51 protein-coding genes, 2 pseudogenes and 1 riboswitch are annotated in these 43,547 nt (G+C 39.1%); of the genes and pseudogenes, 8 read left to right on the top strand and 45 right to left on the bottom strand.

The window, feature by feature from the left end:
- Positions 1-189 precede the first annotated feature (189 nt).
- The 15 genes from M3183_RS22375 to M3183_RS27200 all read right to left on the bottom strand — a co-directional run bounded on the left by M3183_RS22375 (position 190) and on the right by M3183_RS27200 (position 11,647).
- A complete protein-coding gene (locus M3183_RS22375; RefSeq protein WP_251473160.1) occupies positions 190-1,071 on the bottom strand; it encodes a DMT family transporter in 882 nt (293 codons plus the stop codon).
- Between the two features lie 93 nt (positions 1,072-1,164).
- Positions 1,165-2,328: a PucR family transcriptional regulator gene (locus M3183_RS22380; protein WP_251473162.1), complete on the bottom strand. Its 1,164-nt coding sequence runs from the start codon at positions 2,326-2,328 to the stop codon at positions 1,165-1,167.
- Between the two features lie 64 nt (positions 2,329-2,392).
- The gene (locus M3183_RS22385) at positions 2,393-3,160 is read right to left on the bottom strand and encodes a TatD family hydrolase (RefSeq protein ID WP_251473163.1); all 768 of its coding nucleotides are present in this window, start codon (positions 3,158-3,160) and stop codon (positions 2,393-2,395) included.
- Positions 3,161-3,193: 33 nt separating this feature from the next.
- Complete coding sequence (locus tag M3183_RS22390; protein WP_251473166.1) at positions 3,194-4,180, bottom strand: ketoacyl-ACP synthase III; 987 nt, start codon at positions 4,178-4,180, stop codon at positions 3,194-3,196.
- Between the two features lie 154 nt (positions 4,181-4,334).
- Positions 4,335-5,390 (bottom strand): beta-carotene 15,15'-monooxygenase, encoded by a 1,056-nt coding sequence (locus tag M3183_RS22395; RefSeq protein ID WP_251473170.1) that lies wholly within the window; start codon positions 5,388-5,390, stop codon positions 4,335-4,337.
- A 138-nt stretch (positions 5,391-5,528) separates the two neighbouring features.
- Positions 5,529-6,002 carry a coiled-coil domain-containing protein gene (locus M3183_RS22400; protein WP_251473174.1) on the bottom strand — a complete coding sequence of 158 codons (474 nt, stop codon included), beginning with the start codon at positions 6,000-6,002 and terminating at the stop codon, positions 5,529-5,531.
- A 109-nt stretch (positions 6,003-6,111) separates the two neighbouring features.
- A complete protein-coding gene (locus M3183_RS22405; RefSeq protein WP_251473176.1) occupies positions 6,112-6,747 on the bottom strand; it encodes a pentapeptide repeat-containing protein in 636 nt (211 codons plus the stop codon).
- Positions 6,748-6,844: 97 nt separating this feature from the next.
- Entirely contained in the window at positions 6,845-7,498 is a 654-nt protein-coding gene (locus M3183_RS22410; protein ID WP_251473179.1) for a hypothetical protein, read from the bottom strand.
- Between the two features lie 170 nt (positions 7,499-7,668).
- Positions 7,669-9,297: a ribosomal protection-like ABC-F family protein gene (abc-f, locus tag M3183_RS22415; protein ID WP_251473181.1), complete on the bottom strand. Its 1,629-nt coding sequence runs from the start codon at positions 9,295-9,297 to the stop codon at positions 7,669-7,671.
- A 282-nt stretch (positions 9,298-9,579) separates the two neighbouring features.
- Positions 9,580-10,509: a glutaminase A gene (gene glsA / locus M3183_RS22420; protein ID WP_251473184.1), complete on the bottom strand. Its 930-nt coding sequence runs from the start codon at positions 10,507-10,509 to the stop codon at positions 9,580-9,582.
- 316 nt (positions 10,510-10,825) lie between these two features.
- Positions 10,826-10,969 (bottom strand): hypothetical protein, encoded by a 144-nt coding sequence (locus M3183_RS22425; RefSeq protein ID WP_251473187.1) that lies wholly within the window; start codon positions 10,967-10,969, stop codon positions 10,826-10,828.
- Positions 10,966-11,103, bottom strand: a complete 138-nt coding sequence (locus M3183_RS22430) for a hypothetical protein (RefSeq protein WP_251473188.1) — start codon at positions 11,101-11,103, stop codon at positions 10,966-10,968. Before M3183_RS22430 ends, M3183_RS22425 begins: the two co-directional genes overlap by 4 nt.
- A gap of 70 nt (positions 11,104-11,173) precedes the next feature.
- A complete protein-coding gene (locus M3183_RS22435; protein WP_251473189.1) occupies positions 11,174-11,329 on the bottom strand; it encodes a hypothetical protein in 156 nt (51 codons plus the stop codon).
- Positions 11,326-11,463: a hypothetical protein gene (locus M3183_RS22440; RefSeq protein ID WP_251473190.1), complete on the bottom strand. Its 138-nt coding sequence runs from the start codon at positions 11,461-11,463 to the stop codon at positions 11,326-11,328. The genes M3183_RS22435 and M3183_RS22440 overlap by 4 nt, the downstream gene beginning before the upstream one ends.
- A 61-nt stretch (positions 11,464-11,524) precedes the next feature.
- On the bottom strand, positions 11,525-11,647 hold the full coding sequence (locus tag M3183_RS27200) for a hypothetical protein (protein ID WP_285880829.1): 123 nt from the start codon (positions 11,645-11,647) through the stop codon (positions 11,525-11,527).
- A 355-nt stretch (positions 11,648-12,002) separates the two neighbouring features.
- Between M3183_RS27200 and M3183_RS22445 the strand changes: the two genes are divergently transcribed.
- Positions 12,003-12,506: a GNAT family N-acetyltransferase gene (locus M3183_RS22445; RefSeq protein ID WP_251473191.1), complete on the top strand. Its 504-nt coding sequence runs from the start codon at positions 12,003-12,005 to the stop codon at positions 12,504-12,506.
- 52 nt (positions 12,507-12,558) lie between these two features.
- Here M3183_RS22445 and M3183_RS22450 read toward each other — a convergent pair whose 3' ends face one another.
- The gene (locus M3183_RS22450) at positions 12,559-13,587 is read right to left on the bottom strand and encodes a threonine aldolase family protein (RefSeq protein ID WP_251473192.1); all 1,029 of its coding nucleotides are present in this window, start codon (positions 13,585-13,587) and stop codon (positions 12,559-12,561) included.
- A 231-nt stretch (positions 13,588-13,818) separates the two neighbouring features.
- Between M3183_RS22450 and M3183_RS22455 the strand changes: the two genes are divergently transcribed.
- Positions 13,819-14,337, top strand: coding sequence for a J domain-containing protein (locus tag M3183_RS22455; protein ID WP_251473195.1), 519 nt, complete (start codon positions 13,819-13,821; stop codon positions 14,335-14,337).
- Between the two features lie 140 nt (positions 14,338-14,477).
- Here M3183_RS22455 and thpD read toward each other — a convergent pair whose 3' ends face one another.
- Genes thpD through ectA form a run of 4 tightly spaced genes read right to left on the bottom strand, consistent with a single transcriptional unit; the run spans position 14,478 to position 17,642 of the window.
- Positions 14,478-15,362 carry an ectoine hydroxylase gene (gene thpD, locus M3183_RS22460; protein ID WP_251473197.1) on the bottom strand — a complete coding sequence of 295 codons (885 nt, stop codon included), beginning with the start codon at positions 15,360-15,362 and terminating at the stop codon, positions 14,478-14,480.
- A 24-nt stretch (positions 15,363-15,386) separates the two neighbouring features.
- On the bottom strand, positions 15,387-15,785 hold the full coding sequence (locus tag M3183_RS22465; RefSeq protein WP_251473200.1) for an ectoine synthase: 399 nt from the start codon (positions 15,783-15,785) through the stop codon (positions 15,387-15,389).
- Positions 15,782-17,080: a diaminobutyrate--2-oxoglutarate transaminase gene (gene ectB / locus M3183_RS22470; RefSeq protein ID WP_251473203.1), complete on the bottom strand. Its 1,299-nt coding sequence runs from the start codon at positions 17,078-17,080 to the stop codon at positions 15,782-15,784. The genes M3183_RS22465 and ectB overlap by 4 nt, the downstream gene beginning before the upstream one ends.
- 49 nt (positions 17,081-17,129) lie before the next feature.
- A complete protein-coding gene (gene ectA / locus M3183_RS22475) occupies positions 17,130-17,642 on the bottom strand; it encodes a diaminobutyrate acetyltransferase (RefSeq protein WP_251473205.1) in 513 nt (170 codons plus the stop codon).
- A gap of 335 nt (positions 17,643-17,977) precedes the next feature.
- Between ectA and M3183_RS22480 the strand changes: the two genes are divergently transcribed.
- Positions 17,978-18,793: an EcsC family protein gene (locus M3183_RS22480; RefSeq protein WP_251473206.1), complete on the top strand. Its 816-nt coding sequence runs from the start codon at positions 17,978-17,980 to the stop codon at positions 18,791-18,793.
- 233 nt (positions 18,794-19,026) lie between these two features.
- Here M3183_RS22480 and cysI read toward each other — a convergent pair whose 3' ends face one another.
- The 11 genes from cysI to pepF form a co-directional block, all read right to left on the bottom strand.
- Complete coding sequence (cysI, locus tag M3183_RS22485) at positions 19,027-20,748, bottom strand: assimilatory sulfite reductase (NADPH) hemoprotein subunit (RefSeq protein ID WP_251473207.1); 1,722 nt, start codon at positions 20,746-20,748, stop codon at positions 19,027-19,029.
- A 33-nt stretch (positions 20,749-20,781) separates the two neighbouring features.
- Positions 20,782-22,593 (bottom strand): assimilatory sulfite reductase (NADPH) flavoprotein subunit, encoded by a 1,812-nt coding sequence (locus tag M3183_RS22490; RefSeq protein ID WP_251473208.1) that lies wholly within the window; start codon positions 22,591-22,593, stop codon positions 20,782-20,784.
- A 366-nt stretch (positions 22,594-22,959) separates the two neighbouring features.
- Positions 22,960-23,694 (bottom strand): sirohydrochlorin chelatase, encoded by a 735-nt coding sequence (locus M3183_RS22495; RefSeq protein ID WP_251473209.1) that lies wholly within the window; start codon positions 23,692-23,694, stop codon positions 22,960-22,962.
- A 179-nt stretch (positions 23,695-23,873) separates the two neighbouring features.
- Positions 23,874-24,650 (bottom strand): uroporphyrinogen-III C-methyltransferase, encoded by a 777-nt coding sequence (gene cobA / locus M3183_RS22500; protein WP_251473211.1) that lies wholly within the window; start codon positions 24,648-24,650, stop codon positions 23,874-23,876.
- A gap of 33 nt (positions 24,651-24,683) precedes the next feature.
- Positions 24,684-25,283 (bottom strand): adenylyl-sulfate kinase, encoded by a 600-nt coding sequence (gene cysC / locus M3183_RS22505; protein WP_251473213.1) that lies wholly within the window; start codon positions 25,281-25,283, stop codon positions 24,684-24,686.
- 13 nt (positions 25,284-25,296) lie between these two features.
- Positions 25,297-26,445 (bottom strand): sulfate adenylyltransferase, encoded by a 1,149-nt coding sequence (gene sat, locus M3183_RS22510; protein WP_251473215.1) that lies wholly within the window; start codon positions 26,443-26,445, stop codon positions 25,297-25,299.
- A 151-nt stretch (positions 26,446-26,596) separates the two neighbouring features.
- On the bottom strand, positions 26,597-27,670 hold the full coding sequence (locus tag M3183_RS22515; RefSeq protein WP_251473216.1) for an inorganic phosphate transporter: 1,074 nt from the start codon (positions 27,668-27,670) through the stop codon (positions 26,597-26,599).
- Between the two features lie 13 nt (positions 27,671-27,683).
- Positions 27,684-28,400: a phosphoadenylyl-sulfate reductase gene (locus M3183_RS22520; RefSeq protein WP_251473218.1), complete on the bottom strand. Its 717-nt coding sequence runs from the start codon at positions 28,398-28,400 to the stop codon at positions 27,684-27,686.
- Between the two features lie 102 nt (positions 28,401-28,502).
- Positions 28,503-28,634: a YezD family protein gene (locus M3183_RS27205; RefSeq protein WP_396953751.1), complete on the bottom strand. Its 132-nt coding sequence runs from the start codon at positions 28,632-28,634 to the stop codon at positions 28,503-28,505.
- Between the two features lie 92 nt (positions 28,635-28,726).
- A riboswitch (SAM riboswitch) is annotated at positions 28,727-28,827 on the bottom strand.
- 178 nt (positions 28,828-29,005) lie between these two features.
- On the bottom strand, positions 29,006-29,611 hold the full coding sequence (locus tag M3183_RS22530; protein ID WP_251473219.1) for a precorrin-2 dehydrogenase/sirohydrochlorin ferrochelatase family protein: 606 nt from the start codon (positions 29,609-29,611) through the stop codon (positions 29,006-29,008).
- 10 nt (positions 29,612-29,621) lie between these two features.
- Positions 29,622-31,409, bottom strand: coding sequence for an oligoendopeptidase F (gene pepF, locus M3183_RS22535; protein ID WP_251473220.1), 1,788 nt, complete (start codon positions 31,407-31,409; stop codon positions 29,622-29,624).
- A 185-nt stretch (positions 31,410-31,594) separates the two neighbouring features.
- On the opposite strand from pepF, the gene M3183_RS22540 reads away from it, so the two are divergent.
- Positions 31,595-32,518 (top strand): MBL fold metallo-hydrolase, encoded by a 924-nt coding sequence (locus tag M3183_RS22540; RefSeq protein ID WP_251473221.1) that lies wholly within the window; start codon positions 31,595-31,597, stop codon positions 32,516-32,518.
- A gap of 23 nt (positions 32,519-32,541) precedes the next feature.
- Here M3183_RS22540 and M3183_RS22545 read toward each other — a convergent pair whose 3' ends face one another.
- Positions 32,542-32,712, bottom strand: a complete 171-nt coding sequence (locus tag M3183_RS22545; protein WP_251473222.1) for a Fur-regulated basic protein FbpA — start codon at positions 32,710-32,712, stop codon at positions 32,542-32,544.
- Between the two features lie 207 nt (positions 32,713-32,919).
- On the bottom strand, positions 32,920-33,060 hold the full coding sequence (locus tag M3183_RS22550; RefSeq protein ID WP_251473224.1) for a hypothetical protein: 141 nt from the start codon (positions 33,058-33,060) through the stop codon (positions 32,920-32,922).
- A 120-nt stretch (positions 33,061-33,180) separates the two neighbouring features.
- Here M3183_RS22550 and M3183_RS22555 point away from each other — a divergent pair, with 120 nt between their 5' ends.
- Together M3183_RS22555 and M3183_RS22560 are read left to right on the top strand one after the other, a co-directional pair.
- The gene (locus M3183_RS22555; protein WP_251473225.1) at positions 33,181-33,372 is read left to right on the top strand and encodes a hypothetical protein; all 192 of its coding nucleotides are present in this window, start codon (positions 33,181-33,183) and stop codon (positions 33,370-33,372) included.
- 765 nt (positions 33,373-34,137) lie between these two features.
- The gene (locus tag M3183_RS22560) at positions 34,138-34,467 is read left to right on the top strand and encodes a DUF3889 domain-containing protein (RefSeq protein WP_251473227.1); all 330 of its coding nucleotides are present in this window, start codon (positions 34,138-34,140) and stop codon (positions 34,465-34,467) included.
- A gap of 188 nt (positions 34,468-34,655) precedes the next feature.
- Here the strand turns inward: M3183_RS22560 and M3183_RS22565 are convergent, their stop codons facing one another.
- The 4 genes and pseudogenes from M3183_RS22565 to M3183_RS22580 form a co-directional block, all read right to left on the bottom strand.
- Positions 34,656-34,937, bottom strand: coding sequence for a hypothetical protein (locus tag M3183_RS22565; RefSeq protein WP_251473230.1), 282 nt, complete (start codon positions 34,935-34,937; stop codon positions 34,656-34,658).
- 331 nt (positions 34,938-35,268) lie between these two features.
- Positions 35,269-35,649: pseudogene (locus M3183_RS22570) on the bottom strand (DinB family protein); the annotation flags it as partial.
- Positions 35,650-36,005: 356 nt separating this feature from the next.
- On the bottom strand, positions 36,006-36,191 hold the full coding sequence (locus M3183_RS22575; protein WP_251473234.1) for a DUF2187 family protein: 186 nt from the start codon (positions 36,189-36,191) through the stop codon (positions 36,006-36,008).
- Between the two features lie 484 nt (positions 36,192-36,675).
- On the bottom strand, positions 36,676-37,566 hold the full coding sequence (locus M3183_RS22580; RefSeq protein WP_251473236.1) for a LysR family transcriptional regulator: 891 nt from the start codon (positions 37,564-37,566) through the stop codon (positions 36,676-36,678).
- Positions 37,567-37,730: 164 nt separating this feature from the next.
- Here M3183_RS22580 and M3183_RS22585 point away from each other — a divergent pair, with 164 nt between their 5' ends.
- Positions 37,731-38,120: a nuclear transport factor 2 family protein gene (locus M3183_RS22585; RefSeq protein WP_251473237.1), complete on the top strand. Its 390-nt coding sequence runs from the start codon at positions 37,731-37,733 to the stop codon at positions 38,118-38,120.
- 133 nt (positions 38,121-38,253) lie between these two features.
- Positions 38,254-38,382: pseudogene (locus M3183_RS22590) on the top strand (HU family DNA-binding protein); the annotation flags it as partial.
- Positions 38,383-38,753: 371 nt separating this feature from the next.
- Here M3183_RS22590 and M3183_RS22595 read toward each other — a convergent pair.
- From M3183_RS22595 to M3183_RS22630, 8 genes are all read right to left on the bottom strand, one after another.
- Positions 38,754-38,957: a cold-shock protein gene (locus M3183_RS22595; protein ID WP_251473238.1), complete on the bottom strand. Its 204-nt coding sequence runs from the start codon at positions 38,955-38,957 to the stop codon at positions 38,754-38,756.
- A 168-nt stretch (positions 38,958-39,125) separates the two neighbouring features.
- Entirely contained in the window at positions 39,126-39,323 is a 198-nt protein-coding gene (locus M3183_RS22600; RefSeq protein ID WP_214711905.1) for a sporulation protein Cse60, read from the bottom strand.
- 721 nt (positions 39,324-40,044) lie between these two features.
- Complete coding sequence (locus tag M3183_RS22605) at positions 40,045-40,203, bottom strand: hypothetical protein (RefSeq protein ID WP_251473240.1); 159 nt, start codon at positions 40,201-40,203, stop codon at positions 40,045-40,047.
- A 349-nt stretch (positions 40,204-40,552) separates the two neighbouring features.
- Complete coding sequence (locus M3183_RS22610; protein WP_251473242.1) at positions 40,553-40,726, bottom strand: DUF3934 family protein; 174 nt, start codon at positions 40,724-40,726, stop codon at positions 40,553-40,555.
- Between the two features lie 372 nt (positions 40,727-41,098).
- Entirely contained in the window at positions 41,099-41,815 is a 717-nt protein-coding gene (locus M3183_RS22615) for a group II intron maturase-specific domain-containing protein (protein WP_251473244.1), read from the bottom strand.
- 108 nt (positions 41,816-41,923) lie between these two features.
- Positions 41,924-42,184 (bottom strand): DUF5348 domain-containing protein, encoded by a 261-nt coding sequence (locus tag M3183_RS22620; protein WP_251473246.1) that lies wholly within the window; start codon positions 42,182-42,184, stop codon positions 41,924-41,926.
- Positions 42,181-42,981, bottom strand: a complete 801-nt coding sequence (locus M3183_RS22625; RefSeq protein ID WP_251473248.1) for an ExeA family protein — start codon at positions 42,979-42,981, stop codon at positions 42,181-42,183. Before M3183_RS22625 ends, M3183_RS22620 begins: the two co-directional genes overlap by 4 nt.
- Positions 42,974-43,547: integrase core domain-containing protein (locus M3183_RS22630; protein ID WP_251473249.1), on the bottom strand; the 574-nt coding region annotated here is incomplete at its 5' end. The genes M3183_RS22625 and M3183_RS22630, both read right to left, overlap by 8 nt.

A 43,547-nucleotide genomic window follows, 5' to 3' on the forward strand; every position in this document is an offset into this window, starting at 1 on the left:
GCTTGAACAATCTCTATTATAGAAAAAAGTGAGTTTTTTGTTTGGTCTAACCACTTGTCACCCACCCGCATAGCAGGTGGTTTTTTGTTTCGCACGCTATCGCGAGCTCAACGGACTAAAGTCGTAACAAAAAAAGACAAATCCGCAATAACCCCCTGCGAAAATGCCTTTTATTCCAAAAATAAATGTTCAACTTACTTTCTTGAGTGCACGTTTTTTCGGGAAGGCTGGTTTTACTTCTGCAAAAAGAATGGCTGCCAAAATAAGCGCAGCGCCTAATACTATGCGGACCGTCAGTGCTTCGTGTAAAAATAAAACCGAAAACACCATCCCAAAGAATGATTCCATTGATAGAATAATAGCGGCCTTCGTGGCTGTAGTAAGTTGGTGAGCCATATTTTGTAAAAGATAAGCTATCGTTGTTGAAAAAACGGCTAAATACACCACTGAATAGATTCCTTCTTTTTCCACCGTTGTCGGGATATCCCCTTTGATCAGTACAACTACCAAACTAAAAAAGGCTGCCGACAAGAATTGGACCATAGTCAAAGATATGGCATCTTCATTTTTAACAAAACGATTGGTGTAAATGATGTCAAAGGCAAAACCAACTGCACATCCAAGGGTTAATAGATCCCCAATATTAATCGTCATTGAACCCTGCAAAGACAAAAAGCCAATACCCGCTAAGGCCATAACCGATCCGAACATTTCATACCCATCGATTTTACGCTTGAACAAAAAATAAGCAATAATGGGGACACACACAACATTGACAGCAGTAATAAAGGCATTTTTAGAAGCAGTTGTATATTCCAAGCCGACTGTTTGGAAGGCAAATGAAATATATAAAATAGCGCCTAAAACAGTGCCTTTCCATATAACTGATTTTGTGAATTTCTTGAATTTGCGTCTAAATAGGATGGTCAGTATAATAGCCCCTAAGGTAAATCTACCGGCCATCACTTGATAGGCATTCAAATATTCGAGTGCAATGGCGGTGACCACAAATCCGCTGCCCCAAACAATGGCTGTAATAAGCAGCATTCCATCCCCTAAATATTGTTTCATGTCTCTTTTCCTCCTGACTACTTTAAAAGGATATCATGAGACGAGGAACAATAGTTTGATTTTAATTCTAAAAATATACGGTTATTTTTGGATTCATTCCAAAACGTTCGTTGATTCTTTGTGAAGCAAATATAATTTAACCGCCGCAGATACATGCTCATAAAAAACAAGTTCATTTTGAGATGGGGCTATTAATTGGCGGATTTTGGTCATCCGATAACGAATCGTATTAGGGTGACAGTGCAGGGTGTCCGCCGCTTCTTTTACATTCCCTTTTCTTTTCACAAAAGTCACAGCTGTATTCAATAATTCGGGATCCCTTATAATGGGGCCTAAATAGGTTTCCACATAATGATTTGCGAATTGGGCATCTCTGCGATACAGTTCAATCAGCAATCGTTCGGAGGCCAGCTGGTCATAATAACAAATGGGATCTAATTCTATTTTTCCAAACACACAAGCATAGTAAGCTTCTCGAACAGCAAGCTGAAGTTCAGACATTGTTTTATGAACCTGACTAAAACCCATTGTGAAAGGTTCAGCTGGAATGGCGTTAAGTTTCAGCCATTCCTTTAGCATTTTTTCGAATTGGAACTGTGAATTTTTTTCGGTGTAAAATACAAAAATACTTTGTTTATATGTGCAAACCAGGCCGGATTTTAAAAATCCTTCCAATTGGAAAAAGGACTCCCTCCATTTGGAGTCTTTTTCTGGTTGTTTCAATTGGATATTGGCTGCCACGACATGCTCCTCAAATGGTGTACCCATCTGTTTTATGAAGGACTGGATTTGTTCCTCTGAAACTTCTTCATCAACAAGAGTTTGCATTATTTTTTCCAACAAACACCGTTTATCCGCTTTCTTTAATTGGCTCATCGCTTCGAAAATGATGTCTTCAAAGAATTCATCCCCGCCGAAACACAGAATTGGAAAATGCTGCTCATTTGCAACATCCAGCACTTCTTGAGGCAGATCTTTGAAAATAACCGGTTTATATGCCAGGGCACTTACCTTTAAATCTATTAGATTTCTCACCGTATTCAATAATAGTTCAGGCTTTTCTTTTGCAAATAATAAGCTGCTGAGTACAATACTATGAGGATTGAAGGCCGTTTCTCTTACCTGCTGAATCCCTGCTGCAAATTCAAAGTCCAAAATCTCCACACTTTGAATGGGTTTATTTAACGCATTGTCACCTGCTACAACAGAAAAATCTTTTGTAACTGACAACTGCAAAAAATCCTTTACAGTCATCATGCCTATCATCCTTTCAAATTACATATAGAAATGATTATATACCAGGCTGCTTTAAGAATACATATTATAGGTTGTAAAAAGATCTAGTATTTTCAAAAATTCTCTCTGCCGCTTCTTTTTGTGAGAGATTTTTTATTTTTGCAATACAGGAAATCGATTCATTCATCATGATGGGATGTGTCATTTTTTCTGAAAAAGGGCCTTCGAACGGCCATGGACCGTCCGTCTCTACCATGATTTGTTCTAATGGATATGTTTGTACCAGTTTCTGAATTTTGTCCTTATAAACGATTTCAGGTGTAACAGAAATAAAATATCCGTTTTCAATCATTCTCATAATCGTTTTGTAGTCGCCTTTAAACCAATGGAAATGTGCTTTTCGTACAGAATGTTTTTCCAAAAGTCCGCAAACAATTGGGGCATCATCATAAACAGCATGTAAAGCAATCGGTTTATCCCATTTCTTTGCTAATTGGATGAACGCCTCAAGGAGTTCAATGTATTGCTCATACTCCAAACGGGAAACTTTTTGCTCCTGTCTTAAATAATAAGGCAGCCCCACCTCGCCAACAGCGGCCATATCCTCTTTATGCAGAATCATCCAGTCTATTAACTTGTGAATTTCCTTTTCAGTTGGCAGAAGTTGTTCGGGATGAAACCCAAAGGCTGGCTTTACTTTTGGATATTTGTTTGCTAATTGAAAATTTCGTTTGCATGATTCCAGATCCGTCGAAACCGTCAGCAATGCTTCAACATCGGAATCTTCCAGTATCAATTCTATCTCTTTTTCTTTGTATTGGTCTAAATGTATATGGGCATCAATTAGTTTCATATATTTACACGCTTCTTTATTGAAATTTTCCTCTTAACCTAAATTCCATTCAATAAGCATGCCCGCATGTGCCAGGCCGCCGCCAAAACCATAAAGGAGCAATTTGTCCCCATTTTTGATGTTTCCTTCTAAAACACCCATATCCAATGATAAAGGGATGGATCCTGCTGACGTATTACCGTAATTTACTAAACTATATAGTGTTTTTTCTATCGGAAGATCCACTTTTTCACATATAGATTCAATGATTCTTAAATTTGCACTATGTGGGATAAACCAATCGACCTTATTTAATGGCAAAGACGCATTTTCCATAACGCTTTTTATCCCTTTTGGCACCGTAGTAACCGCCCACTTATATACTTCACGCCCATTTTGAACGAGTTTTCCCGTGTTGATAATCTCTTCTTCAAATATATGATGGGACAAGTTTGAGCAATATAGACTTTTTCCTTTTTCTCCTTCAGAACCTACGTTTGCCGAAAGAAAACCGGGCTGTTTTTCATCATACTCAACAAGAACGGCACCACCTCCATCCCCAAATAAAATGCAGGTAGACCGGTCTTCGAAATCCGTAATTTTCGACATGGCGTCAGCACCGATGACAAGAATTTTCTTATGCAATCCAGAAGTAATCAATCCATTGGCAACATGCAGCCCATAGGTAAAACCTGAACAAGCAGTGTTAATATCCAATGCTCCAGCATTCTTAATGTCTAACTTTGCCTGCACCAAGGAAGCGACACTCGGTGTTTTGAAATCTGGTGTCATGGTGCAGACAATCACCATATCTACATCATCCATCGATTTATTATATCGTTCCATTAGATTTAATACGGCTTTATAGCTAATATCACTGGTAGATTCGTCTGACTGCACAATTCTACGTTCTTTAATTCCAGTACGCTGCACAATCCATTCATCATTTGTATCAACTAGTTTTTCTAAATCATAATTGGTTAATTTTCTTTCTGGTACGTAGGAGCCGATAGCAGTAATACGAGCTTTAGAATTTGGCATAAAAACCACCTTATAAAAATTTGTTTCTTTATATTCTATCATCTATTATTAGTATCAGGTACTAATTTTATAAAAAACATGAAATGTCAATAAAAAGAAGCTGACCATTTGATTTTTAACAACCTATTGATCAGCCATATACAATGATTACCTACTATTTATTTTTCATCTTAAACTTCTCTTTTAAAACCGCTTTAAACTGAGCGAGCTCATCTACACGAATAGCAACCTGTTCGAATTCTTTTTTCATTCCCAAAATAAGAACGGCTTCGATTGGTCTTTTTAATTTTAGGATGACGTCTGGATGAACTTCTTCAAAATCACGAGCGATAAAATCAATCGTATTTTTTGGAAGCTTTTGTTTTAATTGTTCAGGTTCCTCAATGATTTCAGCAATATCTGACCATTTAATTTCTATCCGTTTCATTAAACCGAGAGAAAGATAGATTTTTTCGTCGGTCAATAGAGCAGGATTATGGCGGACTGCTTGAATGTCACCTAAAAGGAAAATGACAGTATAAACATTGATGATCAGCAAAATCACCGACAAAATCATGGACTTTTCATGGAATAACCAGTGCAATCCTGCGGTTTCTATGATTACTGCATGAATTAACATGATTTGCATCGCCATGTAACTCGATTTTTTATGCAAAGTAAAGACATTTGTCCATGATTGCGGACTACTTCGCCATGTTGCAAAAGCATAATAAAACATGAGCATTTCTGAACAAATAATGCGAATGACAGGATAAGACTTAATTTGGTCATCTACAGCTTTTGAAAAAGCAAAGATGACGGGAAGGGAACTATTTTTAACAGTGCGGATGATTCGAGGTAAATATTTTACTAGTGTCACAATAACTAGTATTTCTAATAAAAATAATCCGCCTTCTACGGCAAATCCAATCCATATTACAGCTTCAAATGGCTTTAAATACTCCATTGGGATTAGAAAACGTATGGTGATGAGTCCTCCAGCAATTCCAATCACAAAGTTTTTCCAGTTTAATTTTCGTTTCCATGCCATTAATAAAAGCGGTGCAATGAACGCTAAATCAAACATGGAAGCTATAACTATTATGTTTGTATTTTCGGGCAATACCTGCAATCCAAAAGGTGTATGATACAAAGAATAATTGGAAGCTAACACCAGCATCATTAAGAAAAGAAATACATGACGGTTAAGAGTTCGTTTTAGGACCATCATTGTCACCCTTCGCTTTTTCTTTTATCATACCATATTTTGCCTTTTTTGAATTTTAAAAACCCCGTCTATTTTAAAGGTTGTGAGAACGGGGTTTTTTAGTTAAATAGTGTTCAATTGTGGAATTCTCTTTGGAGCGGATTAGTTGTTTTTCAACTTGTAAATTTCTCTGGAGTGTTCGGAAATCATACGGTCATAATACTCTAGGTCCGTTTTTACGGCCATCGTATTTTTAATTTCTTTGACATCATCAATAAGTGTGTCTACTTTGATTTCGAGGCTGTCAACACGTTCGTTTGTTTCAGAAATTTTAATATTTGTGGCTGCTACTGTATTAATTAATTGATGCAGTAATTCCCCATGCCTTTTTTGTTCGCTTTCTACAGCTGTTATTCTTTCTTCCATGGCTGTCATTCTTTCTTCCATGGCTGTCATTCTTTCTTCCATGGACTTCATTCTTTCTTCCATGGACTTCATTCTTTCTTCCATGGACGTCATTCTTTCTTCCATGGACGTCATTCTTTCTTCCATGGACGTCATTCTTCTATCCAAGACGTCAATTTTTTGATCTAAGTGATCAAGTTTATCTAAAATCAGCTTAAGAATTTCTTCCATTTTTTTCACCTCCCTCAATCATTCATTATAGCAGATTCATGTTGGTTTTTGTCGATATGTTTAACTTTGTTAAACAAAATTTTTAAAAAATAAATCAGGTACGAATTAACTAATCCTTGATAATCAACCCCAATAATGATGCGAATTGAATGGCCTGATAGGATGAGACCTTGCATCCTTTTAAATCACTCATCGATACTGTTAAGGTATCAAACGTAGAGGTGCTGATATCAATCCCTTTTAAAGATGTTTGCTCAAAGTTTGCCCCGTCAAGGTTACAAACATGAAAAATAACCGTCTTCAATTTGCAGTCATAAAAATCCGTGTTTTTTAATGCCGCCTCATGAAAAATAACCTTTTCCAGCTTTGATTCTCCAAATGCTGCTAAATTTAAAACGGAATAATCAAATTGTACATTTCCCAAACTGGATTCCGAAAAATTGGTCCCTACTAATTTACAGTTTTTAAATGTAACTCGGTGCACGGATGACTTACTTAAATCAGTATTGGATAAATCACAGTTTTCAAAAACCACATCTGTTATATCAATATATTGAAAATCCGTATGATTGAACCGGCAATTCTTAATGATCATATTGGATAACCGCACTCTGCCAGGGGCTTCATTTTCAAAATTCGAATCCAAGACCATACAGTCTTCTAATTCGGAATCCTCATTTTCATAAATGTCATTAAAATTTTTTAAAGGGTATTCATTAGAAATTCGGGGGCTGTCTATTTTCATACTTGGCCTCGCTTTATTAGAATATTTTTATTGAATAGTTAATCAAAATTTTAACATAAAAAAATGATGCCTGACGAATGTCAAACACCAAATAAAGTTATTTTAAAGACCAGCCGCCTTTTTCAACATAACCGACCACTTGTAATATATTTTCTTTAGGACCCTCAGCACTTATGTAATGGAATTGCCCGTCTTCTCCTTTGAAAACCCAGGCTACAACAAAATAGGTTCCTTCTTTATAGCTTCCATAAACTTGCAGTGCATCATATTTACCAAGAGTGACTTTTGCTCCTTTTATATCCTGTCCCCCGCCGCTTTCCATATTGGCAGCTACAATATTTGCGTATGTTTCTTCATTTGCGTCTTTACCCGCATCCTTGAAAACGTTTATGGATATGATTTGAGAGCCGTCTTTACTGCTGATTTGATAACTGGTATTTGGATTAACATCCTTAAAATTAACCCAGTCTAATGGTACCTGTACATACCCAAACCCTTCTTTACCAACCTTTTTCATTTTCTCCAGGCTTATCTCGTTTTTTGTTTCTTCTGTTTTATTGGCATCTGTTTCAGTAAGATTTTCAGGAGTCTTTTGAACACTTTCTTTTTCTGCTTTTTTCTGTTGTTCATCATTATGTGCTGTCGCATTGCTTTTTGTGCTAGCCCCTTCCTGCTGATTTGAACAGGCCATTAAACCAGCAACCATTGCCAATGAAACAATCCCCTTTAAAATAAATCTGTAGTTCACCATCTTTCTCTCCTCCCCATTTTTGCTTTTATCTTTATATCAGCAATGAACCTCACGATAATACCATAATAAGGAAATTACATAAACGGATTTTTGATTTTCAGGAAAATAGTCCCATGACGTTAAGAAAAAACGGTGCCCGACACCTCAATAACAGATGTCAGGCACCAAAGCTATGATTTTAATTCCCTTAATAATCGCATGATTTCATTCAATCTTTGATCAAGCACAGTGTAGGTCTCATCTTTTTTCGTTAAAAAACTGATTTTACCTAGAATTTCCTGCTGTTCATTTTCAAGCTCGAGGCGTTTCAGTTCCAGATCGTCTTTTGAAGCGGCCTCCATTATGGGAGACCTTACCTGGTGATCTTCAATCACCCATTTTTTATTTGTAATTTTTTCAATAAAATAGCGGTCATGGGAGACAGCAAGTATTGTCCCATTATACTCCATGAGTGTCTGTTCCAGCTGTTCCCGTGATGGCAGATCTAGATGGTTCGTGGGTTCATCTAATAGGAGTAAATCCTTTTCCTCAAGAATAAATTGCATTAACTTACACTTAACCCGCTCGCCCATGCTCATATTACTTATCGGTTCAGTCCATTGCGAGGCATTAAACCCTAAGTGTTTCATTACATTTTGCACTTTTCCCCGCTCAGCAAATGTTTCTTTATAGAAAAATTGTTCAGGTGTTTGCTGTAATGGCAAATCAAAAACTTCCTGTGTCAAATAGCCGACTTTTGCAGCCGAAGAAATCCAAATGTTCCCTTCTGAGGGTTCTTTTCCCATTAAGATATTAAGAAAAGTGGTTTTTCCGCTGCCATTTGGTCCAATTAACGCAATCTTATCTCCTGTTTGGATTGTTAAGTTTACATGTTCAAATAATAACTCACTGCCGAAGTGCTTTTGAAGATCCTTTACTTCCAACAGCCGCTTGCCTTTCTTTTGATTTGGAGGCAAAGAAAATTGAACGGTGTATTCTGGAGTGAGCCGCTCTATCCTTGATTTTGCAAGCTCGTTTTCTAACTGTTTTTGTTTAGATTTTATCTGGGAATCCATTCGTTTTGCCTTCACCCGGTAAAATTCTTTCATTCCTTCTTGCTTAGTGGATTGTTTGTGGGCCTTTTCAGACCAGGAAGATAAGTTCTGCAGCTGATTTTCGACTTGTTTGATCCGCTTTTGCTGCTGGTTATATGCATTTTGCTGGGCTTTTCGGCTTTCTGTCCGAACTGCCCTATAGTGAGAATAATTCCCCTCATACTCTGTAATCTTCTTATCTTCGATTGCCCATATTTTTGTGGCAATTTGATCTAAAAAATTTCGATCATGAGAAACCGTAATGATGATGCCAGGATAGTTTCGAATAAAGTTGATAATCTGACGGGCAGCAGCTTCGTCTAGATGATTGGTAGGCTCATCTAGTAGCAGCATGTCAGCATTTGCAGCAAAACCTTTGGCTAATCTTGCCTTTAATTTTTCGCCCCCGCTCAAATGTTCATAATTCTTCATTGGTACCGAGAGCTTTGCTAGAAGATTCCGTTCATCTGCATGTACTAACTGATTCTTATAAACCGCTTGCTCCTGCCTGACAAATTCTGTCTGTATGGTGTATTTCCAATCCATACTGCCAGCTGGCATTGTTATTTCACCTGCAATGATTTGTAAAAGTGTTGATTTTCCAGCTCCGTTTTTACCAACAATGCCTATCACTTCATTGCTTTTCACATGTAAAACTTCTGCTTCGAATAAGAAAACTTCATTAATGGAAAACTGAAGGTCTTGTATCGTTATTATTTCTTTCATTTCATTCCCTGCCTTTCGGGAGGGCTGCCTTTTTGCATTGATGCGGAAAATTCTTCAACGCAAAAAATCCTCCCAATTTTAATTGGAAGGATTAGTCTACAAAGCTGTAAGCTTAATAAGCCTGTTTTTGACAGACTTTTTCATTTATATGAATTGGGCAGACTAATCCTATTTTTACTGATCGTTCTATATAGTTGATCAAGAAAATAAGATTAGTTAATCATTGGCCGCCCACATTCCCTTCTGATTTATTGTTCATATTATAACATGTTAAATACCCTTTTAGAACATACTTAAATGATAATTTTGGGATAACAGTTCTAATAATTTAATTCCTGCAATACTATTCCCTTTGTCGTCGAGCGCTGGTCCAAAAATGCCAATTCCAAACCTTCCAGGGACAGCACCCATAATGCCGCCGGATACACCGCTTTTCGAAGGAATTCCAACCTTAATGGCAAATTCCCCTGATGCATTATACATTCCACAGGTAACCATGAACGTTTTACAAATACGGGCAATATCAATCGGCATGATTCGCTTTCCTGTTTCTGGGTCAACCCCATCCATTGCAAAGACCAGCCCGATTTTTGACAAATCGTAACAATTCATTTCAATCGCACATTGTTTTGTGTATAAATCAATCAGTGGTTCAACGTCCTCATCGATGATATTATGTTGTTTTAAAAAATAGACAAGAGCCCTGTTGAGGTTGGATGTTTTGAATTCAGAACGAGCCACCTCTTCACAGAAACTGATGTTTGTATCGTTGACCAATTCTTGAACAAATGACAGAAGCCTTTGGAATCTTTCTTCTACTGAGTTTCCTTTGATCATATGGGTAACCACAAGTGCACCAGCATTAATCATCGGGTTTAATGGTTTTGCGGGAGCCATCGTCTCCAATTTTGCAATCGAATTAAAAGGATCCCCCGTCGGTTCCATCCCCACCCGCTCAAACACGTAGTCTGTGCCCCTGTCCATTAACACAAGTGCAAGACTGATTACTTTTGAAATACTTTGAAGTGTAAACTTTTTTTCAATGTCCCCTGCTTCCACACAATTACCATTAGGGTAGTGAATCGCAATAGATAAGTCTTCGGGGTTTGCTTTTCCAAGTGAAGGAATGTAATCAGCAACCTTACCCTTTTTCGTACACTTCTTTGCTTCCATAACGAATTCTTTTAGTTCATCATTTGTTTGACATAGCATCCACATCACCGCTAGTAGTATTTGCTTTATTTTGTATATTATATGGTAAGATTTTATTTATGTTTATTGTGTGGACTAGAGACTAAACAGCGGGCTATTTGGAAAACGGGCTTTTAAAAAAGGACTTTGAAGACAGAATCGGTGTACTTTGCGGTATTCTGTCTTTAATAAACAGGCTTAAATACAAAATCGGTTGAGTTTTACAAAATCTGTCTTTAATAAGACCTCTTAAAGACCGTTTCGGTTAGGTTTTACGGAATTCTGTTTTTAATACATTTTTTTGTCCATATTAATCTTGTTTTCTTAAACCAGGTAATCAAAAAAACTTCCATTGACCGCACAATCTTTTTTTCTTTTGGATTAATCCAGTTTCGTCCATCGACCATTCTAGCTTTATTTTCTTTTCACAGGCAATCCAGCACTTCTCCATTGACCCAACCAGCCTCATTTTCCTTTTCACAGGCAATCCATCACATTGCCATTGACCGCACCAACCATATTTTCTTTTTCACGGGCAATCCAGCACTTCTCCATTGACCCAACCAGCCTCATTTTCTTTTTCACAGGCAATCCAGCACTTCTCCATTGACCCAACCAGCCTCATTTTCCTTTTCACAGGCAATCCAGCACTTCTCCATTGACCCAACCAGCCTCATTTTCCTTTTCACAGGCAATCCAGCACTTCTCCATTGACCCCACCAGCCTCATTTTCCTTTTCACGGGCAATCCAGCACTTCTCCATTGACCCAACCATATTTTCCTTTTCACGGGCAATCCAGCACTTCTCCATTGACCCAACCAGCCTCATTTTCCTTTTCACGGGCAATCCAGCACATCTCGATTGACCGCACCAACCATATTTTCCTTTTCACGGGCAATCCAGCACTTCTCCATTGACCGCACCAACCATATTTTCCTTTTCACAGGCAATCCAGCACTTCTCCATTGACCCAACCAGCCTCATTTTCCTTTTCACGGGCGATCCAGCACTTCTCCATTGACCGAACCAACCTATTTATCTCCTTTCCGGGCAATCCAGCACTTCTCCATTGACCCAACCAGCCTCATTTTCCTTTTCACGGGCAATCCAGCACTTCTCCATTGACCCAACCAGCCTCATTTTCCTTTTCACAGGCAATCCAGCACTTCTCCATTGACCGCACCAACCATATTTTCCTTTTCACAGGCAATCCAGCACTTCTCCATTGACCCAACCAGCCTCATTTTCTTTTTCATGGGCGATCCAGCACTTCTCCATTGACCCAACCAGCCTCATTTTCCTTTTCACGGGCAATCCAGCACTTCTCCATTGACCCCACCAGCCTCATTTTCTTTCACAGGCAATCCATCACATCCGAAAATAACCGCAACAACCTATTTTTCTCCTTTTCGGGCTATCCACAAACAATCTTCATCAAAACTTCCCTATAAAAAAATATTAAAATCCCTCATTCTTGTTCTATAATAAAGGTATTTTAGAAAGGGGATTAAAAATGGTGTTCAGGAAAACAGTGAATCAGGATATGGATGCAATCATGCATATCATTAAACAAGCGCAGGAGTATTTTAAAAATCAGAATATCGACCAGTGGCAGAATAATTATCCGAATCCTGAAGTAATTGAAAAGGATATTCAAAATGGTTACAGCTATGTTCTCGAAATAGATGAAAAAATAGCTGGAACCGCTGCTGTTTCATTCGACGGCGAAAAGACATACCAAAAGATTTACAATGGACATTGGGTGAGCAATGGTGAATATGCGGTGATTCACAGAATGGCAGTTGATAATGAATGCAAAGGCAAGGGAATTTCATCACAAATCATAAAGCACGTAGAAGAATTATGTTTGGAAAAAGGGGTTAAAAGCATCAAAGTTGATACACATGAAGAGAACATCCCCATGCAGAAACTGCTGCAAAAAAATGAATTTACATATTGCGGAGAGATTTTCTTGGAGGACAACAGCAAAAGAATCGCTTTTGAAAAAGTTTTATAAAACGATGAGAGGCACTGCTTAAAGCCCGTCCTTCAAGCAGTGCCTCTTTAAATTACACGTTGAATTTTTTAAAATCCTCTACAAACCCCTTAACCGCCTGTTCTTTTGTGGCCCATGAGGTTACTAGACGGATGGCCGAATGATCCTGATCGACCTTTTCCCAAACATGAAAACCATAATTTTTTTGAAGCTCGCTGATTGCAGCGTTCGGCAGAATGGGGAAAATTTGATTCGAAGGCGATTCGGTAAGAAACTGAATGCCTAATTGACTGAGTTCTGTTTTTAAAAGTTCTGCCATTTTATTTGCATGGGCAGCCAAGTCAAAGAATAGATGATCCCGAAACAGTTCAAGAAACTGAATCCCTAGAACCCGTCCTTTTGCCAAAAGTCCGCCTTTTTGCTTTATATGAAAACGGAAATCCTCTTTCAGCGAATCCCGGCAAATGACCAATGCCTCACCCAGTAGTGCTCCATTTTTTGTTCCGCCAATATAAAAAGCATCCACAAGGCCTGGTAAATCACTCAATTCCAGGTCATTTTCCTTTGAACAAAGGGCAGAACCTAATCGAGCCCCATCCATGTACAAAATTAAATTTTGCCCACGGCAGAAATTACTTAAATCCTGAAGCTCTGATTTTTTATATATCGTTCCAATTTCAGTCGAATTGGATATGTAAACAAGCTTTGGTTTTACCATATGTTCATCCGTATGTTCATCAAGCACTTGTTTTATTAAGCTTGGGTTCAATTTCCCATCCCCCGTGTTCACTGCTAACACCTTATGTCCCGTAGCTTCAATTGCACCTGTTTCATGTGTGAAAATATGTCCAGTACTGGCAGCGATGGCTGCTTCATGTGGTCGAAGAAAGGCCGATATGGCGGTAAGATTTGTCTGCGTCCCGCCTGTTAAAAGATGAACTGCTGCATCGGGTTGTCCGATTTTTTCCTTAATTAGGTCGATGGCCTGCATGGAAAATCGATCTTCCCCGTAACCCTCTTCCTGCTCTAGATTTGTTTCGATTAATACCTGTAATATTCTGGGATGTGCACCCTCGGTATAATCAGTTCTAAAGTTGTACATGTTCATGCCCCCATTTTTATTTTTATCGTATCATATCATTATCAAAATAATGAAATCATGCAGACTCATTTCGCAAAGAACTTTTAATATAAATTAAATAGTTTAGTAAAACATCTGCCTATTTTTATATGGTAGATTGTTGTTAGACCCTTGGCAAAAGGAAAACTTTAATCTCTGGGTGGCTTCCTGCCAGTTAAAGCGGGATAAATTTTTCAAAAACGAGTTGGTTATATGTTGAATCTAAAAGAAGCGGCAGTACTATTAAAAACGGAAGGTATTGCACATGATGAACAGGATGTTATACGTTGGATTCTCGATGGAAAACTAAAAGCAAAACGAACGAAAAGCTTAAACATTGATTATGTCATCGAGCCAATTGATTTAGCAGCATTTATGATAGAAAAACTAATAGAGAAAAGAATTCAAAAATATGGAGTGGATTATCTGAAGTGGGAAAAAACATTTTCCGATAATAAAAGATTAAAAGAGGAAAATGAAGAATTAAAGGCCAAAATCCGGATTGAACAGACCAAAGTCCGTGGCTTAAAGAGAATGCTGCAGGCAGAATATGCACTTTCCGAAGAACCCTCTCCCCTTACATATGTCAGCTTGTTAGGTTTAGATGCGAATGCTGACAAGGAAATCATTAAAAAGGAATTTAAGAAAATACTTAAAGCCCTGCATCCTGACCGAGGCGGTGATGAGCGGCTTTTTCGTGTGTTTTATGAACATTATGACAAGGCCAAGTAATATCGAAGGAAGTCCCCTGATGGCACTTCCTTCTACTTACCTCCTTCCTTTTCCATCATCATTCCTTAGTAAAAACCCCCAAATATGTTTTTAATCAACATTGAAAAAAGAGTGCCTCACAATGAAGCACTCTCCCATGTTTAAACTTTTTCTGCTGTTTTTTGACGCGATGCAATATAAGAAGGTCTGGGCTTTTGACCTGAAAATGGATCGACCAGCCTATTTTCAACACTGTTGTATACAAAGAATACATTGCTTCTCGGATAGGGACTGATATTGCTGTTGGACCCATGTAAAATATTGCAGTCAAATAAAATGACGGAGCCAGCGGGACCTGTTGGGGCAGCAATACCGTTTTGTTCTACAAGTTTAGCAAGGCTTTCATGATCAGGAACGCCAATTTCCTGCTTTCGAAGTGATTTTTCATAATTAGCCTCCGGGGTTTCGCCAATACAGGAAACAAAGTATTTATGTGATCCCGGCACCAGCATTAGCGGCCCATTGTATGGATTATTCTCAGTCAATGTAATCGAACAGCTGACAGCCCGCATTCTTGGCATCCCATCCTCTACATGCCAGGTTTCAAAATCGGAGTGCCAATAAAATTCTTTGCCATTGAAACCTGATTTAAGATTAATTCTCGATTGATGGATATACACATCGCTCCCTAATAGCTGCTTATGGATATCAACTAATCGATGGTCATTCGATAAGGATTGAAAAAATTCCTCATGTTCATGTACAGCAAAAACGGAGCGGACTTCATCACTGTCGGGTTCATGAATCACCCTTTTATCTGTGACTGTTTTACCTTCCTCTAATACTTTTGTAAGTTCGCTGCTCATGACAAATACTTCATCTTCAGAGAAAAATTGTTCAAGAAACAAATATCCATTCTCTTCGAAAAACTTCATCTGCTGCGAGGTGAGAGGACCCGGTTGTGAAGCGGGAGAATAAATAACCGGATCCTTACGGGCATATATAATAGGATGATTCTCGACTCTTGATGGATAGTAATCAATCATTCTCTTACACTCCTTCTCTTCATCTTACAAATTGGCTTTCCCAGCCGGCAGGCTGTAAGCCCCTTCTTCATCATGGGTTTCTCTTCCAGTGCATGGAGGATTGAACGTGCAAACCATCCGCATCTGTGTTTTTGCGCGCAGACAATGCTTTTCATGACCATCCAGAGCATATAAAGTTCCAGGTTTGATGGGATAAGTTTTTCCGTTCGTTAAATCCTCAATTTCCCCTTCTCCCTCAATGCAGTAAACCGCCTCGATGTGGTACTTATACCAAAAGATAGATTCCGTGCCGGCATAAATAATCGTGTCATGCATGGAAAAGCCCACTCCATCCTTTTCTAATATGAAACGTCTGCTTTCCCACGTTTTATCTTCCACATGATCTACAGTTCCTTTAACTTCCTCTAGTGTTTTTACAATCATTTTTCTTCCTCCTTTATCATTACAATTGCTGCTTTTACACTATCTTCAATAATGGTAAACCCTTGTTTCAACTCATCCCGTTTAATGGTAAGAGGCGGCATAATTTTAAATACTTCACTATTAGGCCCAGAGGTTTCCATAATTAATCCTCGTTTAAATGCCTCTTCACAAACCTTTTCAGCTAGTCCTGGAACATCACAGGCTATGCCTCTCATCAACCCGCGTCCGCGGACTTCCCCCTGCAGTTCCGGGTAACAGGAGGCTGTTTCTTCCAAGAATTCCCCCACTATGGCACCTTTTTCTAGTATTTCTGTTTGAAATTCTTCTGTTTCCCAATAGGAAAGGGCTTCTGCTGCCGTTATAAAAGCTGGATTATGACCGCGGAAGGTTCCATTATGCTCACCAGGCTCCCATATATCATATTCTGGTTTAATTAATGTTAAAGCCATTGGCAGACCATACCCGCTTATAGATTTTGACAAACAAACAATATCGGGTTTGATTCCTGCAGGTTCAAAGCTGAAAAATGTTCCTGTCCGGCCGATGCCTGCCTGAACATCATCCACAATCAAGAGAATATCCCAGCGGCGGCAGATTTCCTCAATACGCTTGATCCATTCAAAGTCGGCAACATTTAAACCGCCTTCCCCCTGGACTGTTTCTAAAATAATTGCCGCCGGAAGTGCTACCCCGCTGCCGTTATCCTCTAGAAAGCGGTCCAAATAATCAACGGTGTCGACATCATCACCCAGATAGCGGTCAAAAGGCATAGCAACACTATTATGTAGCGGCACGCCTGCACCATGACGTTTAAAAGAGTTTCCTGTGATAGACAAGGAACCAATGGTCATTCCGTGAAAGGCATTGGTAAAGCTGATGACCAATTCGCGCCCCGTCACTTTTCGAGCCAGTTTTAATGCACTCTCCACTGTATTAGTTCCAGTCGGTCCAGGGAACATGACTTTATAATCGAGCTTCCTCGGCTCAAGAATCACCTTTTGAAACTTTTCCAGAAAAGCTGCTTTGGCCTTCGTTCCCATATCTAAACTATGGGTAATTCCGTCTTCCACAATATATCTAAGCAGGCTTTCTTTCATTTTTGGGTTATTATGACCATAATTAAGGGCCCCGGCACCGGCAAAAAAGTCAATATACTCGTTTCCGTCCATATCCCAAATCTTTGAACCCTTCGCCTTTGAAAAAACTGTCGGGAAACTGCGGATATAACCTCTAACCTCTGATTCAAGTTCCTCAAATACACGAAGTGATGAATTTATTTCTTTTACTGCTTGCATGCGACACAACCTTTCTGAATTTTCGGTTTATTAACTTGATAGAACGGCCTTATTCTTTTTCCATTTGAAATGGGCCGATTCGATAGGTTTGCTCAGCTTCATGTCCGGTTTCCGGAAATAATTTTTCAGAAAAACATTCTGAAATTTCATAGGGACAATTTAAGTTTTTCGCTAAGCCTTTAAATAGGGATTGAGATGCAATGTTCGATGGTGAGATGGTAGCTTCTAAATAGTGAATGTTTTCACAAGATTCCCTGCTCAATAGCTCTTGTAATAGTTTCTTTCCTATTCCTTTTCCTTGATGTGATGGGTGAACAGCTACTTGCCAGACAAAAATCGTATCGTCTTGTTGAGGTGGACGGAAAGCGGACACAAAGCCAATAAGTTCGTGATCTTCTTCTGCAACCACGCAAGTGTCAGAAAAGAATTCACAGAGCATTAGATAAGAATATGCGGAGTTTAAATCTAATGTCCGGGTACTTTTAATAAGTTCCCAAATGTTTGCCCCATCTTCGTTCTTTGGCTTTCGAAAATGATTTGGGCTATACGTTTTTAAAGTCATTTATAATTATTGTCTCCTCCTTTTTGTTAACTTGTTACGAGTTTTATCTTAACGTAAATCAATAAAGGGCGTCAAAGCGCGTAATATGGATTGACTCTGTTCTATTGTGGGTCACTATGAATGAGCGCAGCTTAGCTGGCTCTAATTCTAAAATCCACCCATTTCCTCCCAAATACTCGAATTCTCAAAAAATTATGATAAATCACTACCCGCTAATTCTTCTAAAAAAAGCGGTTGTTTTCTTCTATTTTTACCTACAATAACCAGTAAATGAAACTTACGATTTTCCTTTTCGTATAATAAAGAAACGAATCGTTAAAAGGAGTCGAATAATTTTGCCAATAATAGAATCAGCTGAAGTTTTGGAAAAAGAATTAAGGAAAATTGAAAAATGGGAGAAGAGTCAAAAGGGTTTATGGTTTTGGGAAAAGATTGGACGCATTCCATTCGCACTGCTTGATAAGATAACACCTAAATTTATCCAGGATAAAATTGGTGTGGTCATCGATGAACTGGGGAGCTATATTCAAACCGGCGGCCAATATTTAATCAGTGAGAGAATGATTTTTAAAAAGTTCAACCCCGAAAACGTAACAAACCTAGAGGAAGTTAGGAGGCTGCCGCTTGAGAAAATGGATCACGTGGCGGAAGAAATCAGAAATTCAAGGGAAAAAGCTGCCGCTATTCAAGGAGCAACCACCGGAATCGGCGGCATTTTTACACTTGTCATCGATATTCCTGTTTTATTGGGGTTATCGTTAAAAGTATTACAGGAAATTGCATTATCCTACGGTTTTGATCCGAAAGAAAAATCGGAAAGGGTTTTTATTGTCAAATGCCTGCAATTTACCTCTTCTGATGTGGTAGGAAAAAAAGCAATTTTAGAAGAATTGACCGATTTTAATGCAGAGAAGCGAAGCGGAAGAATCATTTCACAACTCCAAGGATGGCGAGAAGTAGTGGCTACCTATCGTGATCATTTTGGCTGGAAAAAGTTATTCCAGCTCGTGCCGATTGCTGGTATCGTTTTCGGTGCAATGATTAACCGCTCTTCCATTCAGGATGTGGCGGAGACTGGGATTATGTTGTACCGAAAACGGAGGATTCTGGAAAGGCTGCATGAAAAAGAAGAGTTGGGTGAGTTATTATAATTTAAAGAGGAGTCTGGGATTTGTTTTATTGGACAACTTCTCTTAGTTTTACTGCTCATTTGTCCTATAGATGATGCGTTTGGGTCTGGATTTCACTGCCTCCTTATCAACCTGTCCCATAGACGCTGCCAATAGGACAGGATTTCTCCCTTTCCCATTTCAAACAGTCCCATAGGCTGATGCCTATGGGACTAAATTTCTCATTTCCATATTAAACTGGCATATAGGACGTTTTAATCATGAAAATTGGTGCCATCTGTTGTAGCTTTAATAATCTCAGCACGTATAACAAAGTCTCCGAAGTGTTCTCCTTCAAGACGTTCTTTTGCATATCGGGAAAGCAGAACACGAAGTTCACTCAGGATTTCTTCCTCGCCGATATTTTCGCGGTACATTTTATTCAAACGGCTTCCATCAAAAGCCCCGCCAAGGTACATATTGTATTTCCCAACGGCTTTACCCATAAAAGCAATTTCTGACAGTGACGGGCGGGCGCATCCATTTGGGCATCCGGTCATGCGAATGGTAATCTCTTCGTCACGAAGACCATTTTCATCCAAAATATCTTCAATTTTATCAATTAAACTTGGTAAATATCGCTGACTTTCGGCCATAGCCAAACCACATGTTGGAAGTGCAACACAAGCCATGGAGTTGCGGCGCAGTGCCGAATGAAATCTGCCATCTGTTAACCCATATTGATCTAACAGCTTAGTGATGTGTTCTTTCTTTTCACTTGGAACTCTAGCAATCACCAGGTTTTGATTCGGCGTTAACCGGAAATCACCTGTATGAACTTTGGCAATTTCACGTAAAGCGGTCTTTAGCTGATAATCAGGAAAATCCTTCACTCGGCCATTTTGAACAAACAATGTGAAGTGCCAGTTTCCATCACTGCCTTCTACCCAGCCATAACGGTCACCATTATGGTCAAAATGGTATGGCTTCGCCTCTTCCAATTTCCAGCCTAGACGATTTTCCAATTCTTCTTTCACCACATCAAGTCCTAGACGGTCAATGGTATATTTGAAGCGCGCGTTTTTACGGACAGAACGGTTTCCATAATCACGCTGAATCGTAATCGTTTTTTCGGCTAATTCCACAATTTTATCAGGCGTGCAGAATCCAATCACTTTGGCAATCTGCGGATATGTCGCCTTATCTCCATGGGTAAAGCCCATACCGCCTCCTATTGCAATGTTAAAACCAATCAGCTTCCCATTTTCCTGTACTGCAATCAAACCAAGATCCTGTGAAAAAACATCCACATCATTTGAAGGCGGAACTGCAATCCCTATTTTAAACTTCCGCGGCAAATAAAGCGGACCGTACATTGGCTCTACTTCTTCTACCTCTGGTGTACCGGCTATTCTCTCCTCATCAAGCCAAATTTCATGATAAGCCCTTGTTCGTGGTAATAAATACTCACTCAATGTGCTGGCATATTCATAAACCTGGGCATGAATTTCCGATTGATATGGATTAGGATTGCACATGACATTCCGGTTCACGTCACCGCAGGCTGCAAGTGTATTTAGCAGTGTATTGTTTATAGCCTGAATGGTTGGCTTCATATTCCATTTTAAAATTCCATGCATTTGGAATGACTGACGTGTCGTCAGTTTTAATGCTCCGTGTGCATATTTTTCGGCAAGGTCTTCTAATACCAGCCATTGTTCCGATGTTACCACTCCGCCTGGTGCCCGGACACGCAGCATGAATCCATAGGCTGGCTCAAGCTTTTGTTTCTGTCTTTCATTCCTAAGGTCACGGTTATCCTGAAGGTAGCTGCCATGAAATTTCATTAACCGATTATCATCGTCATTAATTCCGGCACTAAGACGGTCCTCTATCGACTCCGCTAATGTCCCTTTTAAATACTTACTTTCCTCTTTAATCCGCTCGACATCACTCGGCGGTCCATCTGGTGCAGATAATTGTTGTTTTAAAACCATCTTGAAAAAACCCCTTCCTGTATATAGCTTTGATCAATAAACATCACGCTGGTAACGTTTTTGCTGCTGCAGATTAGATAAATAGGCCACCGCTTGTTCATGGCTTAAGCCGCCTTCATTTTCAATAATGGCAAGCAATGTTTCATGAACATCATGAGCCATGTTTTTCTCATCACCACATACGTAAAAATAGGCTCCGGCCTCCAGCCATTCAAACAATTCCTTACTGTGTTCAAGCAGGCGATGCTGGACGTATACTTTTTCTTCTTGGTCCCTTGAAAAAGCCACATCCATTTTCGTTAACACGCCGTCCTTGAGCCATTTTTGCCACTCGGTCTGATAAAGGAAGTCTGTTACGAAATGCTGGTCACCAAAAAACATCCATGATTTCCCTTCCGTGCCGATTTCTTCACGTTCTTGCATAAAAGAGCGGAACGGTGCTGCACCTGTACCAGGTCCTACCATGATAATTGGTGCATCTGGATTAGCCGGCAGCTTAAAGTTCTCATTATGTTGAACAAATATTGGCAGTGTATCCCCTGGTTCAAGGCGCTCGGCGGCAAGGATGGAACAAACACCGTTTCGCGGTCTTCCGTTAGATTCATACCGGACAGCCCCAATAGTTAAATGAACTTCGTCCGGATTGGCTGTTAGACTGCTGGCGATTGAGTAAAGCCTGGCTGGGATTTTCCGCAAAATGGAAACAAATTCTTGTGCCGATTCACCCCACACCCCAAAATCACGGACTAGATCGAGCAGATCACGACCTTTTATATATTCTTTTACTTTGTTTTCATTACCAGCTGATACCAGCTTTTTTAATTCCTGATTGCTGGATAGTTTGCTGACTTTTTCAAGAAGCGGTTTTGTTAAAATCGTAATTTCATAGTATGACAGAAGGGCCTCTCTAAGCGGGCGGACATCCCCTGTTTTCACGGTTACCGGCTCCTCTGGATTCCATTTCAATTCATATAAAAGGAGATCCACGAGTGCCGGGTCGTTCTCTGGATAGATTCCCAGGCTGTCTCCCGGTTCGAATGTTAAACCTGAACCCTCTAATGATATTTCAAGGTGGCGCGTTTCTTTATTGGAACCGCGGCCATTTAGATTAATATTTTCCAATACTTCAGCTTGAAACGGATTGGTTCTGGAATAAACCGATTCGACTGTTTGCAGAGTTTCGGCCGGTGTAACAGCAGAACTTTGAGTCTGTGATTCACTTAGGTTGTTCAGTACACCTTGAAGCCATTCGGCCGCTGGTTCATCAAAATCAACATCACAGTCGAACCTCGGGTAAAGCCGTGTACCGCCTAATTCTTCTAATCGATGATCAAAATCTTTCCCAGTTTGACAGAAGAATTCATATGAGCTGTCACCCAGCGCCAATACGGAAAAGTTCAGTTCTGGTAGTTTAGGTGCCCGTTTGCTGTGAACATATTCATAGAAAGTCAAAGCATTATCGGGCGGATCGCCTTCACCATGTGTACTCGTAATAATAAGCAGGTTTTTTACCTTTTTTAAGTTGTTCGGTTTGAAATCACTCATAGCTGATATGATTGCTTTTAAACCATTTGACTCAAGAGCAGCAGCCGCTTTTTTTGCAAGCCCCTTGGCATTTCCTGTTTGTGATCCATACAGAATCGTTATCTCTTTTGATACTGCCTGTGTTGTACCTTGTGATGATGCTTGGGCTGTTGCATTTCCTTGAATAAAAGCTGGCTGAAGGGAAGCAGCTAAATAACCGCTCAACCAAACCTTTTGTGGTTCTGTTAATGTCTGCAAAAGACGGTCGAGAAGCTCTGCCTGCTCCTGACTAAACGGACTGTTTAATACCTGTACTTGCAAAGAAATCCACCTCACATTGGAATATTTTTATAAAATTAATGTTTGTTTAGGTTCAAAGAAGCTTTCTATGAGAGCTTTAAACTGATTTTTCTATTTTAGAAGGCAGATAGAGCCTTTCTAACTGACCTATAAGGTATTTTTTTCTCTTTTAGAGGGTGGATATGGCCTCTCTTTCGGTCCTCTAATTGGGATTTCCCTCTCCAGTGGGCTGATAAAGCTTCTCTTTCGGTCCTCTAATTGGGAGTTTCCCTCTCCAGTGGGCTGATCAGGCCTCTCCATTAGTCCTCGAATCTAATTTCATTCTCTAGAGTACAGATAGAGCCTTTCACCATCAGTCATCTAAACTGCTTTTCTAACTAGACGCAGCTAGGCCGGCACACCGCTGGAAGCCATCTCCACGACAACATCCTCAATTACCTGGTGCTTGCTTAACGGTTCTGTAACGAGAATCTGTCTGCCCTGTTTTTTCCACTTAAGTACTGCTCGATTGACCTCAGCACTCAGGAGTCCGGAAAACAATAAATATGGAACAACAATGACAGTATCCGGTGCTTTTTCCAAAATGGCATTTAGTCCTGCCTGCAGCTTTGGCTCGGCGGCAGCTAAATAACAGACAGATACTTGCTCAAGGCCGAGGCGGAGGCTAAGTCCAGCCTGAATGGTTGAAAAATCCGCCTGAATTTCAGGATCGCTGCTGCCCCTGCCCACAATTAACAGACGATTTTGCGGACTCAAGTTACTGCTCACAGACCTAACCAGCTCTGCCACAGCATCCAATATTCTTCCCTGCACACCGAAAGGATCCTTTACCTCCATTTGAAGGGCGGGATATCTGTCTTGCAGTTTTGCCAGAGCTTTTGGGATATCATGTTTTATATGCCCTGCAGCTAAAAGGAACAGCGGAACAACGGTAATTTCCGTCGCCCCCCTTTCCACACAGCGCCTGAAGCCATCCTCAATCAGCGGTTCTGTCAGCTCTAGAAAGCTGATTTCTTGTATCGGGACATTGACTCGTTTGATTACCCTTTCCAGAAAATCTTTTACTTCTTTCACACCTGTTTTAGATCGCGTTCCATGACCGATGTATAGAATCGCCTTCATTGAAACGCCCCTTTCTGCACTTTAAAGAAGTGATTTTTTGTAAAATTTTCATACATATCTGCGAATTACGGCCATTTATCTGCGAGTTTGAATGTTTTATCTGCGAGTTGGACAGATTTATCTGCGGTTTTAAGCAATATATCTGCGAGTTACCTATCCCTGCAACTTATTCAAAAAGCTCATCCCTGCACAACCGGAATTTTCTGCAAAATTTCTTCCTCAAACCAATTTAATTTTTCATGAAGACGTACAACTTCGCCGATTACAATCATGCTCGGATTTGAAATCTGGGACTTTGCTGCCAATTCTTCAATGGTTTCCAACGTTCCAACTACTGTCCGCTGATCTGTTAATGTTCCCCATTGAATTAAAGCAATCGGCGTTTTCGGTGATTTACCATGGCTGATTAATTGTTTAGTAATGGTCGATAGATGGGCAACTCCCATATATACACAAATCGTATCAACCCCATTTGCCAAGCTCGCCCATTGATGTTCAGCCGCCACGTCCCCAGCTTGATGGCCGGTAATGAAGGCAAAGCTTTTGCTTAAAGTACGGTGGGTAACCGGAATTCCGGCATAAGCTGAAGCTGCGATGCCAGCTGTAATCCCCGGGACAACTTCAAACGGAACATCATGTTTGGTGCATTCTTCGGCTTCTTCACCACCACGTCCGAATACAAAGGGATCTCCTCCTTTTAAACGGACAACCTGATAGCCCTTTTTGGCATACTTCACCAGAAATCGGTTAATTGTTTCTTGTTTCATCGTGTGGTAATGAGGCAGCTTGCCACAGTAAACAAGCTGCGCCCCTTCTTTTGCATACTTAAGCAATTCCGGATTTACCAGCCGATCGTAAAGAATAACATCCGCCTGCTCGAGGCAGCGCAATCCTTTAACCGTAATCAGCTCTGGATCACCCGGTCCCGCCCCTACTAAATAAACCTTCCCGGCCATCGCCTCTCATCCTTTCTTATTAACTTTTAAAAACTAAATAATGTTTTTGAGCTGCAAATATGCTAGAACTTCCTCCACTGCCTTTTCTACTTTTAAAAGATCGGAACGGATAATTATTTCCGGATTTTCCGGCTCTTCATAGGGAGAATCAATTCCGGTAAAATCTTTAATTTCTCCTTTTCTTGCTTTTTCATAGAGCTTTTTAGGATCCCTGCGTTCACATTCGTCGATTGGGCAATCCACAAAAACCTCGATAAATTCCCCTTCCCCAAATAATGCACGAACCTGGTCACGGTCGGAGCGGAATGGGGAAATAAAGGCTGTTGTCACAATTGTGCCGCTGTCGACAAATAATTTAGCCACTTCCCCTATTCTTCTAATATTCTCTGTCCTGTCAGCATCGGAAAAACCGAGGTCATGGTTTAATCCATGCCGGATATTGTCCCCATCCAGAACAAATTCGTTAATGCCCGAACGGTATAATTCACGTGAGACTGCGTTTGCTATCGTAGATTTGCCTGAACCTGAAAGACCCGTAAACCAAAGGACACAGCTTCCATGTCCGTTTTGCAGCCGGCGGTCATGTTTTGAAACGGCAGCAGTGTGCCAGGTAATATTTGTTGCAGTTGCCAATGTTGAACACTCCTTATACCAATGTTTTTTCTTTTAAACCTTCAATTAATACTTCCACAACTTCTTTTCTGCTAAAGGTTGATGGCGGCAGTACACCGGAGCGGAGCATTTCTCTTACTTTTGTTCCAGAAAGAATGACACGGTCTTCCTTACCATGCGGGCAAGTTTTATTGGACGCCATCCCTTCGCATTTTGTGCAATAAAAACTATGTTCAAAGAATAAAGGCTTTATTCCTAACTCTTCTTCTGAAAATTGTGTAAAAATCAGCTGTGCATCATAGGTACCATAGTAATTGCCGACGCCTGCATGGTCACGGCCGACAATAAAATGGGTGCATCCATAATTTTTTCGGGCAATGGCATGGAAAATGGCTTCTCTTGGGCCGGCATAACGCATCGCTGCAGGATGCACTCCAAGCTGCACACGTTCCTCAGGGTAATAATTTTCAAGTAAAACCCGGTAGCTTTTTAAACGGACATCTGCCGGAATATCGTCAGCCTTGGTTTCACCTACAAGCGGGTTGACGAACAATCCATCCACTGTTTCCAGGGCAGCTTTTTGGATATATTCATGTGCACGGTGAATGGGGTTGCGTGTTTGGAAACCGACCACTGTTTTCCAGCCTTTTGCTTCAAATAGGGCCCGTGTTTCATTTGGTTCGAACCATACATCACTAAAGACACCTTTTTCCGGTTTTTTAACAAGAGTGATATCACCAGCTGCATACACCGGACCTCTTTGGAATAATCGTTTCACCCCTGGATGTGCTAGTTCCTCAGTTTTATAGACTTTGAGTGCTTCTCTATCTAAATCTGGCTCATACCATTCGGATACTCTAATCACGCCGTATACTTCTTTGTTATGAACAAGCTTGATTTCTTCATCCTTTTTTAAGAGAGCAGCAGTTTCATATGATACAGGCAATGTTACGGGAATTGACCAAATAGTGTTGTCAGCAAGTCTCATGTTTTCGACCACTGATTCATAATCCGCTTTTCCTAGGAACCCTGTAAGCGGACTAAACACGCCGACTCCAATCAGCTCAAGATCGCTGAGTGCAACTGCATCAATTTCAATTTCTTTTTCGATATGTGAAAAATCAAAATCCGGATTATATGCTTGAATTAGTTTTCCTCCATGAGGCTGTGGTAAAAATGACATCAAAATCAAACCTTTCGTATAGTTTTTATAAAGTTAGGAATGCCCTTGCGGCCGCCCGATACACTTATTAGCGAATTAAATGCTTATATTAGCGAATGTTGGTCCCTTATTTGCGAATTACCGGTTTATATTGGCGGAAAACAGCCTTTTATCAGCGAATGGATATCTTTTTTTCCAAAAGCTCTTCTTTATGGTGTTTCGTTCCTTTTATCAAGGACAAGATCCCAAAGACGGAGATTAGCATGCCAGCCATGGCAATGATTGGGTAGAAATTATGTTCAATTATCATTTGAATCAGTGTATATGACAGCACCATTGCCAATACCGGAGATACCAGCCAAACAGTCAACAGCTGTACAACAATATCTTTTTTCAAAACCGATTTTCCATGTTTGGCAAAGCCGATTCCAATAATCGATGACGTCGTAATTTGGGTCAGCGGAACGGGAATTCCTAACATAGAAGCAGCGGTTACAATGCCGGCTCCCGTTCCCGAGATTATGCAGCCTTCTTCCAGTTTAAGAGTGGTAATTTTTTTACCATTCGTCTCCAGAACATGCCGTCCTAAAAGGATGACTCCAAGGGCAACGAATAATCCTCCCCAGAAGATGCCATTTCCTTTTGTTAAAATTCCGGCACCGACGAGGGGGCCGACTGCATTGGCCACATTGTTCATCCCGGCTGAGAATGCTTCAAACAGTCCCATGAAAACAACCAAAATTGAAAGAAAAGGCACTGCTTTCCTGGTTGAAACCAGCCTATGCACCCATTTGCTTGTTAAAAATTTGGATGCGGCAATGGCAATTAAAAATGCCACAAATGGTGTTACCAGCCAAAACAACATAATCCAAATAAGATTCTCAGCAATTACTGACTGGTAAACCACTCCTGCACCAACTACCGCCCCTACGGCTACTTCGCTGGTGGAGAGCGGGATGCCGAAGATATTGGCCAAAAACAAGGACAATGCGGCGGCCGTCAGCACAATTAAAGCGAGTGGTACAGTGAAAGTACTTGACGGTACAATTCCGCTCCCAATGGTTTTGACAACTTCACCGCCGCCAAGCCAGGCACCGAGAAAAACGGCAATACTGCAGCAAAACAATGCAATCCCTTTTTTAATAACACCAGATCCATAAGCAATTCCCATTGAAGCAGCTGCTCCGCTTCCGCCAATATTTAGTGCGAAAAATAAACCAATGATGATTGCTATTATTGAAAGCATTGTCATGTCCTCCTTAGCGGGTGTGCAGTCCACATTCCGTCTTGCCTATCCCCGCCCACCTTCCTGCCCGTGAATCACCTTCATCAAGAACAGGCAGTGTACAAGGAAAACAGCCAATGCTAGGGTAGTTATGATCATGTAATTTGTTATATGGGAGATCTTTTTTTCGGATATAGTTCCAGACGTCATCCCATGTCCAGTGAATTAATGGGCAGATCTTAATGTTTTTGAATTTCTCATCTTTATTGATAAATTCTGTATTAGCCCTTGTCGGTGATTGCTGCCGGCGAAGTCCTGAAATCCACGCCTGTTTTGCCGTTAATGTCTCCCTTAATGGAATCACTTTTCGAATCTCACAGCATTTATTTGGATTCTTTTTCCATAACGCGGATCCGAATTGTGCGGCCTGATCTTCAAGACTGATTTCAGGCTGTTTTCGTTCAATTCGCAAGCTTGGGAAACGGGCTTCCATTTTGTCAATCACCTCGTAGGTTTCAAGAAAATGCAATCCTGTATCCAGAAATACAATATGGGCATCAGGCTTCACTTGATAAATCAGGTCAATTAGGACAATTGCTTCTGCACCAAAACTTGAGGCATAAACAATCTGTTTGTCTGAGTAGGTGCTGTAAGCCCACTCCAGTACATGCCCAGCCCCTTTCGTTTTATCCTGATCCTCAAAAGAGTCTGATATTTGTTTCCAATTTTCATATGTTACAGCATTCGTCATAGCGGTAACCTCCTTCATTTTCCTGCAGGCCTGCCTTTTTTTGTATAAAAAAAGGCAGTCTGCCACGTTTGATAACATGGAGACCGCCTCTAGTTTGTCTAGTCAGCGCTTTTTATTCGATTGAAGACGAACCTTTTCATTTTTTTCAATCTGCACAATCTTACCATCTTGAACCACTAGAGTGATGGAGCCAAATTTTAAAGATTCCAACATTTTTTCCAAATGTGCAATCAGTTCTTCGCGTTCCTCATTCTTCAGTTGATTCGCCCCCTTTTCGTAAAAAAACCTATCCATTCGGTCGGATAAGGCGAACGAATCTGGTCATCACCTTATCTCTCAAAATGATATCATTTTGCTGGATTTGGCACCTTGCATTGCAGGTTGCCGGGCTTCATTGGACCAGTCCCTCAGCCGCTCTTGATAAGAATAAATGGATATTTGATGAAATTAATCCTACCATACCCATAGGTTTTCTGCAATTATAAATTAAACAATTTTTAGAAAAAGTTTCAAATTAGTCCATTCGGCTTATTTTTTTCCGGGATTATAGAACAAAAAAAAGCCTGAAAGACAGTAAAATGCTCACTGTCATATCAGGCTTATTCTTAAACACTGCATATGCGTAATAAAAACTTATCCCTCAAACACTGGTTAGTTCTATATTGTTCATCTAAAAGCTCTTCTAAAAGATTGTTTTTATCTTCCGGTAATAGATCCAGCTCTTTTATTTTGCGGCGGCATTGGGATAAAAACGATATATACTCTTCCCATGACTGGTCAAATTGCAATTCCAAACTCTGTTTCAACCGTCGTGTCAGCTTCGGACTCGCTCCATTCGTGGTAACAGCAATTTGCAGTTCTCCCCGCTTAATCGTCGCTGGAAAGGTAACATTCCCCTCCTCTGCATTGTCAGCCACACATACCAAATGGTTCAATGAAAGCTGACAGGCAAAGGTTCGGTTTGTTTCGCGGTCATTGGTTGCAAGAATCACCAGAAATGCGTGGTTAAAGTCATCGAGTTTGGCTTTACGGCATATCAGCTCACAGCCTATTTCCTCTGAAAAAGCAATGACATCCTCGCAAAATTCCGGTGATATAAAGACAATTACAGCATGCTCTGCGTTTAGTGACCTTGCCTTTCGGGCAGCAATCTTTCCACCGCCGGCAATGACTATTTTTTTCCCCGTTAAATTAATAAACAACGGCTGCATATTCTCTCACCTATTTGGAAAACTCAGTAACCAGCTGATCAAACCGGCTTAACGCATGATCAATCGGCTCAGACGTGGTTAAATCTACGCCTGTTTTCTTGAGCAATTCCAGTGGATAGTCAGAGCCGCCGCTTTTTAAGAATTCCAAGTAAGATGTTTTGATTTCCTGATCCCCTGAAAGCAGTTTTTCGGCAATATGGATCGCAGAGGCAAATCCTGTTGCATACTTATACACATAAAACGGACGGTAGAAATGAGGAATTCTTGACCATCCATATTTTACCTCGTCATCAAATACCACAATTTCCCCATTGTATTGTCTAAATAAGGATTCATAAATTTTATTAAAAGCTTCCACATTGAGAGGCGTGCCGGCCTCTGCCATTTCATGAGTTATTTTTTCAAACTCGGCAAACATTACCTGGGTGAAAAAGGTTCCACGGAACTGATCAATGAAATGATTAAGCAGGTGTTTGCGAATCTGTTCATTTGTCTCCTTATTCAGTAAATAATGAATCAGCAGGACTTCATTTACCGTAGAAGCCACTTCAGCCACAAAAATACTATATCCGGCCGAGATCCTTGGCTGATGTTTGCTGGAATAATAAGAATGCATGGCATGGCCAAATTCATGAATCATTGTAAACATGCTGTCTAAATCATCATGGTGATTTAATAATACAAATGGGTGAACATCATATACTCCTAAGTTATAGGCGCCGGACCGCTTTCCTGGTGTTTCCCGGACATCAATGTAACGGGAGTCTTTGAATGATTTTAATGCAGCAGCATACTCCTTACCAAGCGGAGTCAATGCTTGTAAAAGGGTATCATATGCTTCATCATAGGAAATCTCTAATTTTACTCCCTTTACAAGTGGAACATTTAAATCATATTGACGCAGTTCCTCCAAACCAAGCTTTTCTTTTCTTAACTGGGTATAACGGTGAAGCGGTGCAATATTTGCCTTAGTTGCAGTAATTAAATTTTCATAGACTTCTCTAGGAACCTTATCCCCAAACAATCCTTTTTCCAATGCGGAAGGATAATTTCTCAGTCTGGCAAGGGTAACGTTCGTTTTAATGTTTGCTGCGAGTGTCGAAGCGATGGAATTTTTTAATTGAAGATAAGGCTTGTAATAGGCTTTGTAAGCCTCTTTTCGCTTATCCCGGTCCTCATCCTCAATTAATTTCGAATACATGCCGCGTGTTAGCTCAACTTTCATCCCTTCTTCATTGGTAACATCGCCAAATTTAATGTCAGCATTATTGATCATACTGTACGTATGGCTTGGGGCTGAAAGTGCTTCGCCAAGCTGGGACAGGATTTCTTCTTTTTCCTTTGTAAGAACATGTTCTTTATAACGGAACGCATCCAAAAGATCCTGTTCAAAGTATTCAAGCTTTGGCTCCTGTTTGATGTACCCCTTCAACGTATTTTCTTCTAAGCTTAATAAAAACGGCATAAAAAACGATGAAGCAGCACTCATTTTCACCGCCAGCTGTTTGGCACGATCAACTAAGGATTGTGCATTAGGATCCCTCGTATCCACATCTGCCTGGAGCATCCCATACACATATACAAGGTTAAATTTACTGGATACTTCTTCCTTTTGTGAAAGATACTGATAAAGTGACGCCCCATCATTTATGGATCCGTCAAACTGCTTTAATTTTGGCAGCATGGATTCAATATATTGATAATCCTTTTCCCAATCGGCAGCGGAAGCATATACATCCTCAAAACGCCACTTTTCTTTTTCCGGTACATCTTCACGTGATTGATAAGTAACTGTCATGTACATCCCCCTTACAAGTGTTATTCCTTTATTTTACCATTCCCGATTAAAAAATTAGAAAATATAACCTTTCTTTTTGCAGCATTCCCCAAACTTGTTATAATCAACATTAAGTGAAACAACAATCAGCAGGGGTTTTACTGCCCGTTAATTCCGGATAAATCTTTGCTATTTAGGGTGAGCATATGAGAAAAAAATATGAAAATATAGATGCCGTTAGAAGCAATAAATCAATGAAAGATATGCTGCGCTGGAATAAGGAAAGACGCAGTAAAGTAAAAGATTTAACGGTACAAATTGAGCAATCACCGGTTAAAAAAATCAATGAACTGCATCAAAACAGGAGCCTGACTTCCTATACCTGGATTGGCCATTCCACATTTTTTATCCAAATGAATGGGCTTAATATTCTAACAGATCCAGTGTGGGCCAAACGGATGGGCTATGAGAAACGCTCAACGGAACCTGGAATCGCCCTAGAAGACATGCCGGACATCGACGCGGTCTTCATTTCACATGGACACTATGATCATCTAGACTTTCCAACACTGAAAAAATTAAAAGGAAATCCGCATTATTTTGTTCCTGCCGGGTTAAAGCGGCTGTTAAATCGCAGGGGATATCAAAACGTAACCGAAATGAATTGGTGGGAACAGATGGATTATAAAGGGATCACGATTCATTTTGTCCCTGCACAGCACTGGACGAGGAGAACGCTGACTGACATGAATACTTCTCATTGGGGCGGATTCGTTTTTCAATCAGCACAAGAGACCTATTTTTTTGTCGGCGATACCGGGTATTTTGCGGGTTTTAAACAAATAGCCGAGCGCTTTAACATCGATACGGTATTTATGCCCATCGGAGCTTACGAGCCGGAATGGTTTATGGCTCCTGCCCATATCTCACCGGAGGACAGTGTGAAAGCCTTCATCGAGTTAGATGCGAAAACGTTCGTACCCATGCATTATGGTACTTATCGTTTGGCTGATGACACCGGACCTGAAGCATTACAACGTTTAGAACAGGCATGGACTGACAACAGTCTTTCAAAAGAGCAGCTGAAAGTGATGTTATTAGGGGAGACAGTATTTGAGGGCGGTGATTAACACCTGCCCTCAATGATTAAGTATTATGACGTGACCGCTTCGTAATCGCGGATTTCTTTATATAAATCTTTTAATTCCGATAAGCTTCCTTCGTAAAGGTGCTTATTTTTTATTTTGAATACACCTGATTTAATTAGCTTCTCAATCAAAATTTGTCTTTCTCTCTGGACAGCATCTTGAAGAAAATCTTTCATTCAGGATCCCTCCATTCATTTTGAACACCACTTCCGACTCCCTTAGTCATTATAAATATCCTTTTTTTCAAAGTCTGTCGAAATAACAGATGATAAAAAATTTGTTACGGTTCTTTAATGAACGCCCAATTGGACACCAAATTTTTAATCATTATGTTACAATCGTTATGTTTGAAAAATAAAAAACGAAGGAGCAAACCCCTTCGTTTACTGTCCATCCGCGCCATTTTGAGTAACTTTTCGAATATGGTTATTCTGAAAGTTATCTTCCTTAGCAGCCTCAACCTTGTCATCTAACAATTTCTTTTGGTCAACAACGATGGATTGAATATGCTTTTTCTTTGCCATACTGATCCCCCCTTTTTTCCGCACTACTATTTTGCTTATTTTTTCAAAAAATAATCATCAGTATGGTATAATAAAATTTAAAGTTACCTAATATTGGTATTTATAAAAGGAGGAACTTTTATGTGGCTGCTGATTGGCATAGGAGCATTTTTAAGCTTCGGCTTTCTTGTAGACCTATGGTATAAAAGAAAAGGCATCCGTCAAACTAACCCCGTAGAAAACTCCAAACACGTTTCAAGTTCAGAAAGAATCTATATAGAATCGTATATGCATAATATGAGGAATGACCAACATGGGAATGGCGGGATATAGATTTGGGTTTGAATAGTATTCATTATAACAATGAGACCGATATCAATTTGTATAGACTACTGCCAGGCCCGAAACACAAAATGAGCTCCTCCTTCGTGACAACAATAAATATACTTGAAGGTATTTTCGGCTTGAACAAATCTTGACTTATTACCATCTAGATCAAGATATATGTCTTTTACAAAAAATAAAACATACCCCCCAATACGTTATGTTAGCCCATAAGATAATCTTCATCTTTTTCAATAGAATCTTGTAAATTTATGAGCGTTTCTAAATATTTTCGTTATAATCTCGATTAAAAGGGCTCAAATATTTGTTTAAAATCAGCACTACTTCATCCATACCTATTGCAATCCTCTTCACAACAAATTCTCTTATTATACAATATTTTTTTGCACAAAACGGCCTCTTAGTTCAAATCATTACCACCTGTCCAACGAGTGGTTGGAATACCGCAATAAGCCTATTACCGTCCTGTGTCTATTGGCGCTGGCCTTCATTTAATTTAAGCAAAATCTTCCATCCCTTTTTAACAAAAGCACCCCTTCCTTTAAGTGTCACATCAAAGTTAGGTAGGAAAAGTAAATAAATGAACTATAATTTCTTTTCAACAAAGTATTTTCACAGTATTCGACTGAAGAAGATAAAATATCTAATATAAAAGAAAATTACATAGGTGCACACTCAATAGATCCTTTTTTAAGGAATACTTTCCTTTTTATTGTAAAAGATAATTTTGTAAATTAGTTTCGGGAGGTTAGTATGAATAAATTATCGAAGATTCTCTCACTTTCACTTTTATTATGCCTGATGATCATGACAATGAACTTTCAAAATGTTAAAGCACAGCAGCCAGACTATGCAAAATGGGGTCAAATGGCTATAGGTGAAATAAAGAAAAAATACGCAGATAGTGAAGTTACTGAATACGAATATTTGGGAAGGACGACCGTCTCTAACAGTAAATCAAGAGACACCTTTGATTTTGTCGTAAAAAAGAATACAGAAAAAAATATAGTGAGGGTATATGTTTTCTTTAACCCACAAACCAATCAATTAATAAACATCCAAACCAAATTAATACAACAGTAATGTATAAACTATTCCTGGCGCAGCCGGGAATTTTTTTGTGCCGAAAAAGGTTTTCATGAAAAAGAACAAATTTTTTCCGCCTTGCAAATCCTTCATAAAGTAACCTGTCCCTCGTTGGATAACAAAAATAGGCTGCCGCAGCAACCTTCTTTTTGGAAATTCTCATTTTTTATACATACGAATTATGACTAATATTCCCCTTCAAAAGGAGTGAACGGAATACTTAATCTATTTTCCACTGCACGAAGCCGCCGATTCACTCTTTGGAGACGGCGTTGGAGTTGATCAATTTCCTTTGCCTGCTGATCGTTTTGTCTTTCTAATTGATTCACTTTCCGTTCAAGCTGCCTCCATTGAGGTAATTGAAATAATTGAGACAGTTGCCTATTTGTGTAATGTTGATCTTGCGTTACATATGGATTGTAGTCAGACTGAATTTGTGGGATTTGATAATTTCCATACGGATACAACTGAGCATCTCTCCTTTTGGGTTTCTAAGTTTTAGATTATGCGGGCAATGGCAGTGTGAAACGGCGAATACCTAGAGAGTGCTATTAAAATATTCCCAAAACATTTGTCTGACTTCTTTTACCTGCGTAATGGTTTCCGTTAATTTCACATATTTTTTAGGATTTACCCTTATACCATTCAATGATGACAAATCTTCCAAGCATTTTATCTCGTTAATGTTCAGAAACTGAATAAATGAATATTTATTTCGAATTAATTTTTAGAATATAAGGAAAGCCCCCGTCCGATAAGGTTTGCAGAAATAGGCTCTCGTCCCAATTCTCTTGCCTAAATGGATAGTTGTCCTATATGGTGAATTTCATGAGCAATAATATGCCTCATAACTTCACCCCGAGTGTCCGTTACAACTCTTCCATCTGGCAGGGTATCGTAAAATAATTGATTTTCCATACCAGCATCATAGTTATTTACAAAGTTCTCCACCTCTAAATGAAATTCCGCGTCCAAATTTCGAACCCTATTCAAGCTTATATACTTATCGAAACTCTCCTGAGAGTCATTTTTACTCTGTAAGAGACGTATCCAGCTCCACTCCACATCAACAATATGGAAAAGAGTGTGTAATATACTCCCGCTTCCGCCAGTTTGATTTTGCAAAAGCTCTTCTTCACTTAACTCTTCACACCAACGATACCAGTCTTCTCTTATCATCCAGTTCTATCTAAAAAGTACTTGCAATAAAATCCCTCCGCAAAAAAATAAATGAACCGTCAAAATATACTTTAGAATATTAAACCTATCTAGTATGACTATTTCAACAAATATAAGAAAATCCCTTCTAGAAGCTGCCTGCCTATTAGCGAAACAATAAAAAGGTGCCCAAATTTCAACTCCTTGTTTCCCTCAAGCACTCGTTTACTTAACAAAATATGAATAATTAAAGTCCGTTATGTCTCCCATAGCTCAATCAGGCTACTTTCACTCATTAGAGCGATGTGCTGCCAAGCGCACATAAAAAAGGACTGCCGAAGCAGTCCATTTTGTTGCTAAATTCAAAGTAAATTCTTTCACGAAGTTGCATTCGTAATTTTATAATTTTTATGATTGACTATGGTTGAAATGGGTTCGTCTTTTTCTTTATTATATCCGTACTCAACAATAACAGAATTTTCTCTAACAACTGTAACAATTCCTTCATAGCTTTTTCCTTCACGCTTAAATACAATATTGTCACCGATTTTAGCTGTTGCCATTTTATCACCCCAAACTTATTATTTTCAGCAAAGATAAAAAAATGCAGAAACAATTAAAAACAGGCTGTAGTTATTGCTAGAAAAAGAAGGCCTTTTATATTAAGTGTTAACGAAACTGAAATAAACATTGGTAAGCGTCCTGGTTTTACCGCTCATGTTTTTCTGTTACTAATTTAATTTGGGATGATATTCCTCCTGCTCCGGGAGTACCAATTACCAGATGTTAGCAAAAAATCTTTTCGAGATGTTATTAGTAGTCCTTGGCTCAGCACCCATTCTATTGATGCAATTGTATTCCCGTCTACTAACCAATAAGTCAATATCCTGACGGAGAATATTGGGAATATTCACCCTCTTTTACATTACTCATATTTCAATCTTTTTCGTCATTTATCAAGCAATTTCTGGTTTAATTAAACTCCATTTAGTTCAATAAAAAGGCCATCGTAACGGCAGCCAATTATTAAAGTAACGCCATGATAGTTTAATAAGGATTCTCACTTTTTAAAGAAGTTAATTGTCCGTAACTTTGCTTTAACATCTCAATAAACTTTAAAAGCGAGCTTGTCATTAGACTATCCTTGTGTCGAATGAAAAAAGTTTTGACAGTGCTGTATTGTGCTGGAATTTCAAAAGAATGTACCAACCCTTTTATTTTAGGTGATAGAATCGAAGACATTGGCACCAAAGAGGCTCCAAGTCCAGAAATCACACCTTGAATAATAGCATCCGGGTGATTGAATTCTAAATATCGAATGTTACCAATCCCTATTGTTTTCAACCAATTTTCAAGTTGTTCTCGATGTGGACAACCTTTTGTATTCATGAGGAAAGGTTGATGACATACATCTTGAATATCTTTCATTTCTCGAGCACTGATTAATACGAGTTGTTCTTCAAATACAAGCTCCTGCACGATGCTGTCATCATTAAGTTGCGATTTTACTAATGCACCGTGAAGTTGAAAATGACGAACCTTTTCCACCAATTCACCTGAATAATCTGTCATTAACGACAACTCTACTTTTGGATAAAGTTTAAAGTATTTAGCTAGTATGGAAGGAAGATACATTGCAGAGGCGGTATGAGTTGCTCCAAGCCTAAGCTGACCAGTGGGTTCTATCGAATCATTAAGAGCTTTATGTGCCTCGTCAATTAAATGGATAATTTGCTCCGCATAACTCAATAACTTCTCACCGTCTGGTGTTAATAACATCCCTCGTTGGCGGTAAAAAAGCTGCGTATTCAACTCTGCTTCTAATTGCTGCACCCTTGTAGTAACGTTTGACTGTACATATCCAAGTATTTGAGCGGCTTTTGTAATGCTTCCCTCACTTGCAACAGCCCGGAAAATTCGTAAGTCATTGATGTCCATTTCTGACACCTCGCATTATTATCATTAAAAATGAATCTATATATCATTTATATTCATTTTACATGAATATTTTCCGAGTGTACAATTATCGTAAATTCAGGAAAGAGAACATTTCCGCTCATCAGCCTTATGAAGCAATAAAAGAATTTTTTAGGAGGTACAATATGCTTAATCAATCAAATGTTGAAATTGGCGAACAATTTCTGTCAGCGTACAGCGCACATAATTGGGAAGGAATTCGAAAGTTATTACATCCAATTGTGAAATGGACTCTTCCAGGTGACGGAGCAATTTCGGGGACAGCTGAAGGAATAGATGCTGTTATTAACCGAGTTAAGTCAATTGTCGATGGAAAAGTGTATACACAACTTCATGGAATACTTGTGGGTCAATTTGGGCTGACATTAGCACTGCACAATTCAGCTGTCTCAGAAGATGGTCGTGTCCTAGAAGAAGAATTAGCGACGGTGCTAACCATTGAATCTGGACTTATAACAAAAATCGATACCTACCTTTCAGATGTAGCAGGTATGGAACAATACTTTATAAAATAGAATTTGAGACGGTTAAAGTCTATGGTGCGACTGAGGATAGCGTGCAACAGTTTCCTAGTTGTTCCCAAAAATAAATTGAAAAACTTATTGATATTTTATTAGTAGACCTGCTATGGCAAATGCAGTTTTTATAAATGACAACAGATTTCAATTAATTGGTTTCGACAATTTTATGTTTCGTGAACTTGCTGCTCGTAAGGGGCGTAACCCACAATCTACAGAAGAATTAGATATCCAATGCCGAAAAGTACCGGCATTTAAGCAGCAGCTGGAAAATAACTTACTCTTACTACACAACAAAAAAAGTGATGGTATGATACATCACTTTTTTATTTGGCTCTACTCAAACTTAACAAAGCGCTCATTAAATTCTGCAAATAATATATTTGGAGTCTTCATCTAAAGCACCCGTTACTTTAAGTGCAATTCTTCACTAATGTATCTCATAAAAAGTCATTTTATATGCCACTCTCATTGAATTAGGATAATCCTAAATTGTATGCTACACTTGGATTACCATTTGATTTACTGTTTTCATGTCCCCTACTCCTTTACGAGTGGGGGTTCTTTATTTCACAAGAAAAAAGAAAAGCAGACTCCCATAAAAGAGTCTGCCTTCCCTGTTTTGTAAAATTAAGCAGCTTTACGTACGTTTGAAGCTTGAGGTCCACGTTGACCTTGCTCAACATCAAAAGTCACTGTTTGACCTTCTTCTAAAGTTTTGTAACCTTCACCTTGAATCGCTGAGAAATGAACGAATACATCGTCTCCACCTTCACGTTCGATGAATCCGAAACCTTTTTCGCCATTAAACCATTTTACTTTACCTTTTTCCATTTGTATTGCCTCCTAGTGTGTAAACACACACAATGTAATACTATTCTTGCTCTCAGTGATCATCAAGACGAAAAGTTACAAATCCTATACACCGAACAAAAATAATTCTCTTTAATCATACCATTTTTTGTTAAAATTGGCAAGAGACAGAAAATTCCATTGCGTTCACTATTTCTTTATGATAATCATTGCCGTATATTTTGTATCAGGATTCACTCCATATTCTGTGTGCATGCTTACAGCAAGCGGAACAGCATTGTATTTAACGTCTATAAGCTTTCCTTCCTCTAATGAGCCAAGAAAATCATTAACTACCCGAATAAGTTCTGCGAAGTCTGTACTTTGAAAACCTTTTGCCTCATACATAATTTATCCCTCCCTTCATCTTATATATTTATACACAAAAGGCTTATTCTCCTATAAGAACTTCTAATATTTAAAATCCTTTCACACCTCTTATTGTTTGTAATTCATGTACTTTTGTTTTTCAACTATTCTGCCACATTCTACAACAAGAAACGAAAGTTGCTAAATTTGTCACTGATCTTCTACTCTTGGATTCCAATAGCTGAATAAGGAAACTTAAGAAAATAATTGGTATTCAAAGGAAAAGACCAGACCTTTATGTGGAAAACATATAGATAAATGGGGTGACCGTAATAAATAAAGTTGGTTTATTAAAAAACCTACGCAATGCCCGTAGAGGTAATTTTTTTCAATAGAGGCTTCAAAGGCTACAAAAGAAGATGAAAAAAAGATTGAAGAAATGGTTAGATAATTGGAAAATGAAGGGGAAATTAAGCTTAGAGAATACGTTCAACGGGAATACTCAGTTTATTTACATGGAATAATTTAGTATGCCTGAGAATAATCAGGTCCCTTTTTAACGGGTGGAACACAATAGAATCTAAGAGTTCTTCAACAACCCTTCCTCCTAATAGATGGCTTGAATTTTCAGCCTATTTATGTTTTTGTGTGTTTTCATTTTTTCTTTTGGGCTCTTAAAAAGTTGTAGGGCTATTTCAAGCAGCGGAATTATTTAGTTTTTCCAAAACAAATTCGTGTTGTAAACGTCTCTCTAATTTTTCTAAATTACCCCATCTTCTACAAAAGTTTTATCAGCCATTAACTTTCCTGAGTTTTTATTAATGTGTTCAACTTTGAGTAATGTATTCACCTTTACAATATCAGGAGTTGCATCTCCACGGTGAAATTTTCCTGGAATTTTTGTCCACAAATTTCCCAATGATCTATTAACCCAATGTCTTTAAAATATAGTTTTTGCAAACGGCATAACCACGTCATACAAGAGGTGTTACGTTTTTGACAACCTTCCTTATCCTTTAAAAATACACACCCATGACAACAAGATTGTCCACTTTCAATACAAACGCTGCAAATCTCATTTTTCCCAATTTCTTCAAACACTTTTAACCCATGCTGGATAAGATGCTATCTATTAACCTAATTCTGAGCAGTTGGTTCTTCCGTTTTTATGGTTTCTTAAACATGAAATCTAGTTCCACTTCTGATTCGTTTGCGCAATTAAAAAACCTGTCTACACTACACTTAATGTAGAAATGCGCCCATTTTCATTAGCATGTATCACCTTCATTATTACTGTTGGTCTTTAACCTATCCGATTTTTTAACTCTTTTACTTATATAAGGTTTGGCACTTTTGGCTTTGTTGGTACTAGCTTTCCAACGATTCCAGCCCTTCTTTCCTGTTCCCCTACCTGTTCCGCCTTTACCCTTAGCTTTATTCATATAATCACTCCATTATTATAATCATTACTTATATGTTTTGTTGTTATATCCATTTTACTTGGTTATTAACCGAGCACGATGACAGCCCGTTCTTCCTGATAATTCTCCCATGATTATTACATTGTACCTCTTTCTTCTTCTCTCCATTTGTAAGAAAAGTCCATTTACTATCACCCGCGTTTATGGGAAAATTCAATTTTATTTACCCAGTCAGTAACGAAAGCCCTATATTAGAAGCATCTTTGCATGATTTTTTATTGTTGTAAACAAAATCAAGAGGGAAAAGGGGCAAATAGAGTAGGCGCATGAAAAAATTTCATGCGCCTCTCACAGATCCGTACGTGCGGGTCATCGCATACGGCTCCTCCATGCTTATCCCCGCTGGGGATGTAGCTCATTGTAAATGTCTAAAAGAAATACAAGTTTAATTTCCCGAAACCTTTCATTAGGTATCGCAAAATGAACATGTTGGGTCATCGAATTTCTCCATCTGAACATAGACAGGTAGGGAAGTTCTCCTTCCCAATGCCTTTTCCGAAGCTCCCTATGGAGCTTTCTTATTTTTCTCCAGCTTCTTAATTGAATCATTCGCAATCTTCTCCGAATCCATGAGTCCAACTGTTTGAACAGATTCTTTGAGAATCCAATGCCGAAGTATCTCCCCCACCCTCTTATGATGGGATTCACCTTCTGTTTGACGAATTCTTCTAAATTCACTGTTTGGTTTCTTTTCGTTGCCTCTTTGATTTTCTCCTTAAATTTCTTGACTGCTTTTTCTGAGGGTGAATGGTAATAACCATTTTTAAATACGTAGCCAAGAAAGATGAACGGTTCCTCGTAGTTATTTACAATCTTTGTTTTATCTGGGTGAACTTTTAAACCCAGTTTTCCCTCTAACAACTTTACTACTGTTCTTAGAACTCTTTCTGCCCCTTTTTGAGATTTACAACAGATGACGAAGTCATCTGCATACCTTGTAATGCGGTGACCTCTTTCCATCATCATGTCATCAAGTGGGTGAAGATAAATATTCGCTAGGAGCGGACTAATAATGTAAACGAGCACAATAATCCAGATACTTTTTTTCAAATTAAACCAGGAGAAAATCTGAAATATTGTGCTCCTTTTTTCAATTTGCTTCGGATTGTGAAAAACTTTGTTTATATTATTTCGGCTATCATCATAAAAAGAAAACCCCTAGAATGGGGCATTCACAGGAATAAAATTTTGTATTTTAATACGAATCTTGTATATTTCTTGAGTATGAAGTACAAAAATTGAATCGTGATCCAGGGTTATGAACCAATCAAAATCCTTTTGTAAGTAGGCATGAAAGTATCTATTTTGAATTCGTAACTCAAATTCATAGCCTTGGTCCAACCAATAGGAGGTTTGTCCAATCCAAACTCTCCACTCCTGATGGCGGTGGTCAAATACGATTATTCCCTTTCTTATCATAAACCACTATCCTCGATAGCTAATCTTACTACTTCTTCATCAATTTGTTCTTTTTTTAGCTGATATCCAAATAAAAGGCTGTTAATCGTCAAGGTATTAATTACCCGCGGCCAGCCCTGAGAGCGGGATGCAATAGCTTCAATAGCGTTTTCTGTAAAAATGGGGATTTTTGCACCCGCCAATTTCATATGGTGGTGAATATAATCGGAAACTTCTTCTCCATTTAACGGCTCGATTTCATACTTCATTATGATTCTTTGTGCAAGTGGTCGATGATGGTTTAACGCCAAGCGAGTCTTTAAATATGGTAAGCCAGCTAAAATTAAGATAAAGGGATTCGTAGAATCCATTTGAAAGTTAAATAAAATCGCTATATCCTGCAAAAATGCATCTTTTGCCATATGCATTTCATCTAAAATGAAAACAGGGGTAATTTTACGTTCTCCGGCCAGCCTTTCAATACCTTGTTGAATTTGCTTGAATAAATCAACCTTACGGAACTTCGGTTCCTCTCCCAGTCCGTATGCTAATCCTCGATAAAAATCCATTACACCGCCTGTTGAAAGAGGGAAATAGATGACATGATACAGAGACGGGTTTAGTGACTCCTTGAAAGACCGCAAGGTAAATGTTTTTCCTGCACCAGGATCTCCAATAAGAAGGCCAATTCCTTTTGATTTTTGTAAATAATTTAATGCATTTAAAGCCCCTTGATAATCAGTTGAAGGGAACGCATCCATAGGCCGTATATCTTTTGAAAATGGAGCTCTAGCTAGGGAATAAAAAGTTTTATACACCTTCTTTCTCTCCTTTCACTTCATCCGGTTGGGACAATGCAAATGGGGAGCGAGCCCGTTTTACATGCGCATTATCTTTCATATTTACAGGAGTTGCTTCGGCCACTTTCTTATCGTCTTCAAAGACATATACACCATTTTCATCTAGTCTCACATCGATTGAGTAACCGATAAAGCGAGAAGGTACCTCGAATAACTGCTTGTTTAAAGTAATCGTTCCATCTGCCTTTACTTTCCGTTGCTCTCGTTTCAAGAAAATGGAATCAAGAATAGACAAATCCTCTAAAAACTTTATGTCATGCAGCTGAGATTGAAATACCTCATGAGGCGTTTTACCATCCAAAGAGGCATGCACTCTTCGATGATAATCTTTCTCTAGCCAGCGCCAAAATCGCTCATTAAGTTCTTCAAGAGATTGAGCTGGTTTAGCATATAATAACGGATAAAAACGTGTTTGAATCGTTTTAAAAAGCCTTTCAATTTTGCCCTTTGCACGGGGGTCGTACGGCTGTGTATGGGCTAAGGTAATCCCAAGTTTAGCGCAAGCGTAGTGAAGCGTTTCAGAT

This window comes from Neobacillus mesonae (assembly GCF_023715155.1).
Taxonomy (GTDB): Bacteria; Bacillota; Bacilli; order Bacillales; family Cytobacillaceae; genus Neobacillus; species Neobacillus mesonae_A.

Excerpts from the sequence above, each read along its gene's own strand:
- M3183_RS22375 (WP_251473160.1), bottom strand. The coding sequence starts at position 1,071 with ATGAAACAATATTTAGGGGATGGAATGCTGCTTATTACAGCCATTGTT.
- M3183_RS22380 (WP_251473162.1), bottom strand. The coding sequence starts at position 2,328 with ATGATGACTGTAAAGGATTTTTTGCAGTTGTCAGTTACAAAAGATTTT.
- M3183_RS22385 (WP_251473163.1), bottom strand. The coding sequence starts at position 3,160 with ATGAAACTAATTGATGCCCATATACATTTAGACCAATACAAAGAAAAA.
- M3183_RS22390 (WP_251473166.1), bottom strand. The coding sequence starts at position 4,180 with ATGCCAAATTCTAAAGCTCGTATTACTGCTATCGGCTCCTACGTACCA.
- M3183_RS22395 (WP_251473170.1), bottom strand. The coding sequence starts at position 5,390 with ATGATGGTCCTAAAACGAACTCTTAACCGTCATGTATTTCTTTTCTTA.
- M3183_RS22400 (WP_251473174.1), bottom strand. The coding sequence starts at position 6,002 with ATGGAAGAAATTCTTAAGCTGATTTTAGATAAACTTGATCACTTAGAT.
- M3183_RS22405 (WP_251473176.1), bottom strand. The coding sequence starts at position 6,747 with ATGAAAATAGACAGCCCCCGAATTTCTAATGAATACCCTTTAAAAAAT.
- M3183_RS22410 (WP_251473179.1), bottom strand. The coding sequence starts at position 7,498 with ATGGTGAACTACAGATTTATTTTAAAGGGGATTGTTTCATTGGCAATG.
- abc-f (WP_251473181.1), bottom strand. The coding sequence starts at position 9,297 with ATGAAAGAAATAATAACGATACAAGACCTTCAGTTTTCCATTAATGAA.
- glsA (WP_251473184.1), bottom strand. The coding sequence starts at position 10,509 with ATGCTATGTCAAACAAATGATGAACTAAAAGAATTCGTTATGGAAGCA.
- M3183_RS22445 (WP_251473191.1), top strand. The coding sequence starts at position 12,003 with ATGGTGTTCAGGAAAACAGTGAATCAGGATATGGATGCAATCATGCAT.
- M3183_RS22450 (WP_251473192.1), bottom strand. The coding sequence starts at position 13,587 with ATGTACAACTTTAGAACTGATTATACCGAGGGTGCACATCCCAGAATA.
- M3183_RS22455 (WP_251473195.1), top strand. The coding sequence starts at position 13,819 with ATGTTGAATCTAAAAGAAGCGGCAGTACTATTAAAAACGGAAGGTATT.
- thpD (WP_251473197.1), bottom strand. The coding sequence starts at position 15,362 with ATGATTGATTACTATCCATCAAGAGTCGAGAATCATCCTATTATATAT.
- M3183_RS22465 (WP_251473200.1), bottom strand. The coding sequence starts at position 15,785 with ATGATTGTAAAAACACTAGAGGAAGTTAAAGGAACTGTAGATCATGTG.
- ectB (WP_251473203.1), bottom strand. The coding sequence starts at position 17,080 with ATGCAAGCAGTAAAAGAAATAAATTCATCACTTCGTGTATTTGAGGAA.
- ectA (WP_251473205.1), bottom strand. The coding sequence starts at position 17,642 with ATGACTTTAAAAACGTATAGCCCAAATCATTTTCGAAAGCCAAAGAAC.
- cysI (WP_251473207.1), bottom strand. The coding sequence starts at position 20,748 with ATGGTTTTAAAACAACAATTATCTGCACCAGATGGACCGCCGAGTGAT.
- M3183_RS22495 (WP_251473209.1), bottom strand. The coding sequence starts at position 23,694 with ATGAAGGCGATTCTATACATCGGTCATGGAACGCGATCTAAAACAGGT.
- cobA (WP_251473211.1), bottom strand. The coding sequence starts at position 24,650 with ATGGCCGGGAAGGTTTATTTAGTAGGGGCGGGACCGGGTGATCCAGAG.
- sat (WP_251473215.1), bottom strand. The coding sequence starts at position 26,445 with ATGTCATTTTTACCACAGCCTCATGGAGGAAAACTAATTCAAGCATAT.
- M3183_RS22515 (WP_251473216.1), bottom strand. The coding sequence starts at position 27,670 with ATGCTTTCAATAATAGCAATCATCATTGGTTTATTTTTCGCACTAAAT.
- M3183_RS22520 (WP_251473218.1), bottom strand. The coding sequence starts at position 28,400 with ATGACGAATGCTGTAACATATGAAAATTGGAAACAAATATCAGACTCT.
- M3183_RS22530 (WP_251473219.1), bottom strand. The coding sequence starts at position 29,611 with ATGCAGCCGTTGTTTATTAATTTAACGGGGAAAAAAATAGTCATTGCC.
- pepF (WP_251473220.1), bottom strand. The coding sequence starts at position 31,409 with ATGACAGTTACTTATCAATCACGTGAAGATGTACCGGAAAAAGAAAAG.
- M3183_RS22540 (WP_251473221.1), top strand. The coding sequence starts at position 31,595 with ATGAGAAAAAAATATGAAAATATAGATGCCGTTAGAAGCAATAAATCA.
- M3183_RS22545 (WP_251473222.1), bottom strand. The coding sequence starts at position 32,712 with ATGAAAGATTTTCTTCAAGATGCTGTCCAGAGAGAAAGACAAATTTTG.
- M3183_RS22550 (WP_251473224.1), bottom strand. The coding sequence starts at position 33,060 with ATGGCAAAGAAAAAGCATATTCAATCCATCGTTGTTGACCAAAAGAAA.
- M3183_RS22555 (WP_251473225.1), top strand. The coding sequence starts at position 33,181 with ATGTGGCTGCTGATTGGCATAGGAGCATTTTTAAGCTTCGGCTTTCTT.
- M3183_RS22560 (WP_251473227.1), top strand. The coding sequence starts at position 34,138 with ATGAATAAATTATCGAAGATTCTCTCACTTTCACTTTTATTATGCCTG.
- M3183_RS22575 (WP_251473234.1), bottom strand. The coding sequence starts at position 36,191 with ATGGCAACAGCTAAAATCGGTGACAATATTGTATTTAAGCGTGAAGGA.
- M3183_RS22580 (WP_251473236.1), bottom strand. The coding sequence starts at position 37,566 with ATGGACATCAATGACTTACGAATTTTCCGGGCTGTTGCAAGTGAGGGA.
- M3183_RS22585 (WP_251473237.1), top strand. The coding sequence starts at position 37,731 with ATGCTTAATCAATCAAATGTTGAAATTGGCGAACAATTTCTGTCAGCG.
- M3183_RS22595 (WP_251473238.1), bottom strand. The coding sequence starts at position 38,957 with ATGGAAAAAGGTAAAGTAAAATGGTTTAATGGCGAAAAAGGTTTCGGA.
- M3183_RS22600 (WP_214711905.1), bottom strand. The coding sequence starts at position 39,323 with ATGTATGAGGCAAAAGGTTTTCAAAGTACAGACTTCGCAGAACTTATT.
- M3183_RS22610 (WP_251473242.1), bottom strand. The coding sequence starts at position 40,726 with ATGAATAAAGCTAAGGGTAAAGGCGGAACAGGTAGGGGAACAGGAAAG.
- M3183_RS22620 (WP_251473246.1), bottom strand. The coding sequence starts at position 42,184 with ATGATAAGAAAGGGAATAATCGTATTTGACCACCGCCATCAGGAGTGG.